Origin of the sequence: Arthrobacter sp. CC3, assembly GCF_039907775.1 — a bacterium.
Taxonomy (GTDB): Bacteria; Actinomycetota; Actinomycetes; order Actinomycetales; family Micrococcaceae; genus Arthrobacter.
Genome location: NZ_JARCCY010000016.1, coordinates 1 through 56320 on the forward strand (window position 1 = coordinate 1; position 56320 = coordinate 56320).

A 56320-nucleotide genomic window follows, 5' to 3' on the forward strand; every position below is an offset into this window, starting at 1 on the left:
TTTCCAGAGTTGCCTCGCCGCGGCGGTACGTGGGCCTGAGAGATTCCTGGGGAGGATTTGCTCCTACGGCGCCTGCTGAACGTACCGGCAGGACTCTCCCGCCGCAGATCAAAAGCATGTGTCACTTGTCGGTGACACGGCTCACACTTTACTCCGTCGCCGGGACGGCACGCAACAGAGTCACTTCACACGGGTCACACTTCCCGCGCCGGCCGCTCCGGAATCCCGTCCCGGTACATCACGGTGCTGCGTTTGAAGATCTCGGCATAGACCGAGGACCGGACGGACGTCACCGTCTCCAACTGCCGGAGATCGTCGAGCAGCAGCCGCAGTTCGTCCAGGCTTGGCAGGGCCACCTGGGCCAGCACGTCTTCACCTGAGGCGGCGGCCCAGCGGGTCACCGGAAGGCCGGCCAGGTATTTCGCCGGCGCCTCCGCCGCCTTGCCGGAACGGGTCAGGGTGATCAGGGACTCCACGGGGAATCCGAGTATTGCCGGATCCACCACTGCCCTGATGAACAGGGCACCGGAGTTGGTCATGGCTTCAAGGCGGCGGCTGACGGTTGCTTTGGAGACCGACAATTCGGTGGCCAGCTCATCCACGGTGGCCCGCCCGTTGCGTTGGAGGAGCCCGGCCAGGGCCCAGTTCGTTTCATCAAGTGCCTCACCGGGCTGGCCGGTGCGGATTCCGGCCAGCCGGCCGTCCTCGTCGCGGTGGAGCGCGGCGTACTGTTTCTTATCCAGTACCTCCGGGGTCCAGCCGCTGGGGGTGCGGAAATACTCCAGCAGGGGTGTCATGGCGAAGGACTGCACACCGTCCACCCCGGACAGGCGCCGGTAGAGAAGCCCGCCCAGTTCATCCGGGGAAAGAAAGAGCTCCGCCACGGCCTCGTTCGTGCCGGACAGTGCGGTGACCCAGGATGACTCTTCCTGCTCCGCAAGCCATGTGCAGACACCGCGCAGGTTGCGTGGCGCCGCCGTCACGCGCAGCAGGAAGGCCGACCGCGAACTGACCGACGACGGGTTGATGAAGGAGTTGGTGCGCACCAGCCCGGATTCGAGCAGCTTGTTGCCGCGGCGTGCCACGGTGCGTTCCTGCTGCCCCAGGACATCGGCGATCAGGCGCCAGGGCGCGCGCCCGTTCCGAACCAGCGCGGCCACAATCTGCCGGTCCAGGGCGTCAAGCTGCTCCACGTCCCGGCTCCTCTCATTGCGGCTGGGAAAGTACGACGCCGGACGGCTGCTTCCGCGGAACGGAACCGGGGCGGCGGACCCGCCGCCGCCCCGCTCACGTCAGTTCCGGCCCAGATAGGCTAGCACTCCGGAGAGCGCTGCACCTGTTCCCCCCACGACGGCGGCACGGGCGTCCGGGGCGAACTGCGGCGAGTGGTTCCCGGCGGGTGCCGCGCCGTCCTCGAAGAGCTCCGGATCGAAGGCGCCAAAGGCCCAGAACACGCCAGGCACGCCGATGGCGTCGCTGAGCCACCCGGCGTCCTCCGACCCCATGCCGAGCGGTGCGTCGATCAGCGCATCGGCGCCGAAGTCAGCCGTGAACGCCGCAGTGACGCGGTCGGCGGAGGCGGGATCGTTGTAGCAGCGGGGGAAGCTGTTCAGTTCCACGATGGTGGGTTCCGGCGCCGCCGAGGCCTCGGCTTCGGCTGAGATGATCCGGCGGATGGCGGCAAGCACGGTGGCGCGTGTGTCCTCGTCGGGAGTCCGGACGTTGACCGAGAACTCGGCGGAGTCCGGAATGATGTTCTCCTTCAGGCCCGCATGGAAAGTTCCCACGGTGACGACCGCCGGCGTCGAGGGTGCCAGCTCGCGGGAGACGATGGTCTGCAGGCGAAGCACCATGGCAGCGGCGGCCACGATCGGGTCGATCGACTTTTCGGGCTGCGAGCCGTGGGCCTGCTTGCCGTGGACGGTGATCTTCCACGAATCGGCCAGGCTGGCCATGTGCCCGCCCCGGATCATGAGTTTGCCCTGGCTGACCGGCATGACGTGCTGGGCCAGCACCACGTCTGGTTTGGGGGCCCGGTCCCACAGGCCGTCGTCGATCATCGCCCTCGCACCGTAGGCCGTCTCTTCGCCGGGCTGGAAGATGAGCACCAGGGTTCCGGCCCACAGCTCGCTGCGGTCCGTGAGGAGCGAAGCGAGCGCCAGAGCGGCGGCAATGTGCGTGTCGTGGCCGCAGCCGTGCATCACCGGAGCGGTGGTCCCGTCCGGCAGGGTGCCGGTGGCCTCGCTGGCATAGTCAAGGCCCGTCTGTTCTGGGATGGGCAGGCCGTCGGTGTCGGCGCGGAAGCCGATGACCGGACCGTCGCCGTTCTTCAGGATGCCAACCACGCCGGTCCCCCCGCAGCGGAAGGATTCGATGCCCAGGCCCGCAAGGTGCTGTTCGATGTACTCCGCGGTCTTGAATTCCTGTGCCGAGAGTTCCGGGTGGGCATGCAGGTGCTTGTAGACGCCGACGTATTGCTCCACGAAGTCCTCGGGAACTTCGACGGCGGGGGTCAGGCGTACGCCTGTGGTGGTGGTGCTCATTGCTGGCTGCCCTTTCAGTGGGTGGGTTCGGAAATGCGGGTGGCCTGGACGTCTTCGCCGGCGGCCGGTTCCATCGGAGCCTGCGGGGCTCTGGAGCGCGCAAACCAGGAGGCTGCGATGGTGATGAGGACAGCCAGCGCGGTGGCAAAGTACGTCAGGCCCGGAGCCAGCGGCACCACCACGAACACGATGGCGGCGGCCACAATGACGGCCACAATCGTGGTGCGGCGGCTCTTCATTGCCATGACGCTCTGCAGGACCACGGCGCCGAATATTGCGGGCAGGATGTAGCTGCGCGCCGTAGCGATCAGGGGCGCGGGGAGCATTCCCACGAGCCAGGTGCCCAGCACGCCAACAAAGAGGATGAGTGTGGTGATGTGGACCAGCACCGCGCCGATGATGGCGCTGCCGGCGATGAGTTCAGCCCGGCGGGTGCCCGGCTTCTCCCCCAGGTTGGCCTGAGCCACGATGGCCGCCGGCAGCAGTTTGTTGGCAATATTGCCGATCAGGAAGGCCTGGTACATGGCTGAGCGCCCCAGGATGGGGAAATAGGACACGGGCTCGATCACGGCGATGATGCCGAACGTGGCCAGGACGGCCCCGACGGCGGTGACCAGTTCCAGGGGCGTCACGCCCATGCCTGCGCCGAAGGCGGCGTACAGGGCCGCGGCCAGGGAAATCAGCAGCCCGAGCCCCAGGGTGATGGGACCCCAGACTGATGTGGTGCGGTCGAAGGCCGAAAACCGTGCGGATGTTTCAGGGGAAGTCGTGGTGGACATCAGATTGGCTCCTATCGGGGTTTCAGGCGGCTGCGGTCATGAGGAAAGCGGCGGTGAGTGCCACGATGATGGACATTCCCAGTCCCCATTCGCGAAGCCACGGAAGCCGGAGCCTATGGGCAAGCAGGAGGCACACGCCCATTGCTGCCGCGGAGGCGAGCATGGTGACGAGGTGGACGGGAGACTTGAGCACCTCCTGGAAGGCGAGGGTGAAAAACGCGCCCAGCAGCGCCGCCGTCGGGACAATGGCCATCACTGCGGGGTTAACCTTGCGGAGCTTGGCGTCGCCTTTGCTGAGGATGGGCGTCAGGATCAGCGCCGTCAGCATCCAGGCGAGCCCGCCGATGGTCATGGCTGCGAAGGCGAGGGCGAAGATCTTCTGCGTGTACGTGGGTCCGCCCAGTTGTGCGCCCTGGGTGCCGGCCGAAATGCCGGCCGCTGCAACGTCGAAGGCAGCTGAGCCCACCAGGCCGATGCGTGTCAGGACCGCGGGGGTTCCGAACAGCGGTAGGAGGGAGATGGCGATGAGGGCAACGGCAAGTGAGGGGCCAATAGCCGCCACGGCACCGGAGCGGACTGAGCTGTTGACCTGCCCCGGCGTGAGCTCAGCGGCCGGTGCCGCTTTCCGGATGGCCTTGAAGTAGATCACCGATTGGAGGATGACGACGGCGAAAACGCCTACCGCGGACGCCCATAAGACGGGGTGGTGGATCAAAGCGGTGATGTCTGTGGAACCGGGATCGACAGCTGCGACAACCACGTTTACTCCTCTGGAAACTGAGGGGACACTCCTTGTTTGAGTGTCCGAAATTAATACTTCATAAACTCCTTGTGCCTGTTTGTTTCATTTCTACAGCACGAGTTGTCGATAAGTACACAGCTTTCAGATTTCCGACAGATCACGAAAGTGAAGCGCCGGTGTAAATTATCCGGCCCCGGGCGAAGGCTAGAGAAGCACGGCTGCGAACATTGCCGTTCCGCCGGCGCCGAAGATGGCGAGCATGAGGCCCACCCAGAGGCTGCCCCGGGAGATGACAAAGACGGGCCTCGTCGATTCAGCCGGGTTCGCCGGATTGTAGAGCACCGGGATGTGCGTGCCGATGATTTCCTGGTCCGGGCCGTAGATGTCTGACTGGCCAAGCCACCTCAGGCCATGGGAATCCTGGAACTCGTAGGACGGGGCAAAGCGGTTCCGGCCGTTGCTCGCAGGGCCGTCCACGCCGCGCAGGTTCCCGGTCACCAGGGCCTGCGCCGGCACCCAGCCGCGAAGCGCAGACCGCCGCCGGAATGAGCCGGCCAGGGAAACCCCCATGACTATCAGGCCCGCCACCAGAAACAGCGCGGGCACCGCCAGGAACAGCGCCACTATGGAGTTCATGCTCAGCCCACCGGGAGGACGCTGATGAAGAGGAACGCTCCAGCGGCAATCGCGGCGAAGAACGGGATCATGCAGCCCATCGCCGTGCGGTCCTGGGATGACACCTGGAACGACTGATTGGGGTTGATGGGGTTGTACATCACTTCCACCCACGAGCCCGGATCCGGCTGGCTGGCGTAGGAGACCTCGGATTCGCCGGCAAACAGGGTCCCGCGGGGATCCGCAAACTGGTAGGTGGGGTAGTAGCGCCGGCTGCGGCTCCCGCCGCCTCCCCCGTTGGTCCAGCCGGCCACGCTTCCGGTGACGACGGCCTGGACCCTTGGCCAGCCGGCCGTGAGTTGTTCGCGTCGTCTGGTTTTCCGTAAAACGCGGACAATCGAAAAAATCACGCCGGCAACAAACAGCACCCAAATGATGTACAGCGCGATCTTCACGTGTCCCCCCAGGTTCCAGTCACCAAGAAGTATGCCATCGCCCGGCGGCGGCCTGTCAGTCAGGCGGCCGCCGGGCGATGGCATACGCGCGGTGCCGGCTTAGATCAGCCCTGGGCTACTGGGAGGTGAGGTGAAGCGCCTCTGCCTGTGACGCAGTCAAAGCTGCGTCGGCGTCCCGCAGGACCTTGGCTGCCACCTGGAGGCCTTCGATCCGGCCCAGGGAGGTGTCCTCGTGCTCGATGTTGACCAGCATGTTGGGGTCCACCTCGTACAGGGCGCGCAGGAACTCCGTCCAGTACGCGGTGTCGTGCCCGCGGCCGAGTGCCACGAAGTCCCAGGCGGAGTTCTTGGGCCATTCGTTGGCCCACTCGTCGCCGCCCAGGTTGGTGCGGTTCTCCTCCGGCGAGAGCCGGCGGAAGCTGTTGTCCAGGACGCCGTAGAGCGCGGCGTTTGCAGTGTTGACGCGAACGTCCTTCGCCGCGGCCTGGAAGACCAGCGGACCAAGTTCGCGGACCACGGCGACCGGATCCATCTGCTGCCAGAACAGGTGCGAGGCGTCCAGTTCGACGCCGACGTGGGTGGCCCCGGTGAGTTCGATGAGCTTGTGGACGTCGGCGGTGTTGAACACGATGTTCTGCGGGTGGAGTTCAAGGGCCACCTTCACTCCGTGGTCGGCGGCGAGGCGGTCGGTTTCCTTCCAGAAGTCGGCCGCGATGCCCCACTGGTAGTCGAGGACGTCCAGGGCGGCCGAGTTCCAGGCGTTGACCACCCAGTTGACCGTGGTGGCTCCCGGTTCGCCGCCGGGCAGGCCGGACATGGTCACCACGCGGTCCTGTCCCAGCCGGTGGGCCAGCCGGATGGAGCGGCGGATGTCCTCGGCGTGCTTCTCTCCGATTTCCCGTTTGGGGTGCAGCGGGTTGCCGTTGCAGTTCAGTCCGGCAATCGAGACGCCGGTCCCGTCGAAGATCGCCAGGTAGTCGTCGCGGGCCGCGTCGCTTTCCAGGATCTGGTCCATGGTGGGAACGTGCACGGCCGGAAGGAACCCGCCCGTGTTGATCTCGATGCCGGTCAGGCCGAGGTCTGCGATGACTTTCAGGGCCTCCGGAAGCGGCCGGTCATGCAGGATTGCGTTGTAGACGCCGAGTTTCATAGCGTGATCTTCTTTCCGTTGTTGAGCGCGGATTCGGCAACGGCGCCGAGCAGCTCCATGTTGCGGACGCCCTCATCGAAGGTGGCGCAGCGGGGCAGCGATTCGGCTTCACTGAGGCCCGCCACCTCTTCGAGGAACGCGCGGGCCTGGTAGCCGAACGCGTCGTTCTGGCCGAAGCCGACTTCGGGCGCATCCATGGCGAGGCCGCCTGCGATGTAGGGGTGGCCGGGGCCGAGGATCACCTGGCGGTAGCCGTTCTCGTTGCCCGATCCGTCGTTGAGGAACAGCTGGATTTCGGCGGGCCGGCGCTGGTCGAACTTGGCAGCGCCGTTCTCGCAGAACACTTCGAAGTTGAGGCTGTTGGCGTGCCCGGCGGCCACGCGGGAGACCTCGAAGCTGCCTGCACCGTTTTCGAACTCCGCGGAGAATGCGGCGTAGTCGTCGTTCTCCACCGCTTCGAAGGTGTCGCTGACTGCAACGTGGTCATGCCCCATGACGGCCGCGAGGGGCAGGGGCCGCTTGTCGATCACGGTGCTGAGCCGGCCGCCGCTGATGGACTTGATGTCGCCGCAGAGGAACTCGGAGACGTACGCAAGGTGGCTGCCGACGTCGGCCAGCGCACCGGAGCCGGGGCCGCCCTTGTAGCGCCAGCTCATCGGCGCCGAGGGGCTGAAGCCGTAGTCGGTCCAGTAGCGGCCGCTGAAGTGCAACACCTTGCCCAGGACGCCGGTGCGGATGAGGTCCCGGATGTAGGCGATGCCGGGAGTGCGGCGGAAAGTGAAGCCAATGCGGGCAATCGAACTCGCGTTGCGGGCGGCATCGGCCATGGCGCGTGCGTCTTCCAGCGAGTCGCTCAGCGGCTTTTCACACAGTACGTGCTTTCCGGCGGCGAGCAGGCCTTCCACCACTTCGCGGTGGAGGGAGTTGGCGATGACCACGCTGACGACGTCGATGTCATCGGCTTCAGCGATGGCCTGCCATGAGGTGTCGTTGCGCTCGTAGCCAAAGCGGCGGGCGGCCAGCGAGCCGAATTCGGCGTTGACGTCGCCGATCGAGACGAGCCGGACCTGGGGAAGGACGGGGCTATACAACGTGGATGCGGTCCGGTAGGCAGCAGCGTGGGCCTTGCCGGCCATCCCTGCGCCGATGACGGCTACGCCGAGGCTTTCAGCCATGATTTCTCCTTTGAAATGTGGCCAGGCGGATCGCCTGTCCGGGAAAATTGTAGCGCTACAAAAATGTCCGCTGGAAAAATCGTAGCTTTGTCTATATGTCCTGTCAATGCTCGTGCGGCTATCCTCGATAACGAGACACGAAAGGCCCTGCCATGACGCTGAACACCCCTCGGACCCGCCGCCCCACGATCTACGACGTCGCCAAGAGTGCCGGCGTCTCGCCGTCGCTGGTGTCCCTGGTCCTGCAGAATCCTTCACGGGTCAGTGACAAACGCCGGGAGGCCGTACTGGCAGCGATTGCGCAGCTCGGGTACCGGCCCAGCCGCGCCGCCACGGCCCTCGCGAGCAGCCAGACAAAGAGCATCGGGCTGGTGATCGACGACTTCCGGAACCCCTGGTTCGTCGATCTGCTGCGCGGCATGGAATCCGCGCTCTCGGTGCACGGCTACCAGGTCACGGTGGCGGACTCACGGCCCGGGCAGAACCGGATCAAGGAGGCGACCGACGGCCTGCTGGCCCTGCACGTTGCGGGCCTCGTGATCGCCGCGGAACCCAGCGAGTCAATGCTCTCCGGCACCTGGGTTCCCACGGTGGTCGCGGGCTGGCGGAAAGGCGTCCCGGACGGCGCCGACCTCATCACGAACGACGACGACGGCGGCGGCCGCCTGGCAGCGAGCCATCTGCTGGAGCTCGGCCATACCCGGATCGGCCACCTGTCCGGCTCGGACGGGGCGGCGGCGCACCGGCGCGAGGGCTACCGCAGCCAGATGGTGGCGGCCGGCCTTGGGGTTCGGATCGCCGGGGAATCCGGTGGAACGTCTGAGGAGGACGGCTACGCGGCGGCCTGCTGGCTGCTGGACCACCACCCCGACACCACGGCCATTTTCGCGGCCAACGACACCATGGCACTGGGCGCGCTGGCAGCGGCGAAAACGAGGGGCCTTTCCGTGCCGGAAGACCTGTCGGTGATCGGTTACGACAACTCGCCGCTGGCGAAATCGCGGTACCTGGACATCACCACCGTGGACAACCGCAGCGACGTGGTCGGAGCTGACTCGGCACGCACGCTGCTGGCAAGGATCCAGGATCCAGCGCTGGAACCCGAGCACAAGCTGATCGAACCCGTCCTGGTGGTCCGCGGCACCACCGCCCGTATTTCCGGCTGACAACCACGGCGCCGGAACCTACGCCCGGCACCCCTTGTTAGGCTGGACCCATGAAATCCCGCCTCGCCGCCCTGTCCGTTGCCGCCCTCATCGTTGCACTGACCGGCTGCGGCCAGGTCCAGGAGGCAGCCGAAAAGGCCGTGAACGACGGCGCCTCCCAGGTCGCCACTGCCGCGGCGGAGCAGGTCAAGGGCCAGGTGTGCGCCCTCGTGGAAGACGGCCTGGTTTCCGTCAAGGACAAGGAACTCCTGGGCGGCCTCGTGGCCGGCGCCGAGACGGCGGGTGTGCCGTCCGAGATCACCACGCCGCTGCGTCAGATTGCGGCATCGGGCGATCAGGTTCCGGCGGAATCCGTCACGGCCCTCAAGGATGCCTGCACCGCCTAAGCCTCGGCAGCAGGTGCGTGTCACTGCAGGGTCTGGACCTCCACCGTTTCAATGATCCGGGTGGACGGTTCACCGACCAGCGCAGGAGCAGTCACCCCTGTCTTCCAGGTGTCGGTCTGCAGCCGGGCCAGGAAGTCCACCGCCGCCTCCTGGGTATCGAAGTCCAACTCCAGCATCACGTAGTCCTCCTGGTCGAGCGGACGCGAAATCCGGTAGGACCGCACCCCCGACGCCAAGCGGTCCAGCGGGTCACTGTCGAAGGCCTTCCGCCACATGGCGAAGTCCCGGACCTGGTGTTCAATCTGCAGGGTGATCATGAAGGCTGCTCCCGTCGAAGGTTCCACACGCCCAACCATAGGCCCGGAATGCCGGTTCAAAACAGAGTGGCGGACCGAAAGGCACTACGGGTTGCTGGTTCAGGCCTTGCCCGTCAGCGCTTGCCCTTCTTGCGGGATCCCTTGCCGCGTCCCTTGTCCGGATTGGGCGCGTAACGCTGGGCCACTTTGGGCTTCTTGACGCCGGTCCCCCGCCGGTCCGGCTTCGGTTCCTTTTTGGGCGGCTCCACCTTCGCGGAGGGCTGGCGTGAGCTCTGGGCGGTCCGGCCCCGGACAATGCCGATGAACTCCTCGATCACTTCATCCGTGGGCCTGTCCGCAGCGTCGGCCGCTGCCTCGCGCGTGGTCGCCCGCCCGGCCTCGTTGAGCCAGGCCAGCGCAATCTGGGTGGTGGGTGCGCCGGTGAGTTTCCGCGCCACCGTGTCCTTGACGTTGAGGTGGCGGGCGACGGACATCGGCAGGATGGCAAGCCCCGCACCGGATGCCACCACCTGCAGGGCCGCCTCCGGGCCGCCGAGCTCCGCCACGTCCAGGAATGATTCCGCGTCAAGGTCCGCCAGCGCCACCTCTTCGAATACCGAAATTTCATGCCCCTTGGGAGCAACCACCACCGGCTGCTCCTCGTAGAGGGGGATCACGTTCAGGCCTTCGCGTTCCACCGGGAGCCGGACGAAGCTGAGGTCCGCGGAACCGTCACGCAGGACCGAAAGCTGTGTGCCGTCGTCGGACATGAAGGAGTGCAGCGGAACGTCCGGCATCCGCTCTTCCCACCGCCGGATCCACTTCCCCGGCGTCACGCCGGCAACGTAGGCGAAGCGGAGCTCCCGCACGGCAGCTTCGGCCGGGATCGCGGCGGTTTCGTCGGGGGTCTGGGGTGCTTCTTCTGCTGCGGACACATGTTCACAGTACCGCCCGGCCCGGCGCATGGCGGGTGTCAGTGTCCAGTACCGGTGCCCACTCAGCCCCGGGCCGGATACCCTTGAAGCATGACCTCTGCAAACTCCCAGTCCATGAAGCCGGCCACCGTTGCCAAGAAGCTTGGCATCTATCTGCCCGCAACACCCCAGGAGTTCCAGGATTCGGTTATCACCCGTGCCGATTTCGCCGAGCTCCAGGCCAACCCGCCGGAGTGGTTGGCTGAACTCCGCCGCAACGGCCCGCACCCCCGCCCGGTAGTGGCGCAGAAATTGAACGTCTCCATCAGCGGCCTGGCCCGCGGCGGCGTCGAGGAAGCGCTGACGACGGCGGAAATCACCGCGCTGCTGCAGGCTCCCCCGGCATGGCTGGTCACCGAGCGCTCCACGCACGCCGCGGTCCGCGCCGAAGCCCAGCGCGTCAAGGACGAGGCCGCCAAGAAGGACGCCAAGAAAGCCCGCGCCAAGGCGGAGTAGGCCCCCTGTCCGCGCTGCGGAATTTGGCGACGCCGCGGAAATCCTAGGCTTGTCCGCGCATCCGCGCCGGGACGGGCAGGATCTGCGAACAAGCTTCTGACGCGTGGCTGTTCAGCGGACGGGGCGAAGGTCGTCCGGGTCCTCGCGGTGGAACATGCGCCGCGGTGCGACGCCTTCGAACAGGACCCAAACGGTGGAGGCGTCGTCGGTCATGGAGTCAACAATGCCCGACGCCGTGACCCGGTTGCCCCGTACAACCGCCACCTTGTCTCCGGGACGCAGCTCCGACCAGTCGGTTTCCGGCCGTGCGGACGCGGCTGGCACGTCGTCGGCCTGGTGTCCGTGCGGAACCTGTGGCCCCGCGCCGAACAGCCACGCGGACACGTCACTTCGCAGCACAAGGTGGGGACCGCCCGTCGCACTCACGCTTCCCGTAGGCACGTAGTAGCCCCGGCCCGCGCCTGCCCCGCCGGCGGCCCGGTCCAGGGCGTCAACAAGGCGCCTGGTGAGGTGCCCCTGTGGACCAATCTCCCGGAGCTCGTCGAGCTCTTCCGGAGTGAGCCGTCCCAGCACAGCAGCAATGTCGGCCATGGTGGATCCCTTCTAGCGAATGGTGCCTGAAGGACCACGCTAGAACCCCGCCATTAACGGCGCATGAAATCCGGACGGCGAACAACGAACAAGTTTCCGCGGGGGACAATCCGGACCGCCGCCTCGTTGAACCAGTGACGCTGCGCGCTATACAGTCCGCCCCCCCAACGAAATGAGCCACCCCTGCTGATTGTCCTCACCGGAATTGACGGCGCCGGAAAGACCACCGCTGCACGCGCAGCCGTTGACGCCGCACGCCTGGCAGGCGGCGGTGCCCTGCTGCTGCGCAATCACGCCGGCCGCCGCAACATGACCCAGTGGTCGGAACGCTCCGGAATTCCCCTAAATCCCCGCCTCGCTGACGCACTGGAGACGGTCATCCGGACAGTCAACGTGCTGGTGTCTCACGCCCGGGCCCGCAGGTTTTCCGGCCTGGTGGTCATGGACCGCCACCTCTACTGCCAGCTTGCCCTGCGCAGCGTCCGGGGGATCCGACCCGGCCGGTTCCTCCCCTGGCTGCTGCGGCACCTCCCGGCGCCGGACCTGGTGATCCACTTCGACGTCGCTCCGGAGCGGGCGCTGGAACGCATCCTCCGGCGGGGGACGGACAGCGAAACACTGGAGGAACTGACCGCGCTGAGTGAGGGCTACCGCAGCCTTCCGGACTTTGCCCGGTTCGCCCTGATCGACGCCGGCGCCCCCCAGGACGAGGTCCTTGCCGCGCTCACCGACGCGATCCACGGCGCAGCCGGCGGTACGGCGGTCAATCCGTTCGGCAGGACCGGACAAACCGGCGGGGCCGGGCGGATCAGCGAGAAACAATCGACGTCACTGCGCTGACGAACGGAGGGACGGCCGCCACGGCTGCAACGCCGAGAACGCCGCGCACCGCCCAGTCAACGGCCACTCCGCGGCGGCCGGTCCCGGGCAGCCTGGCCACCCGCGCCTCGCGGCCCGCACGCAGCCGCCGGGCCCGGAGAACTGCAGCGGCCTGCGCCCACACCAGCACCCCGAGTGCACCGGCGCCCAGCAACACGCCCGCAGGGACGAACAGCACGGCCGCCAGCAGCGGCAGGTAGTACTTCCAGTTCTGTCCGGAAGGAAGCGGAAGGCGTTGACTGAAGGCGCCCGCCACGGCCGCCACCACGGCACCGTGCAGGATGGCCATCACGGAGAAAAGCACCACGGACAGCCAGCCCGGACCCACAATGGCAAAGTCGATGTTGTCCGCACGGAACGGTTCCACGGAGGCACCTAAGACGAGGAGAAGCAACACGCCCAGCACCGGCCCTGCCCACCGGCCGGCAGGAAGCCACCGGTGTATGAGCACGTAAACGATGGCTGCGGCGAAGCCGGCCGGAAGTCCCGCGAAGAACAGCAAGGCAATGCTGCCCTCAACGGTGGGAAAGCCCACATTGGCCTGGGCCTCGGTCAGGCGGCCCTGGGCTGACGTGGGCGAGGTGACGGCCAGCACGCGCATCACCAACCTGCCGCCGGCCCACCCGACCAGCAGCCCTGATGCGACCCCGGCCACAGTGGCCACGTTGGCCCACCACAAGTACTTGCGCAGCGCGGAGACCTGGGCCCCGACCACAACATCCCGAGCGGACGCCGGCGAAGGCACCGGAAGATCCGCGGTTGAAGCCGGCGCCCCCAGCGTGCGCCCTCCCCAGGCAATGACCATGGCCGCACCAACAAGGAGCAACAGCGTACAAACAACCACGATTGCCAGCGCCACGGGTCATCACCACCAACGTAAGGGTGGATTCATTGTGCTCCGGCCGCGGGCTGTTGGATAGGGGTGGCCGGTGATACGGACCAGGGCCTCCGGCCGAACGGGCCGCACGTAGAATCGGGTCCTAGATCATGACGACACGGGAGACGCATGAGCACCAGGCAAGTGGGAATCAAGGACGTGGCAGCCGCCGCGGGAGTCTCCATCGCCACCGTCTCCCAGGTCCTCAACAATGTCGCCTACGCCAGGGTGGCGGCCGAAACCCGGGACCGGGTCCATCAGGCCGCCCGCCGGCTCGGGTACGGTCCAAACCGGCTGGCCCAAGCCTTGCGCACCCGCCGTTCGGACGTCATCGGAGTTATTTGTGAAGATATGGCCACGGCCCCGAACTCCGGCCTCGTCATTTTGGGTTCGGTGGAGGCGGCCAAGGTCCGCGGCTACACCATCATGATCATCAACGCCCCGGGCACCGGTCCGGATGGCTCCGGCGATGCGGGCGTGGCCACGTTGATGGACCGCCAGGTGGACGGGATACTTTACGCCGCCAAAGGCCGCCGTCGGCTCCGCGTCCCGGCCGGCCTCGTTGGGCTTCCGGCGGTTCTCGTGGACGCCGAAGATATGGGCCACTCCGTCTCGTCGGTCATCCCGGACGAGGAAGGCGGGGCCCGAACAGCGGTCCAGACTCTCATCGACGCCGGCCACACCAGGATCGGCATGATCACCAGCACCGACGACGTCCCGGAGGCACATTCCCGCCTGCTCGCCTTCAAGGACACGCTGGTGGATGCCGGCCTGGAATTCCGCGCCGAACTGGTCCAGTCTGAGCCCTCCACGGACGCGGCCGGCGGCTATCGCGCCGCCCTCCGCCTGATGCAGCGGGACCGTCGGCCCACAGCGGTGTTCTGCTTCAACGACCTCATGGCCATGGGCCTTTACCGGGCCGCCGCCGAACTGGGTGTCAGCGTTCCAGACGAGCTCTCGGTGGTCGGCTTCGACAACCAGGAGCTCATCGCCGGAAACCTCCATCCGGCCCTCACCACAGTGTCGCTGCCGCACTACGAAATGGGCGCCCGGGCCGTGGAAATACTCATCGACGCCATTGAAGGCAACACCGGCGCGGGGCCGCTAACGGCCCTTCCCGCGGTCCTGCCATGCACCCTGGTTGCGCGAGACTCCGTTGCGCCGCCTTCAGGTCAGGCAGTCACTCCTTGGGCATGATGATCCACAGCGCGATGTAGACCAATTCGCCCACGCCGAACAGGCCGAACAGCACAAAGCCAATGCGGACGAGGGCTGTTGACACACCGAACCTGGCTGCGAGCCCGGCGCAGACGCCGGCGATCATTTTGCCATTCCTGGGCCGAACCAATGCTGCTGTCATGCGGCCACAGTACCAGCCGGGGCAGTGGCCGAGTCCAGAGTCCTTTAGCCCCTAGTCCTGGTGCAGCTGGACGAAGTTCCCGCAGCCGTCGTCCAGCACCACCGAGGTCCCGGTAGGGCCTTCCGCCGGCTCGTCCTGGAAGATGACGCCGAGGGCTGCCAGCCGCTTATATTCGGCCCGCACGTCCGGAACGCCGAACACGATCGCCGGCATCCCGGCGTCGTGCAGGGCGTTCATGTAGTTCGCGCCGATGGGGTTGTCGCTGGGCTCCAGCAGGAGTCCCACGGACCCGGAACTTCCTCCGGCGGAACCTGGATCCTTCACGATGTACAGGTTGTATTCGGGCATCGCCATGAGCGTTTCGAAACCCAGGGTCTCCGTGTAGAACTGGTGGGCCGAGGCCGGATCCTTGACGTGGATGCTGCACATTTTTAGTCGCATGGAGCCTAGGCTACCGGTGCCCCGCCTGGCCCCGGAACGGGGCCGGCCGGCAACGCCGGACGCGCCGCCCGTCAGGAAGTCCTGCCCATTGACGGCCGGCCCTGCCGGGACTCCAATGGAAGTAGCGGAGCCAGCCAGCCCGGACAGGTTCCGTTGGAGGTGGAACGGTGTCTGTCATAACGGAGTCGGTCCCCATGGGACCCCTGCAACTGGCGGTCTGCGCCGCCGTCGTGGTCTGCGGCGTTGCGGGCGCAGTACTTTCGGCGCGTTATCACGCCAGGCGTGACGCCGGACAGCTGACGGACGCCGTCTTCTGGGACGGTTTCGCCGGGCTGGTGATCGTGTTCCCGGCCATCCTGATTCCTTCGCTCGCCTCGCCGTGGCTGGGCTTCGCCGTAGGTTCGCTCGCCGCCGCCACAGCTGCGGCCGCCTACGTGTGGAGTCCCCGTGTCATGGCCTGGCGGGACGCCCGGGTCCACACCGGAACCGCCCGGGCGGAGATCGAAGCGGCAGCGGCTCGGCACCGGACAGTGCTGACCCGGTGGCAGCGCTACGAGCTTGATCCCGCATGCTGCATCGACTACCCGGACATGACCGATGTGCGCCGTCCGGAAACGGCGGCCCTGATCAAGGCGATGAGGGAGGCCGAACGGCTCCGGGCGGCCGAGGCAGCCGGCTACCTTCCCGCCGTCGACCGGCTGGAACATGCCCTGGGCCGGGCGGAAGCCGCCGCGGGCGTGCCCTCCAGGTAAAGCCCGGCCAGCGGACGTTAACTGGTGTGTCGGGAGCATTGGAAAGGCCGGAACCGGCGGCGGTAGCATCCCATAATGGAGCCTTTAGTCACGGACACACGAGACCAGCACGGCAGGTTGCGATCGGACCGGGGAGTCTGGCGGCAGGCAACAACCCTCGCAGCGGCGGGCGAACTCACCGCGAGATGGCTTGAATCCCAGAGCGAATTCCAGCCGGGAACGTTTGCGCCCAGCTTCGATGAGGAGACCCGGCCCATCGCCGCCGAACTCGCGGAGATCAACCGGAACGGCCTCTTCACCAAAGAATCCCAGCCCGGCATGCGCGCCGACGCCGGCCACGCGCAAAGACAATACGTGACCGGCTTTTGCAGCGCGGAGGCGGCCGCTGAACTCATGGCCCTGTCCACCAGGTCCGAGCTCATCACCGTTGGCCATGCCCCCGGTGAAGTGAGCGCCGCGGCCATCCCGGTAACGTTCGACGGCGATGCAGTGGTTACCGTCCTCGGGTCCAGTGAGAGCCCGGTGGACGAGGACCAGCTCCGCGACTGGTCCGACGAAACCAACGAAACGCTGGCCCTCCTTCTCGCCGACTCCTGGTACGTGGAAGTCCTGGATCCGGTGTGGGGCCGGAACGACGTCCTGCTGCCGGAGGTGCTGTCGGCCCTCCGGCAGGTGCCGTAGCTCGGGCGGAGCCGGAGGGACTACAGGTCCACGGTCCCGCTTTCGCCGACGCTCATGCGGCTGTGCGTCACCTTGGATTTGACCCACTGAAGCACCGTGGCGGCCCTGCCGCCCGGACTGGTCCAGTATTCCGCCGAGTCCGAGTCGACCCGCAGCAGCACCACCTCGGGCGTATCCGGTCCGTCCGGGAACCAGGCTTCAACCACCTGGTTCCACATGTCGTGGATTTTCTGCCGGTCGGTGACCACTTCCGCGGTGCCGGCCACGGAGACCCATTCGGTGTTCTTGCCGAAGGACACGTTCACGCGCGGGTCGGCGCGGACGTGCGCCACCTGGGAAGTTTCCGACGACGTGAAGAACCACATGTCGCCGTCGTCCTTGACTTCCTGGACGGCCAGCGGCCGGCTGACCAGCGCGCCTTCTTCGTTGAGGGTGGTCAGCATCCCGATGTGGGAACTGTTGATGATTTCCGTGACTTTGCTGATGCGCTCAGTGTCAGACATGCATTGACCTCGTTCGTATCGAACGGGGAAGTTCCCCGCCAACCCAGCGTATTAGTAAGTTTGCTTACTTTCAACGATTGGCGGGGACTCGTCCGGACCCTTTGGCCACGGCCCTAAGCCGGGGCGCCCACCCTGGCGACGGCGGCAACCCGGGCGGCAGTCAGCTGGCCCATCCGGATGGCGCCGTCCACGTGCTGGTACCCCTCTGCCGCGAGGTCGGAGGAGCTCCAGTAGATGGGACCGACAGGCTGGTGCTGGTCCTTGCCATACCGGTGCAGGCCGCCGAGATCGTAGCTGGAGGCGTACGCCCCGCGGGTCCATTCCTCCGAGCCCCAGTCGGACTCGTAGTAGACCTCGGGTTCCAGCGCCTGGTCCCCCAGGAAGGCTGCGATCGATTCCAGGATGGCGCGGCGGCGGTCTTCGGCACTGAGCTCGAAGACGGCGTCGGCCTTCTCGTCCGAAACGAAACCCACCAGCGTGCCGCGGGAATCCCCGTGGTTGGTGTTGTCGTACACCTCCTGCACCAGCGATCCGGCGCTGAAGCAGGTGCCGGACAGCCCCTCGCCGCGCCAGAACGGCGTCTTGTAGACGGCGTGCACCTTGATGACCAGGCCCAGCGACTGGTGCTGGTGCATCTGGTGCTGGCGGCGCGGCAGCGGCGGGTTGAAGGATACCCGCGAATACAGGTTCGGCGGCACCGCCATGATCACGTAGCGGGCATTGACCGTGGCCCGCTCCGACACCACGGTGACGCTCGGGCCGCCGTCGCGCTCTTCCGTCCAGTTAATGGTCCGCACCGGACTGTTAAGCACGACGTCGTCACCCAGTTCGCGTGCTTGCAGCAGCGACACCTGCTGCATGCCCCCTACAACCCGCTTATCCAGGATGAAGTCCTCATCCGTCAGGTGGCTGAAGGACCCCGCCGAGGCGGCCATCAGGACGGCCTGCAGCGCGGAGAAGGCGTGCGCGGGCTTCGTCAGCATGCCGCCGGCGATGAACAGGCCGATGTTGTTGCAGGCTTCCTCATCTGGCGAGTTCTGCCGGAGCCAGTGGTGGAAGGAGATGGTGTCCAGCTCGCGCGCTTTGGGGTGGGCCCAGGGTTCGGTGGCGCCGATCTCCGCAGCGAGCCCGTCCAGCAGGCCGATCAGCTTGTCCATTTCAGCAGCCGTGGTGCCACTGACCGGGAAGGAGTCTCCGGTGTAGCGGGTCTTCCTGCCGTCGGCACCCACGTAGATGGATTCACCATCGCGGTAGCGGGAGTACGTTTCCAGCCCCAGTTCGTCCAGGAGTTCCAGCAGCACCGTCTGGTCCGGCGAGACCCATTGGCCCCCGATTTCCAGCATGGCGCCGTCAACGGTGTCCGTCCAGGTGCGGCCGCCCACGCGGTCCCGCGCTTCCAGCACGGCGACGCTGAGGCCGGCTTTCTTCAGTTCACGGGCCGCAGTGAGACCCGAGGGGCCGGCGCCTACGACGACGACGTCGCGGTCAAGTTCCAGCATGATGTCCTCTCCGTGGCCGCTCGAGTGATGCGGACCACTAAATGAATGCCATTCATTTATAATGACTATAGCGGTTCCAGCACCGTCACGGAAGAGCTCAGTGGAATAATGCTGGGGACCCCGCCAGCAGAAAGGCCAGCGATGCCGGCAGCCGCCCGTCCGAACACCAAGCCCCCAGTGGCACCGAGGGACGCCGCGCCCCGCGTGGCCGCGGCCCCGGCGAAGCGCCGCGCGGGCAGGCCGGCCACAGCGGTGCTGGATCAGGCAGTGATTACCTCGGCAGCGCTGCAGCTCATCGGGAAGAGCGGCTACGACGGCCTCACCATGGCTGCACTGGCCCGCTCACTGAATGTGGCGCCGTCGGCCCTGTACAACCACGTGGCGTCCAAACGGGACGTGCTGGTCCTGGTGGAGGACCACCTGGCCGCCCTGGTGGACGTGTCCGCCTTCGGTGCTGAACCGTGGGATGAAGCCGTAAGGCGGTGGGCGTGGAGCTACCGGGATGTCTTCTCCAAGCACACGCCGCTGATCCCGGTGATCGCGGTCCTGCCCGTCACGGATGCGCCGCAGACCCTGGCCATGTACGAGGCCGTCAGCCAAGGGTTGCGGGAGGCCGGCTTCCCGGAGGAACGCATCATCTCCTCCATCGTGGCGCTGGAGTCCTTCATTTTCGGCTCGGCCTTCGACGTCACCGCCCCCGCGGACATCTTCGATCCGGGCAGCATGGCCGAATCCACGCCCAGTTTTACGGCCGCGGTTCGCAGCCTCGCCGAACAGGGCCACGAAAAGCCTGCCGATGCCGCCTTCAGCCTTGGCCTGGAGGCGTTGATTTCAGGGCTGGGTGCCTTGCGGCGGTAGCCGGCCGGCGGTCAGTCGGCCTGCGGCGGTAGTGGACTCGGTCAGTCGGCCGGCCGCGCGCGTGGCAGCCGGAGGACGGTGAATCCGTCGCTGTGCAGGAACATGGCGCGGCCCCGGCCGTCGTTCTGGACAACCCAGAACACACTGCCGTCGAGGGCAAGCATGTCCACGCGGCCGGACGCGACGAGCCCGCCATCGCGGTAGATCTCCACCTCGTCCTTGCGTGAAAGCTTCACCCAGTTGGGCATCGGTTCCAGGGGGCGGGTTCCAATGCGGGGCTGGCGGGCCGGGTGCTGCGGGCCGGCAGGGCGCCGTCGGGGGTTGCTCGATGCCCGGGCGGGCGCGTTCACAACAGGCGCGTTCACAGCAACGGTCATGGTGTCCTCAGGTGTTTGGATGGCTAAAAAGGTGCGGAAAGGGGCGGCCGCGGCCTTATAGAAGGTCGCGTACCGCCCCTTGGATGCAGACTGAACGTTTAGAAGCGCGCGCCGTTAGAAGTGCGCGCCGTCAGCCTTGACGGCCAGGACGGGCCGGTCGGCCTGCATCAGGATGCGCTGGGCGTGGCTGCCCAGGATGAACTTGCCCACCTGGGAGCGGTGCCGCAGGCCAATGACGATCAGGGACGCATTCGCTTCACGGGCCACCTCCAGGAACTCATCGGCAAGGTCGTGGTGGTACGGCGGCTGGATGATCTTTGCCGTGACGCCGGCCTCCTCCGCACGCTTCGCGGCCCGCGCCAGGACGTCCTCTCCCGCCACGGTCTTGTCCACCAGCGCGCCTTCACGGGCGGAGTTGACGATCACCAGGTCCTCGTTGCGGAGGGTTGCCTCGGCGATGCCCGCCGTGAGCGCGGCCTCGCCTGCAGGTGTGGGAACGAATCCGACGATGATGCTCATACCTTCTCCTTGATTTTGGTGGGTGCGGGCTCCACAGCCGCGGAGGCTTTGCGCTTGGCCAGCATGGACTTGAGCGCCGGAAGCACGGCCACCAGCACGAACACCGCGAGCAGCGTGGCGGAGATCGGGCGGCCGAAGAAGCCCATGGGGTCGCCGCCGAAGACCAGCAGGGAGCGGCGCATGGAGCTTTCCAGGAGTTCGCCGAGCACAAACGCCAGCACCAGCGGCCCGGGTTCAAAACCGAACTTCTTCATCAGGTAGCCCACGATGCCGAAGACCACCACCAGCGAGACCTCGAACATGCTGTTGTTGATGGTGTAAGCGCCCAGCAGCGTGATGAGGGCGGTGACGGGAGCAAGGATGGCGGCGCGGATGCGGAGGATCTTCACGAAGATTCCCACAAGCGGCAGGCTCATGATCAGCAGCAGGACGTTGCCGATGTACATCGAGTTAACAACACCCCAGAAGAGCTCCGGATCCTGTTCCACGAGCTGCGGTCCCGGGGTTACGCCCTGGATCAGCAGGGCACCGAACATCAGCGCCATGCTGGCGTTCGCCGGTATGCCCAGGGTCAGCAGCGGGATGAAGGATGACGTCGCTGCCGCGTTGTTGGCTGTTTCCGGACCTGCGACTCCTTCGGGGGCTCCCTTGCCGAAGCGCTCGGGCTGCTTGGCCCGTTTTTTCTCCATGGCGTAGGACGCCATCGACGCGATGGTGGCGCCGCCGCCGGGGAGGATGCCCAGGAAGAATCCCAGGACGGAGCCGCGCCCGATTGCGCCGGAAGCCTGCTTGAGTTCTTTGCGTGACGGCCAGACGTTGGCCACCTTGGACGGCGCCTTGGCGGCGCGGTGCCGTTCTTCGAGGTTGTAGAGGATTTCGCCGAGGCCGAAGATGCCCATGGCGATCGGCACGAAGTCGATGCCGTCCGCCAGGTCAAGGCTGCCGAAGGTGAAGCGGCTTTCGCCGGTGAAGATGTCCCGGCCAACCGTGGCCAGGAGCAGTCCGAGGGCTGCTGCGATGAGTGCCTTGGCCTTGGCGCCGCTGCTGATGGTGGCCACCAGGAGGATGCCCAGGAGGGCCAGCGCGGTGTACTCCGGCGGTCCGAAGTCCAGCGCGAAGCTGGCCACAACCGGTGCCAGGAAGGTCAGGCCGATGATGGCCGCGGTGCCGCCGACGAAGGAGCCGATGGCTGCCAGGCCCAGGGCCGTGCCGGCCTTCCCCTGCTTGGCCATCTGGTAGCCGTCGAAAACGGTGACGACGGACGACGCCTCACCGGGCAGCCGCAGGAGCACGGAGGTGATGGTTCCGCCGTACTGGGCACCGTAAAAGATGCCCGCCAGCATGATGATGGCGGTGACGGGCTCCACGTTGTAGGTGAGCGGAAGGAGGATGGCGATGGTTGCCGCGGGCCCCAGTCCGGGCAGCACCCCGATCAGCATTCCGATCACGACGCCGATCAGGCAGTACAGGAGGTTGGTCGGCTCCAGGACAACGGCGAATCCGTTGATGACGGGATTTAGAATATCCACGGGGGTCTCCTAGAAGAGGTGGGGGATGGAGGTGCCGAGCGCCAGCACGAAGATGCCGTAGAACGCCGCGACGACGATGGCGCTGATGAGCACCGTGGAGCGCCAGGTTTCGCCGCCCAGGAACCGCATCCAGATGATGCACAGCACCAGCGCCGGCAGTTCAAAGCCGATGAGCGGCATCACGGCCACCATGGCGGCGAGCGTCACCAGGCCTGTCAGCGGGGAGATGGACATGCGGGTGAACTTTTCCGCGTCCCTGTTGTGCCGCCCGGCAATCAGCTGGAACAGCCCAAGGGCCACCATGACGCAGCTGATGATGAACGGCCACAGTCCGGGCTGCGGTGCCGACGGCGTGCCGAGTCCCATGGCAACGGACAGGATGACGGCGCCGATGCCGACGCCGAGGACCACCAGGGATGAGGCCGCATTCGCCAGGGGGCCGGCGGCCGGCGGTTTTTCGTCTTCCCACTGCGCGGCCAGCTGTTCCGGCGTCAGGTCGTCCTCGACCACCGGGTCCGCGGAGGTTTCCTTCACTGGAATCACTTCGTTCCGCTGAGGCTGATGTCGTACTTCTCAACCAGGGACTTGTACTTGGCGGCGTATTCCTTCCACTGCGTGACCACTTCCTCGCCGGAGATCTCCTTGGGGGTCAGCATGTTCTTCTTGTTGAACTCCTGGTAGGCCTCCGACTTGAAGGTCTCCTTGAAGGCTGCAAGCAGCTTGTCCTTCGCAACCTGCGACGTTCCCTTGGGAGCGGCCACGGCACGGTACTGCGCGACGGGAACGTCGTAGCCGGATTCCTTGGCGGTGGGAACGTCCGGGAGGAAGGTGTTGCGCTCCTCGGAGAAGACCAGCAGCGGGGCCACCTTCCCGGCCTGGATCTGCGGCATGGCTTCACCCAGCTGGATGGTTGCCAGCTCCACCTGGTTTCCCAGGACGGCCGTCAGGGCGGGCTTGCCGCTGTCGAACGGAACGTCGGTACCCTGCACGTTGGCCTGCTTGAAGAGCACGGTCTGTGCCAGTTGGCTGCCGGTGCCCACGCCCGTGGTGCCGAACGTGATGTTGCGGCCCGCGCCGGTCACGTCCTTGATGGACTTGAAGCCGGACTGGGTGCTGGCAACCAGGACGTAGTCGTCCTGGGAGAGGCCGGTGATGATGTCCAGGTCGTCGATGTTGACGGCTTCTTCCGCCGTGACCGCCAGCGGCGTGATGGTCACGAGCGACGCCGTCACGAGCAGGAGGTTCTGCCCGTCGGCAGGCTTGCCCGCCACTTCCTTGGTGGCGAGGGCGCCGTTCGCGCCGGGCTTGTTGACCACCGGCATCGGCGTACCGAGCGTCTTGGAGGCGCCCTCAGCCACGGCCCGGGCAATCAGGTCGGTACTGCCGCCGGCCGCCTGGCCGACGGTGACGCTAATCGGACCGCTGGGGAATTTAGAAGAATCCGTGCTCCCGCCGGCAACGTTGCCGCAGGCGGTCAGTGCCAGGAGCGTCATGGCGGACGTCGCTCCGAGTACGGCTCGGCGGGTGGGGAAGTGCATCATTGGAACTCCTCGTTGGCGCTATCGGGCTACGCCCAAATACGTTTGTGAACCGGATCACTGCCGGTCGGCTGTATCGAGTGTAGGAACCCACTATGATGCATGTCTAAGCCCAAATATGCATCGAGTGATACCCGGAAGGCATCATGTTTACCTTTGACCAACTGGCGGGATTCATCGCCGTAGCTGAGGAACTCCACTTCGGGAGGGCCGCGGAACGGCTCAACATGACCCAGCCGCCGCTGAGCCGCCAAATCCAGAAGCTGGAAAAGGCCGTAGGTGCCGAACTGCTGGAACGCGACAACCGGAAAGTCCAGCTGACGGCCGCGGGACGGGCCTTCCTGGAGGAGGCCCGCCGGCTGATGGCCCTGGCCAGCCGGGCACCCGTGACGGCGCGGCGGATTGCATCGGGGCGCTCAGGCCTGCTCCGGATCGGCTTCACGGCCGCGAGCGGCTTCAGCATCCTTGGCCCACTGCTGGAGGAGATTAGTGCAACACTGCCCGACGTCGACATCGACCTGCAGGAGCTCGTGACGGGCGAGCAGATTGCCGGACTTTTATCCGGTGAGCTCGACCTCGGACTGGCAAGGCCGCCCTTTGACAACGAAATCTTCGACTCACATCTGCTTTACCGGGAAGCCATGGTCCTGGCGGTGCCGTCCGGCCACCCGCTGGCTGAACTCAACAGGGACATCACCGAAAAGGACCTCCGGGACGAGCCGCTCATCATGCACTCCTCCACCCAGGCCCGGTACTTCTATGACCTGGTGGTCCGGATGTTCCCCGTCCAGCACGCCAACGTGGTCCACACGGTCAGCCAGATCCTCACCATGGTGTCCCTTGTTGCCGCCAAGCGCGGCGTGGCCTTCGTTCCGCACTCGGCAACCCTGCTGGGCGTCCATGCGGTGGAATTCCTCCCGCTCGAAAGCAGCGTGAACGACCCCGTGGAACTGCACGCCATCTGGACCCGCAACATCACCAACCCCGCACTCGCCCTGGCCCTGAGGACCCTCGACTTCCAGGAGAACTGAACCGTCGCGCCGGAACAGCCACTGGAACGCCACGTTCCCATGCCCGCCCGCACCATGCACGAAGGGTATCAATGCATACAAAAATGAACTTAGACAGGCATCACATGGCTCCCTAGGCTGAAGGAGAAAACATCTACTGCCGCACCGACGCGGCGCCGACATGGAGGACTCATCGTGGCCAAACATTCACCCCAGGAACTTGCCAGCGTTCTCAAAGACGGGCTGCTCTCCTTCCCGGTGACCTCGTTCGATTCGCAGCTCCAGTTCGACGAAGAGAACTACCGCAAGCACCTTGCCTGGCAGGCCAGCTACCCGGTGGCGGGGCTCTTCGCCGCCGGCGGCACGGGCGAAGGGTTCTCCCTGACGCCGGCTGAATCCGCCCGCGTGGTCCGCGCCGCCGTCGAAGAAGTCGGCAGCACCGTTCCCGTCCTGGCATCCGCCGGCGGGTCCACGGCCCAGGCCATTGAAAACGCGAAGGCCGCAGAGGCCGCCGGCGCGGAAGGCATCCTGCTGCTGCCGCCGTACCTGACGGAAGCGGACCAGGGCGGCCTGATCGAGCACGTCAGCGCCGTCTGCAGTGCCACCTCGCTCGGCGTCATCATCTACAACCGCGCCAACGCGATCTACAAGGACACCACCGTGGCCACCCTGGCAGACCGGCACGAAAACCTGATCGGTTTCAAGGACGGCGTGGGCGACCTCGAACACGACGCCCGCGTTTACGCCAAGCTCGGTGACCGCCTGTTCTACCTTGGCGGCCTCCCGACGGCCGAGACCTTCGCCCTGCCGCTGCTGCAGCTGGGCATGAGCACCTACTCCAGCGCCATGTACAACTTCGTCCCGCAGTTCGCCCTGGACTTCTACCAGGATGTCCGCAACCAGGACCGCGTGGCCGTCAACAAGAAGCTCAACGACTTCGTCATCCCATACCTGGACATCCGCGACCGGGTCAAGGGCTACTCGGTGTCCATCGTCAAGGGCGGCCTGGATGCCATCGGGCGCTCGGCCGGCGGCGTCCGCCCGCCGCTGCAGAACCTGGCGCCGCAGGACCTCGCCGACCTCAAGGCACTTATCGCCACTGTTTCCTGACCCACCGTCTCCTGATCGATCCCCTTCCTAGGAGTTACCACCGTGACACTCACCGGACATTCCCTGATCGCCGGGCAGCCCGTGGCAGGCGAAGGCAAAGCCGCCTTTGGCTTCAACCCCGCCAGCAACGAACAGCTTGAGCCCCCCTACACCCTGCTCACCGAGGACCAGCTGAAGGCAGCCACGGCTGCGGCCGCCGACGCCTACCCGTCCTTCAGCACCCTGGACCCCGAGACGCATGCCGGCTTCCTGGAAGCCATCGCGGACAACATCGAGGCCATCGGCGACGAACTCATCATCCGCGCCGGCCAGGAGACCGGACTGCCCGCGGCCCGGCTGCAGGGCGAGCGGGCCCGCACCACCGGCCAGCTCCGCCTGTTCGCGAACGTGGTCCGCCAGGGCGATTTCCGCGGTGTCCGCATCGACCCGGCCCTGCCGGAACGCACCCCGCTCCCCCGCGCCGACATCCGCCAGCGCCAGATCCCGCTGGGACCCGTGGCGGTGTTCGGTGCCAGCAACTTCCCGCTGGCCTTCTCGACGGCGGGCGGAGACACCGCCTCGGCCCTCGCCGCCGGCTGTCCCGTGGTCTTCAAAGCCCACAACGCCCACCCCGGCACGGGCGAGCTTGTCGGCCAGGCCATCGTCAAAGCCGTCCGCGATTCCGGGCTCCACCCGGGTGTGTTCTCGCTGATCTACGGACCCGGCAGCAGCATCGGCCAGGCCCTTGTGGCGGACCCGGCCATCAAGGCTGTGGGCTTCACCGGTTCGCAGAGCGCCGGCATCGCGCTGATGCGCACTGCGGCAGCCCGGCCGGAGCCCATCCCGGTCTACGCGGAAATGTCCTCACTCAACCCGGTCTTCGTTTTCCCCGGCGCCCTCAGCGGCTCCGCCGAGCAGATCGACGCACTGGCACAGCAATACGTCACCGCCGTCACCGGCAGCTCCGGACAGCTCTGCACCTCCCCCGGCCTGCTGTTCGCCCCCGCAGGTGAGCTGGGCGACAAACTGGCTGCCGCCGTCGGACGCGCAGTATCCGCCTGCGCCGGCCAGACCATGCTGACCGCAGGCATCGCCGGCTCGTGGAACACCGGCGCCGAGGCGCTCGGATCCGCCGACAACGTGACCGTCGTCGGCCAGGGAACCACCGGCCCCACCGAAAACGCGCCGGCCCCCACCATCTTCGGGACCGACATCGCCGACTTCGTGTCCAACCACGTGCTGCACGCCGAGATCTTCGGCGCCGCGTCCCTGGTGATCCGCTACTCCACCGCCGATGAACTGATCGACGCCATCAACCGGCTTGAGGGACAGCTCACGGCTTCCCTGCAGCTCACCGAAGAGGACTATCCGACGGCGGCGCAGCTGCTGCCCGCCCTCGAACAGAAGGTGGGGCGGATCATCGTGAACGGCTGGCCCACCGGCGTCGAAGTGGGCCATGCCATGGTCCACGGCGGCCCCTTCCCGGCGACGTCGGACACGCGTACGACGTCGGTCGGCACCCTGGCGATCAACCGCTTCCTCCGCCCGGTCGCCTACCAGAACCTGCCCCAGGAACTGCTCCCGGCTCCGCTGCAGGACGCCAACCCGTGGCACCTGAACCGCAGGATCGACGGTACGGTCGAAGCCGCAGCCGGCGCAGAAGATAAGGTCAACGCATGAGCACCCAGCCCACCATCGCCAAGGTTGAGGTAGTTCCCGTCGCGGGGTACGACAGCATGCTGATGAACCTCAGCGGCGCGCACGGACCGTTTTTCACCCGCAACGTGGTGATCATTACCGACTCGGACGGACGCTCCGGCCTCGGCGAGGTCCCCGGCGGCGAGAAGATCCGCACCACCATCGAGGAGGCCGGGGCCTTCATCGCCGGCAAGCCCGTGGCCCGCTACCGTTCCCTGTTGCGGGAAATCGCGGCCGAGTTCGCGGACCGCGACGCCGGCGGCCGCGGGCTGCAGACCTTCGACCTCCGGACCACCGTCCACGCCGTCACCGCCGTCGAATCGGCCTTGCTGGACCTCCACGGCCAGTTCCTGGGCGTCCCGGTGGCCGAACTGCTCGGTGACGGGCAGCAGCGCTCCTCTGTTCCGATGCTCGGCTACCTCTTCTTCATCGGCGACCGCCGGCGGACGGACCTGCCGTACCTAATGGAGGATGCGCCGGCGGACCGCTGGGAGCGGCTGCGCCGGCAGGAAGCAATGACACCCGCTGCCGTGGTGGCCCTGGCTGAAGCCGCACAGGAACGGTACGGGTTCAGCGACTTCAAGCTCAAGGGCGGCGTGCTGTCCGGCGACGACGAAGTGGACGTGGTCACCGCACTGGCCAAGCGCTTCCCCGAAGCCCGCGTCACGCTGGACCCGAACGGCGGGTGGCTCCTCGAGGAAGCCATCCGGCTCGGCAAGCGGATGCAGGGAGTTGTGGCCTACGCCGAGGATCCGTGCGGCGCCGAAGGACGGTTCTCCGGCCGCGAGGTCATGGCGGAATTCCGCCGCGCCACCGGGCTCAAGACGGCCACCAACATGATCGCCACGGACTGGCGCGAAATGTCCCACGCGATCCGCAGCAACGCCGTCGATATTCCGTTGGCGGACCCGCACTTCTGGACCATGCACGGCTCCGTCCGGGTGGCGCAGCTCTGCCACGAATTCGGGCTCACCTGGGGCTCGCACTCCAACAACCACTTCGACATTTCGCTGGCCATGTTTACGCACACCGGTGCAGCGGCCCCCGGCGAGATCACCGCGCTGGACACCCACTGGATCTGGCAGGACGGCCAGGGACTGACCAAGAACCCGCTCCAGATCAAGGACGGCGCCATCGAGGTTCCGGCTGCGCCCGGCCTGGGCATCGAGCTGGACCGCGATGCCTTGGACAAGGCTCACCAGTTGTACCTGGAGCACGGGCTGGATGCCCGCGACGACAGCATCGGAATGCAGTACTACATCGACGGCTGGTCCTTCGATCCGAAGCGCCCGTGCCTGGTGCGCTAGGCGTCCTGCGATAGAACTGAAGCTTCCGCACGGCCGGCCCTCCTAATGCAAAGGAAGACGGCCGTGCGGGACCCAAGACCTACAGATAAATAGAAGGGCGCACTTTTGGGCGGCGTTGTCTCCGGAATACTCATCGTCTCCGCTGTGATTGCCGTGGGCTATTTCGCCGCCCGCTTCCGGATCCTGGGACCGGAAGTCCAGGGCGCACTGACCCGCACCGCCTATTACGTGACCAACCCGGCGCTGCTGTACACAGTGGTGGCCGGCAGCGACATCCGGGCCGCCCTCGGAACGGATGCCCCGCTGGCGCTGCTCTCGGCGGCGATAGTGGGGCTTCTTTACTGCCTGGCCAGTTTCCTGTTTTTCCGGCGGCCCGCAGCCGAGACCGCCGTGGGCGCCATGGCCAGCAGCTACGCCAACGCGAACAACATCGGCATTCCGGTTTCCTTGTATGCAGTGGGCACGGCGCAGCACGTGGCCCCCGTGCTGCTGGTGCAGATCCTGGTGATGGCGCCGTTCTACCTCACGGTCCTGGGCCTGGTGTCAGGTGCGCGGATTTCGTGGCGGAAAGTGCTGCTCCAGCCGTTCGCCAACCCCATGATCATCGCCTCCGCGCTGGGCGTCGTCGTTGCCCTGACGGATTGGAGCGCCCCGGACCTCGTGCAGAAACCCATCGACATGCTGGCCGGGGGTGCCGTGCCCATGGTGCTGCTGGCCTTCGGGCTGTCCCTCGCCGGCCGCGCCCCGTTACAGAAGGACGACGGCCGGGTTGAAACGCTCGTGGCGACGTTCCTGAAGATTGCCGGGATGCCGGTGGTTGTCTGGGTCCTTGGCCGGTTTGTCTTCGGACTGGAAGGGCAGCATCTGCTGGCAAGCGTCATCATGGCAGCCCTTCCCACGGCCCAGAATGTGTTCCTCTTCGCGTCGCCGTACGGCCGAGGCATGACCGTGGCCCGCGACGTCATTCTCTGCACTACCGTGCTGAGCGTCGGTGCGCTGCTCGTGGTGGCGTGGCTGGTTCGGTAGGGCCGGGGCCGGGTTAGTGCCAACGGTGCGGGGGCCTGCGGGCCCTCCAAAAGGCCCCAGTCCCCTGGCGCACCCTGTCGTAGTCCGGGATTAACGCCAGGGAGGAGGGTTTTTAGCAATGATCTCCGGGGTGAGGATCATCCCGCCGAAATCGGCCCGTGCCTGTGCCAGTATTTCCGGATCCGGGTCGATATTGGCGCACCAGAGCTGGAGATCTTTGGCCTCGACCAGATGCTTGCCTCCACCAAGGCTGGTGATGTTCCAGCCGGAGAGGTCGTTGGCGTGTTCCAGGTGGGCGTCGGTGAGGAGCTGGATTCCGTGGGCGTCGGGGACGTACTGCCCGTTCAGGTGCCTGTTGTAGCGGACATGATATTCCTCGACGTGGGGAAGAGCCGGCCTGGCACCGGCGAGGTCACCCCAGCTGCTCGGGGCGGCGCTGTATTGGACGAATGCCAGGTCCGTTTCTGCAGGGAACGCTGTCATGGCACGGACGACCTGGGCCAGCCGGTCCTGCCAAGATATGGTGTCGTCCACAACCCCGTAACAGGCCCGGCCCAGCGGGCTCATCGACGCCCAGGTGAAGCGGCGCGGCTCGGACCGCAGGTAGGCCACCCTGGCCATAGCGAATTTGATCGCACCGGCTGCCAGTGCCTGCCCAACGTTCGGGTTCCTGGTGCGAGTTTGGTGGATCCGGCGTGACAGGTAAACGTCGGCGTCCTCGAAGCGGCCCCACGCCGTGGCGGCTTCGGCGATTTGCGCTGTAAGGTCCGTCGGGACGTGCCAGGCGCGGCGTTCTTGCTCGGCGTCCAGAAGCGCCAGATCATCGGTCTGGTAGGACACGAACGCGTTCAACTGGAGCGGCACGTCCACCGCGCCGCTCAACCATTCCGGGAAAAACGCCTCCGGCGCGGCGGCGACCCTCCCTGATTTCCCGAGGGTCTCCAAATGTTGGGCGAAAGCAGCGAACCAGGCGCGCACTCCTTCCTCGGTCCCGGCCCTGATCATCAGCGCCACCGGACCGGCGTCCGAATCCGAGACCCCTGCTGTGAAAACGTCATCGCCCCAGCCTGCGTCATCGACGGCCTGGTTCGCCATCTGGACGGCTGCCTCAACTGCCTCAAAGACATCCTTCGAACCACGGGGCCGGAACTGCAGCCACAGTTCTTCGTACTGGGCCTTCCGCCACGCCTTTGACAGGGCAGTCCAGACAATCTCGACTTCGGCTCCCGGCATCCGATTCCCCAATCCGCAGTTCTTCCACAAGTCTCCGGCGAACCTACCTGATTCCATTGCCAAAAGGGGCGCTTGCGATCAACAACGTGTCTCATAATCTTGCCAATGCGCTGGCCTATCAGCCGTCGCAATCCCAGCCCCAAGTCGCGGCCCAAGGATGCCGCCGCCGCCAGCCGCTTCCCTGGCGGCCGCCCGAATTACTTGTAATACAAGTTTCCAACTTGTAGCATAAGAACTACGGGCGACGAAGCCCATTTCAGATTCCGAGGAGCCCCCCATGAGCACCGTAGACCTCATCCGCCACGTCAAACTTTCCACCGCGAGGCTTCCCCTTGCCGTGCCGATCAGCGACGCAAAAGTCTTCACCGGCCGCCAGAAGCCCATGACCGAGGTGGCCTTCCTCTTCGCCGAAATCACCACCGAGCAGGGCCACAGCGGCATCGGCTTCAGCTACTCCAAGCGCGCAGGCGGACCCGCCCAGTACGCGCATGCCAAGGAGGTGGCCGAGGGCATCATCGGCGAGGACCCCAACGACATCGGCAAGATCTACACCAAGCTGCTCTGGGCCGGCGCCTCCGTGGGCCGCTCGGGCGTGGCCACCCAGGCGCTGGCCGCCATCGACATCGCCCTCTACGACCTCAAGGCCAAGCGCGCCGGCCTGCCTCTGGCGAAGCTTCTGGGTTCCTACCGCGACTCGGTCCAGACCTACAACACCTCCGGCGGCTTCCTCAACGCCTCCCTCGACGAGGTCAAGGCGCGCGCCACCCAGTCCATCGACGAAGGCATCGGCGGCATCAAGATCAAGGTGGGCCTTCCGGACAGCAAAGAGGACCTGCGCCGCGTCGCCGGAATCCGCGAACACATCGGTTGGGACGTCCCGCTCATGGTGGACGCCAACCAGCAGTGGGACCGCGCCACTGCCCTGCGGCTGGGCAGGCAACTGGAGGAATTCAACCTCGTGTGGATCGAAGAGCCGCTGGACGCCTACGACTTCGAAGGCCACGCCCACCTCGCCAACGTCCTGGACACCCCCATCGCCACCGGTGAGATGCTGGCCTCCGTGGCCGAGCACAAGGGCCTGATCAACGCCAACGGCTGCGACATCATCCAGCCCGACGCTCCCCGCGTCGGCGGCATCACCCAGTTCCTCCGCCTCGCCGCACTGGCGGACGAGCGCGGCCTGGGCCTTGCCCCGCACTTCGCCATGGAGATCCACCTGCACCTCGCCGCCGCCTACCCGCGCGAACCGTGGGTGGAGCACTTCGACTGGCTGGACCCGCTGTTCAACGAGCGACTCGAAACCAAGAACGGCCGCATGCTGGTTCCGGACCGCCCCGGCCTCGGCGTGACACTCAGCGACCAGGCCCGCGCCTGGACAACCGAGTCCGTGGAGTTCGGCGCGTAACCTTGAACGCATGAGCCGGAACCTGACCGCGGACCTCGCCGCCGATCTTCGCACCCGCATCGTTGACGGCGTCATCCAGCCCGGAGACAAGCTCCCCAGCGAAAACACGCTGATTGGCGAGTTCGGCGTCAGCCGCACGGTGGTCCGGGCGGCCCTGACCCGGCTCCAGGCTGAAGGACTCGTGGAAACCGAACGCGGGCGGGGCAGCTTTGCGCTGACCCCGCCCCCGCACGGCGATCCGCATTCGCCCGGCGGGCGGCCGGTGGCGAGCCTTGAGGACCGGCTCCACCTGCTCGAGTTCCGCATTGGCGTCGAGGCGGAGGCCGCGGCCCTGGCTGCCCGAAACCGGACGGACCGGCAACTGAAGGCAGTCCTGAACGCCCTGGAGGAGTTCACTGCCAGCGGCGACCACCCGGCGCATGCCATGAAGTCCGACTACGAATTCCACAAAGCCATCGCTGCGGCGACGGGAAACCCCTTTTATTCGGACTGCCTCGCGTCCCTGGGCCAGACCATGATCGCCATGCCGCGCACCCGGCTGATGACCGGCGTCGAACACTACGCCCGCGACCACTTCGAACAGGTGGTCCACGAGCACGAATCCATCTATGCGGCCATCGCGGAAGGTGACGTGCCGTCGTCGTCGGCTGCCATGCGCAGCCACCTGGCAAACTCGAGACGCCGGCTTAGGGACGGGCGCCAGTAGCCCCGGCCAGCTGCCGCTGCCGGGCGAAACCGGCCGCGTGTCCGGCCGGGAAGCGCGCCCCCGCTCAGGCGTGAAGGTCGGCCAGCCGGTCAGAACGTGTCGATCAGCTTGAGGAGCCGCAGGACTGCGGGGTTGGCTGTCTCTTCGTTCCATGCCAGCTCCAGATCCACGCGGTTCAGCTCCTGGATGCCGTGCCGTCCGTCAATCTCGTGGAATTCCACCCCGGCGGGCGCGAACGCCATGGCCGAGGCGGGGACAAGCGTCACTCCCAGACCGGCCTGGACGAAGGCCAACAGGGCCGGAACCTGGCTTGCGTACTGCGTGACGTTGGCGTGGGCGCCGGCGCTGGCGAACAGCCGGAGCACCAGGTCGTGGAAGTACCGGGCCTCTTTGGTGGAGTACATCAGCAGCGGCAGCCTGTCCAGGGACCCCAGCGGCAGCGGCTGACCCGCCGGCACCGCCATATTGCCCAGCAGCGAACTCCCCTCGGGCAGCGCCACCACCAGCCGGTCCTGCATGAGCGGCCGGGACACCACCCCGGGCCGGGCCACGATGGGCCGCAGCAGGCCGATGTCCACGCTGCCCTTCACCAGCCCGTCCATCTGGTCCGTGGAAACCAGTTCCCGGAGTACAAAGGACACGCCCGGCATCCCCTCCGCGGCCCGGCGCAGCATCAGCGGCAGTGCACTCTGGCCGGCGATGGCCGTGTACCCCACGGTGATGGCACCTGCTTCGCCTGAGGAAACCCGGCGGACATCCAGGTCAGTCTTGATGCACATGTCCAGGATCTGCCGCGCCCTCGGCAGCAGGGTGGCGCCCGCGGCGGTCAGCTCCACTTTCCTGCTGGTGCGGCCGAAAAGCTGGGTTCCAAGCTTCTTTTCGAGCATCTGGATCTGGCGGCTTAGCGGCGGCTGGGTCATGTTCAGCCGCTCAGCCGCGGCACCGAAGTGGAGCTCTTCAGCGACGGCCACGAACGCCTCTAACTGGGGTAGGGAAAACATTCATACCTTTACTGAATTGTTGAGTGCACAAATTAGCTTGGACTTGGATCGATGACTCCCCTTATGGTCGGTGAACGGAGCAGGTAAATCAACCCCCGAGCCAATCAAGGAGCACAGCGCTGTGGACCAGGCATACGATCCCGCCCAGTACATCAATCAGGCCAGGGTCACCGGCGTCTCCATCACGCCGGTGGCCTTCAAGGACCCGCCGCTGCTGAACACAGTGGGCGTTCACGAGCCGTTTGCGCTGCGGGCCATCGTGGAGGTCCAGACGGACGCCGGCGTATCGGGCTTCGGTGAAACCTACGGCGATGCCGGCCACATTGCCCGGCTCCGGCTCGCCGCGGCAGCCGTGCCCGGCACGGACGTTTTCAACATCAACCTGCTGCGCAGCCGGATCGCCCAGGCACTCCGGCAGGACACCATCCAGGGCGGCCACGGCATGAGCGGCATGGTCACAGGGTCCAGCACGGCAGACCGCGTGCTCTCCGCGTTCGACGTCGCCGCCCTGGATATCCAGGGCAAACTCCTCGGCCGGCCGGTCAGCGACCTCCTGGGCGGCGCCGTCCGTGACTCCGTGCAGTTCAGCGGGTACCTGTTCTACAAGTGGGCGGGCCATCCCGGCCAGGCGGACGACGCCTGGGGTGCGGCTCTGGACCCCGCCGGGATTGTGCGGCAGGCCCGGACCATGGTGGACCGCTACGGCTTCAGCGCGCTCAAACTCAAAGCCGGCGTGTTCCCGCCGGAAGAAGAGATTGCGGCTATCCACGCCCTCCGCGCCGAGTTCCCCGACCTCCCCCTCCGCATCGATCCCAACGGCGCCTGGACAGTGGAGACCTCCATCCGGGTGGGCAAGGAACTGCACGGCGTCCTGGAGTACCTTGAGGACCCCACACCAGGCATCGAAGGCATGGCGGCCGTCCGCCGCGAGGTCGGCATGCCCCTGGCCACGAACATGTGCGTGGTCAGCTTCGCGGATGTGGCCCCTGCCGTGGCGGCCGGCGCCGTGGACGTCATCCTCTCGGACCACCACTTCTGGGGCGGCCTCCGCCGGACCCAGTTCCTGGCCGGCATCACCGAGACCTTCGGCCTTGGCCTGTCCATGCACTCCAATTCCCACCTTGGCATCAGCCTCGCCGCCATGGTCCACTTGGCGGCGGCAACCCCCAACCTCGACTACGCCTGCGACACGCACTGGCCCTGGAAGGACCCGTCGGAGGACGTCATCGCGGGCGGTGTGTTCACGTTCAAGGACGGCGCCGTCCAGGTCCCCACCGGCCCGGGCCTCGGCGTCGAGGTGGACCGCGACGCCCTGGAACGCCTGCACCGCCAGTACCTGGACTGCGGGATCAGGAGCCGGGACGACACCGGCTACATGCAGCGGCTCCACCCCTCCTACGAGCTCCAGGGCCCCCGGTGGTAAACACCGCGGACCAGGCTCCGGATGGTCCTAAATCACTGAAGATCGTGGTCACCGACCCCATTATCAGCCGCTTCGAGGACCAGTTAAAGGTCGACGGCGGCACTCACCAGTGGGACATGGCGGCGGCTTGGACTCCGGACCGCCGGCTGGACGCCCTGGCGGGCGCCGACGTCGTGGTTTGCTCCTCCCTGGGCCCAGCGGAAGCGGAAGCTGCCGGCCGTGTGCGCCTGGTCCATGTGACGGGTGCTGGCTACGACAAGATTTCCTTCCCGCACCTGCTGCCGTCAGCCCTGGTGGCCAACACCTTCCATCACGCACGGCCCATCGCCGAGCACGTCCTGATGGTCACCCTGATGCTGTCGCGCAATGTCGCTGCCGCCGACCGGGACGTCCGCCAGGGGCAGTGGCGGACCATCGCAACGGACCGCGACGTGCCGTTCCATCCCGTCCTCGCCGACCTGACACTGGGCCTGGTGGGCCTGGGGTCCATCGGAGCCGAAGTCGCCCGCGTGGCCGGAGCGCTGGGCATGAAGGTCCGCGCTGTGCGGCGCAATCCGGCAGCCGCCCTGCCGCCGGGGGTCCGCCTCGACTGGGTGGGCGGAAACCACGAACTCCACGGGCTCCTGGCGGCGTCCGACGTCGTGGTGGTGACCGTGCCGCTGGATTCCGGCACGGAGGGGATGATCGGGGCGGCGGAACTGTCCGCCATGAAACCCTCAGCGTTCCTTATTAACGTGGCACGCGGGCCGGTGGTGGATCAGGCGGCACTGTACGCGGCCCTGAAGGAGCGGCGGATCGCCGGAGCCGGCCTCGACGTCTGGTGGGGATCACCCGCGGACGGCGTGATTCCGCCCGCTGAACTGCCCTTCGCGTCCCTGCAGAACACCGTGCTGACCCCGCACCATTCCGGCCATGCACGCACCACCTTTGAACGCAGGGCGGCCGATATTGCCGCCAACATCGGGCTGCTCGCACGGGGCGGGGAGCTCGTTAACCTGGTGCCGCGGCCCGTCCCGGCTGCTGGTCCCGTCCCGTCTACGTAGCCGCCAGGACCAGCTGCACGATCAGCAGGGCGCTTCCCAGCGCCGACGCACCCAGGGCCAGGGCCTTCAGGCGTGCGGCGTTGAGGAAGCGGTTCACGAACCGGGATGCCGCGTAGCCGCAGACGGCCGCCGGAACCATCCACAGCGCCAGCAAAAGCATCTCCGCGGTGACAGCTCCGGTCATCCACAGCATCAGCATCGAAATCGACGATCCCACCATAAAAAAGGCACTCATCGTGCCGCGCAACCGGGGGCCGTCGTGTCCCTGCCACACCAGGGCCATGGGCGGTCCCCCGATGGAGGTGGCGGTGCCCATGATGCCGGAGGCTGCGCTGGCCGCGATCAGGTTGGCGCGGACGGGCCGGGGAGCCCAGCCGCGGCCCGCCAGCGCCAGACCGCTCAGCACCACGGCCACCACCACCCAGGCCAGGCCCTCGCGGGACAGTGCCGTCACCAGCCACGCCCCCAGGAAACTCCCGGGAATCCGTCCTACCAGGGCCCAGCCCGTGCCACGGAGGTCCAGGCTTTGCCGCTCCCGCACAGTGACCATGACGGTGACCAGCAGGGCCAGGAGGATGAGCGTGGCGGGAAGCAGCGCCGGATCCACCATCGCGATCACCGGCGCTGCCAGCATGCCCATGCCGAAGCCGCTGGACGCCTGCAGGCATGCGGCCAGGAAGACCACCCCGGCGATGAGGGCATATTCGGCACCGGTCACTCGGGACCACTCACTGGACGGGCACAGCAGCGGCAGGTGCAGCGGCGCCGGTCAGGCCTTTGATGGAGTCGAGCGGGAAATGGCATTCTGCAACATGCTTCGTACCGTCAGGGGCGGCCAGGACCTGCGGTTCCGGTGATACTTCGGCGCAGATGTCCTGGGCTTTCCAGCAGCGCGTCCGGAAGCGGCAGCCCGACGGCGGATCCAGCGGAGAGGGCAGCTCACCCTGGAGGACAATCCTGTCCCGCCTGGTTCCGCTGACGTCCAGCTTCGGGGACGCCGACATCAGGGCCGCCGTGTAGGGGTGGCGGGGATGGTCAAAGACTTCCTCGGTGGCCCCGGTCTCAATGATCCGTCCGAGGTACATCACGGCCACCCGGTCCGCCACATGGCGGACCACGGTCAGGTCGTGGGAGATGAAGATGTAGGAAACGCCGAGTTCCTGCTGGAGCTCATTGAGCAGGTTCAGGACCTGCGCCTGGACGGAAAGGTCCAGTGCCGAGACCGGCTCGTCGAGGATGATGACGTCCGGGTTCAGCGCCAGGGCCCGGGCAATGCCGATGCGCTGGCGCTGCCCGCCGGAAAATTCCTGCGGCGACTTCCTGGCGTCTGAGGGACGCAGCCCCACCATGTGCAGCAGCTCACTCACCCGCGCCTGGCGCTCCCGGGACGTCGGGTAGAGGCCGCGGTGGGTGGCCCACGGCTCGGCGATGATGTCGCCGGCGTTCATCCGGGCGTTCAGGGACGCGAACGGGTCCTGGAAGACCATCTGCACGCGCCGCCGCCAGCTCAGCAGTTCCTTCCCGCGAAGCCCGAAGGGGTTGGTTCCCTCGAAGGTCACGGTTCCTTCATCCGGTGTTTCCAGCATCATCAGGGTCCGCGCCAAGGTGGACTTGCCGCAGCCGGACTCGCCCACCAGCCCCAGGGTCTCGCCCCTGCCGACAGTCAGGCTGATCCCGTCCAGGGCCTTGAGCCTTGTGTTCCCAGTGGCGCTCCTGGCCACGTGGAAGGTCTTGGTGACTCCGTCGATTGTCAGAAGCGGCTCAGACATTGTTGATCTCCTCGCTGAAGTGGCAGGCGGCCGTGCGGGCAGGCCGCGGCTCCGTGCCGGAAGGGATGGCTGCCGGGCGGAGCACGGGCCGCTCGGCCCGGCAGATGTCCTGCACCAGCGGGCAGCGGGACTGGTAGACGCAGCCGGCGGGAATGTCGTGGAGCTCCGGCGGGCTGCCGGCGATGGACTTCAGCTTGGCGCCGCGCTCCAGGTGGACGGGGACGGACTCCAGCAGTCCCTTTGTATACGGATGGCGCGGATCGGCGAAAACTTCGGAGACGGGTCCGCTTTCCACCACGTTCCCGGCGTACATCACGGCCACGGAGTCGGCCTCCTCGGCCACCACCGCAAGGTCGTGAGTAATGAGGATGACGGCCATCTGGCCCTCCTCACGGAGCTTCCGCAGCAGCTGCATGATCTGTGCCTGGACCGTGACGTCCAGTGCGGTGGTGGGTTCATCGGCGATCAGCAGGCGCGGGTTGAGGGCCACGGCCATGGCGATGAGGATGCGCTGGCGCATGCCGCCGGAGAACTGGTGCGGGTAGGAATTGACCCTGGATTCCGGCTCGGGGATGCCGACGCGTTTCATCAGGTCAATCGCTTCAGCCCGCGCCTGCTTGGCGTTCAGCCCGCGGTGGATGCGGAAGGCCTCGCCCAGTTGCGTCCCCACCGTATAGACGGGGTTCAGGGCAGTCAGCGCGTCCTGGAAAACGATGCCCAGCTCGGGCCCGGCAAACTTGCGCCGTTCCTTGGCGCTGAGCGCGGCGAGGTCGGTGCCGTTGAGCACAATCTCGCCGTCGGCGAGGTCGCAGACGGGGTCCATGATCCCGGCGAGGGCCTTCGCTGTCATGGACTTTCCGCACCCTGACTCGCCGAGCAGCGCCAGGGTTTCCCCGGCACGGGCTTCGAATGCCACGCTGTTGACGGCGCGCACGGTGCCGCGGTGCGTGCGGATGTCCACGGCAAGGTCTCGGACCTGCAGGACGACGTCGTGCGCTTTGGCCTGGCCGGTGGCAGCGCCGGCAGCTTCGCCGGCGCGCTGGATAGGGGCTTGTTGGGCAGCTGTTTTCACGGCTGTGCCTCCTTGGCTGGGATACGGGCGATCAGCCGCTTGCGGGGTAGTGCCAGGCGCCAGCGCTGGGCCGGATCGGTGGCGATCCGCAGCCAGGCGGCGAGGACGTTGGCGGCGATGGTGGTGACCACGATGGCGACGCCCGGGAAAATCGAGAGCCACCAGGCGGTCTGCAGGTACTGCCTGCCCTGGGAGACCATCAGGCCCCAGCTGACGTCCGGCGGCTGGATGCCGATGCCCAGGAAGCTCAGCGAGGACTCGGCGAGCATGACATAGCAGAACTCGAGGGTGGCCAGCGTCAGGAGCGTCGGCAGCACCACGGGAATGACGTGCCGGGCGATGATGGCATTGGGCTTGGCACCGAATGTGCGCGCCGCATCCACGAACGTCCGGCTCTGCAGCTCCGCCGATTCGGCGCGGGCGGTGCGCAGGTAGATCGGGATGCGGGTGAGGGCCAGGATCAGCACGATGTTCGCTGCGCTGGGGCTGAAGACATAAAGCACGACGACGGCGAGCAGCAGGGAGGGGAAGCTCATGATCACGTCGGCGATGCGCATGGAAACGTTCTCCCGCCAGCCCCGGTGATAGCCAGCCCACACGCCCCACAGGGAGCCGACCACCAGGGCCACGGCCACCGCTGGCAAGGCGACGGACAGGGTGGTCCGGCTCGCCACGACCAGCCGGGCCAGCATGCTGCGGCCCAGGGAATCGCTGCCCAGGAAGTATTCCCAGCCGTGCGCCAGCGTGAAGGGTGCCTTGTTGGCGAACAGCAGGTTCTGTTTGGTGGCCAGATCACCCATCAGCGCAGGTCCGACGAGCGCGGTCAGGCCGATGAAGACCAGGATCAGCGCAGAGACGGTGGCAAAGCGGTCCTTGAGCAGGAGACGGAAGAGGCTCAGCTTTCCATCCTGTTTTCCGTCCTTCTTTTCATTCTGGGGTTCGAGGGCCGCCGGCAGCGTTTCCGGTGCCGTGCCCTCAGTCAGTGAACTCTTCATGGCTACTCCTAGGCCTTGACCGTGACGGGACGGACGCGCGCGTCCAGCAGCGCGTAGCCCATGTCGATAAGGATGTTCAGGGCAAAGATCGCGACGGCGGTGAGCAGGACGGCGGCCTGCAGGACAGCGAAGTCCCGTTGCAGGATCGAATCGATCATGAGCTTTCCAATGCCCGGCCAGCCGAAGATGGTCTCCACCACCACCGCGCCGTTCACGAGGCCCACGGTCAGGTCGCCGGCCACCGTCAGTGCGGGCGCGGCAGCGTTGCGCAGTGCGTGGTGCGTGACCACCCGGAGTTGGCCCGCGCCGCGGCTGCGGGCCAGTTTGATGTAAGGCTCCGAGAGGGCTGAGACCATGGAGCCGCGGACAATCTGGACCAGCACGCCGAACGGCCGCAGGAGCAACGTGGCGATGGGCAATACCCAGGCGCCGGCCCCCGACACACCAGATGTCGGGAGCCAGCCCAGGGTGATGGCGAAGACCCAGATGCCCACGATTGCCAGCCAGAAGTCCGGAATCGAGGCGGCAGCCATGGAGACGAAACTTGAGATGCGGTCCGCGATGCCGTTGGGCTTCAGTGCAGCCCAGCACCCGACCACCAGCGCCAGCAGCACGGCCAGCACCATGGTGGTGGCGGCCAGCTGCAGGGTGGCCGGGAAAGCCCGCAGTGCCATGGCCGCGGCATCCTGACCCGTGCGCAGCGACTGCCCGAAATCGAGCCGGAGCACGCCGCCGAAGTAGTCGGCCATCTGCACCAGCAGCGGCTGGTCCAGTCCGTTGCGTGCGGTGAAATCGTCGCGCATCTGCTGGGTGGCATTCAGCGGCAGGTACAGGCTGGCGGGGTTTCCCGTCATCCTGGCCAGCGCGAACACACCAACAATCACCACCACCAGCGGCAAGGCGCTGGAGACAATCCGCTTTCTCAAGTAGATCAGCATGGCTGTCCTTATCTCCGGGTCCGGGCTAGTTTGCCGGGGTCATTTCCGAAACACGCAGCTCGTCGCCACTGGACGAATTGGGCGTGTACTTCACGGACTTCGCCTTGCCGATGATGCCGGTCTGGTGCGAGATGTGGGCGAACTGGACCACTTTGTCGTTCTGGTACGCGAAGATGTCCTCAAAGGCCTTCTTCCGCTCGTCGCCGGAGGCCGCATCCGCCTTCTTGATCATGGCGTCGAACTCGGGGGTGCCGAAGTAACTCTGGGCTCCGGTGGACAGCATGTATTGGTCCACGGTGAAGGCTGCATCGCCGGCCTGGTTGCCGTGCTGGGTCATCAGGGCCACCGCGCCTTCATCATCGGGGAACGGACGGACCTGGTAGGTCAGGTGCTGGCTGGTTTCGAGCATTTTGAGCTTGACGTTCAGGCCGGCCTGGCTCAGCTGCTCCTGGAGGACCTGGCCGAGTTCGGTGATCTTGGGGAACTGCGCGCTCCGGACTACCAGCGAGATCTGAGCGGACGTATCAACACCGTCGGCCTTGGCATCGGCAACGAGGGACTTCGCCTTGTCCAGGTCAAACGGCCAGGCCTTCAGCGCTGAGTTGTGCCCCACGATGCCTTCGGGAACCAGCTGTGCGGCCACTTGGTGCTTGCCCTGGTAGAGCGAGTTGACGATTCCCTCCTTGTCGAGGGCGTAGTTGACTGCCTGGCGGACACGGATGTCGTTGAGCGGCGCCTCATTGGCATCGAGCCGCAGGGCCACGGTCTCGTTGTTGGGGTAGTCCACCCCGAGGTCTCCGATGTTGTCGTCCGGGCTCAGCCCCATGGCAACATCCGCCTCGCCGCTGGTGATCATGGCAGCGCGCACCGAACTCTCGGAGCGCCACTGGTACTCGGCCTTGGCATAGGCGGGCTTGTCTCCCCAGTACCCGTCCCAGCTGGAGAGGGTGATCTTCTGGCCGGCGTCCCACTTCTCGATCTTGTAGGGACCCGTGCCGATCGGCTCACGGACCTTCTCCGTGGCGCTGGTGGACGTAGGAACCACCTCGAGGAATGAAAGGCGCAGCGGCAGGATGGGATCAGGTTCGGGAGTGGTGACGGTCAGGGTGGTGGCATCCACGGCCTTCACGGCGAGGTCGGCGTCGCCGAAGACGTAGCCTTCCACGTTGCAGCCGAGCTTGGAGTTGACCGCCCTTTCGATGGTGAAGGCGGCGGCTTCGGCATTGAACGGCGTGCCGTCCTGGAAGGTCACACCTTCGCGCAGCTTGAGGGTCCACTCGGTATCCGTGGTGGCCTTCCATTCAGTGGCGAGCTTGGGCTCGAGTTCGCCACTCGTGGGATTGCGTTCAATCAGGGGTTCGGTGACGTTCGAACGCACCACAACACCGGTGGACGTCAGGTTCGACTCACAGGCTTCCAGCGTGGGCGGCTCCTGGCCGAGCACCACGCGCACCGTCGACGAGGAGGCGGCGCCGGCGTCGGAATTGGCCACTGAACAGCCGCTCAGACCGAGCACCGCGACGGATGCCAGGGCCGGCCATTTGAGCAAGGCGGCGGGAAATGGGGGCTTTGAAGAAGACGTCATTGGATTCCTCCGAATTGGGTGTTTGCGGCAGGGGGTGCTCTTGCACCAGTGGAACCGGGCAACAAGATCAGGTCGTTCGGGCCGCGCTGGACTCAAGCTAGTTGAGGTCCACAGGCTCCACAAGGTTTCTGCCGGCCGCCGGAGCCGCGCGGCAGGGCCGCCTCCGGGCACCGGCGCCCTGTGACGGGCACCACTCATCCCGGAAATCCGCGTGGTTCCGCCGGAGTGCCTCAATCGATTCACTTCGGGCATCGAACCATGCCATTTACATGTTGGACGCGTATGGATCCGAAACCTAGGGTGCAGATATGAAGAACACCGCCGTCCTGCAGGTAGGGCCACTGATGCCAACCGTCCAAGAAGCCATCCGGAGCGAGTACGACGCCGTGCGCCTCCCCGACGCCACCCCCGAGCGGGAGGAATTCCTGCAGCACCACGGCGGATCCTTCAAGGTCGCCGTGACCTCCGGAAAGTTCGGCGTCGGCCCGGACCTGATGCGAGCCCTTCCCGGCCTCCGCGCGGTCATCAACTTCGGCGTCGGCTATGACACCACGGACGTTGCCCAGGCCGCCCGGCGCGGCATCACGGTCAGCAACACCCCCGACGTCCTTAACGACTGCGTGGCGGACACCGCCATCGCCCTGTACCTCGACGTCCTGCGCCGGGTGAGCGCCGCGGACCGCTTCGTCCGCCGCGGTGACTGGCTCAGCAAGGGCAACTTCCCCCTCGCCACCAAGGCCAGCGGGAAGAGAGTGGGCATCCTGGGGCTCGGCCGGATTGGGCGGGTCATCGCCCGCCGGCTGGAAGGATTCGACTGCGAGATCAGTTACCACAGCCGCAATCCGGTGGACGGGGTCAGCTATGAATACAAGGCCTCACCGCGCGAGCTTGCCGCCGGTTGCGACGTCCTGATTGTCGCCGCCGCGGGCGGGTCCGGCTCGGCCAAACTCGTGGACGCCGACGTCATCGACGCCATCGGTCCTGACGGCTACCTGATCAACATCGCCCGGGGAACGGTGGTGGACGAGGACGCCCTTGTGGCTGCGCTGCTGGCCGGGCGGCTGGCCGGGGCCGGCCTGGACGTCTTTGCGGAGGAGCCGAAAGTCCCGGAGGACCTCCTCGCCCTGGACAACGTGGTCCTCCTGCCGCACCTGGGCAGCGGAACCCACGAAACGAGGGCGGCGATGGCGGAACTTACCCTCGCGAACCTGCGGCAGTTCGTTGCGTCCGGGTCGGTCCTGACGGCGGTGCAGGCATGAGCGTCGCAGTGGGATATGTTGCCAGCCAGGAGGGCCGGGCCGCCCTGGGTGCCGCCATCGGAGAGGCTGCACTGAGGAAGACCGGGCTGCAGATCATGGGCCCGGTGGCGGGCGAAGCTTCCGCGGAGGCGGAGTCGGACATCCGCGAAGCCATTGCTGCCGCGGCCGCGGCGGGCGTCCAAGCTGCCCTCCGCCCCAACGAGGGCATTGACGCAGCGGACGTCATGATCGACGCCTCCTACGAGGAAGATATTGAACTGGTGGTGATAGGCGTCCGGCGCCGCTCCCCGGTGGGGAAGCTTTTTCTTGGCAGCACTGCCCAGCGTGTCATCCTTGAGGCAGGATGCCCGGTCACGGCGGTGAAAGCCGACGTCGGCCCGCGGACCTGAGCCGGCCAGTTCGCCCGGATTCCCCGCAGTGCCCCATGGGTATCACGCAATGCAAAAAACGTGTTGGACGCGCATCGCCGCGGTTGAATAAAGTCAAAGGGAAGGCTGTGGCGAGGACCACAAAGGACTGGCCGCCCGGTCCCCCGCAGCGCATGCTTTTTCATCGATTCAGAGGATTTTTCCCATGCAGTCTGTCGACATCGCTGTCACGGATCTGGCGTCTGCCACCAAGAAGTTCTTCCGGCGCGTCCTGCCCATCATGCTGGTCATGCTCGTCTGCAACCAGCTGAACCGTTCGAACATCGGCTACGCCCACGAGCACCTGGAAGCGGATGTCGGCATCGGCGCCGCAGCCTACGGTTTCGGGGCAGGGCTGTTCTTCATCGCCTACGCGATCTTTGAACTGCCCAGCAACGTGATGATGGAGAAATTCGGTGCCAGGGTCTGGCTGACCAGGATCATGGTCAGCTGGGGCATCGTTTCCTTCCTGATGGCGTTCGTGCAGAACGAAATGATGTTCTATGTGCTGCGCTTCCTGCTGGGAGCGGCCGAGGCGGGATTCTTCCCCGCCGTCATCTTCTACTTCGCCCGCTGGGTACCGGCCGGCGAGCGGGGCAAGGCCACCGCCATTTTCATCGCCGGTTCCTCGGTTGCCGCCGCCCTGTCGGGGCCCATCGCCGGAATGCTGCTCAGCCTCCAGGGCGCGCTGGGATTCCGCGGCTGGCAGTGGCTCTTCGGTTTCGAAGGACTGCTCTCAGTGATCGTTGGCATCACCGTCTACTTCCTCCTGGACGCCAGGATCGAGGACGCCAAATGGCTGACCCTCAAGGAAAAGGCTGCACTCATCAGCGCCATCGCCGGCGAGGATGCCCAGCACACCGGCAGCCAGGACACCAAAATCAACCGCTGGAAGATGCTGCTGAACCCGCAGATCCTCCTGCTGTGCGGCATCTACTTCTCGGTCCAGCTGTCCATCTACGCCAACACCTTCTGGCTGCCCAGCATCGTCAAGCAGATCCCCGGCACCACGGACCTGAGCGTCGGTTTCCTGTCCGCCATTCCCTGGGTGTGCGCCGTCGTCGCCATGTACTTCGCGGCCAAGTGGCAGGACAAGGCCACCTCCAAGCGCCCGCTGCTGGTGGTTGCCCTGCTCGTGGCCGCCGTGGGAACGTTCGCGGCGGCCGTCGCCACTCCGGTCCTGGCCCTGGTGTTCCTGGCCGTGGCCGCGATGGGTTTCAAGAGCGCGTCCCCGCTGTTCTGGACCATTCCCCAGTCGGGCCTGCATCCCCTGGTCCTGGCACCGGCCATCGCCATCATCAACTCGCTCGGCAACCTGGGCGGCTTCGTGGCGCCGTTCGGTTTCGGCATCATCAAGGAACAGACCGGAAGCGTGGTGCCGGGACTGTTCGCCCTGGCGGCGGCATCCACCCTCGCCGCCGGCCTGGTGTACTTCCTCAAGGAACGGACGACGACGGCGGGTCACCCGGACGCCGACGGCAACCTCCCGGACCGCCGCAGCATGGCCTCCTCGAGCAGCGCCACCACGGTGTAGAGGATGATCGACACCAGGGTGATCACCACCACTGACGCCCACACCTCGTTGTTCCTTGCCCGGGACACGGCAGAGATGATGGCGTAGCCGATCCCCTTCCCCGTGGCGAGCCACTCCGCCAGCAGCGCGCCGGTGATAGCCCCGGGAATGGAGACTTTCACGGCGGTGAAGAAGGCCGGCAGGGACGACGGCAGGGCCACTTTCAGCAGGGCGGTCCAGCGTGATCCGCCATAGACGTCGATGACTTCGAGCATGGCCGGGGACGCCGAGCGCAGCCCGAACACAAGGGTGACCAGGGCGGGGAACAGCACCACGATTCCGCCGATCGCTGCGACCGCCGGTTCCTGCCGGCCGAAGACCAGGATGATGATGGGCGCCAGCGCCACGAGCGGAACGGAGCGCAGCAGCATGGCCACCGGCATCAGGGCGTTCTCCACACCGCGGAACAGGACGAACACACCGGCAATCACCACGGCGCCCACCATTCCCGCGGTGAACCCGAGGAAGGCGTCCACCATGGTCTGGCCGAGGTTCTGCAGGACAGCTTGACGGTTGGTTTCCGCGGCCGGCACAGCGAACAGGAAGTTGACCACGTCCAGCGGGCCCTTGCCGACAAAAGGCGAGATGTTGAAGATCTTGAGCAGCGCCACCCACAGCAGCAGCACCACGGCCAGGGAAACCAGCAGGCCCACCCCCGCGCGGCCCGCACCTTTCAGTGCGGCCAGTCCGGCAGCCGGACCCGTCTTCATACGGCCGGCATTCATGATGCCGCCTGGCGCCCGGAGGACCACGGAGCCACGAACCGCGCCAGCAGCGCGAAGGCTCCATAGCCGGCCCCGGCAAGCAGTCCCGCCACCAGAGCGACACCCCAGGCCCTGGCGATCTCGAGGTTTTGTTGCGCGTTGACGAGGGCAGGTCCGATGCCCCGGTCCACGCCGCCCACGTATTCGCCCAGCACGGCGCCCAGGACGGCGGCCGGGACGGCGATCTTCAACGCGTTCAGGATCCCAGGCAATGCGGAGATGAGCTGGACCTTCACCAACTGCATCAGCCGTCCCCCGCCGTAGACCGCCACGAGGTCCAGGCTGGCCCGGTCCGCGCTCTTCAGCGCCGCCAGCGCGCCCACCACGGTGGTGAAGAAAACCGAGATGCCCGCCAAGAGGACGGCCGTGCCGGACGATTCCCCGCGTGCGGGCGAGCCGATGACGATGAAGGCCAGCGGCCCGATGGCCACGATGGGCAGGCAATAGCTGATCACCGCCAGCTGGGTGACCAGCCGTTCCAGGGACGGAAGCACCAGGACGCTCGCGGACAGCAGCAGTGCAGCGGCGTTCCCCCACAGATACCCCGCGGACGCTTCGGCCGTTGTCACCGCCAGGTTGGGCCAGTAAAACCCGACGCCGTCGCGCGCCAGTTGCCCCAGGACTTCCGGCGGCGTCGGCACGGCACCGCCGGAACCGTCCGCACTGGCGCCCACCCCGGAAAGCACCGTTGCGGCGGCCAGCCACCAGAGCGCAACCGTGGCTGACACGCCGATCGCGGCCGCGGCCCACGGCGGCAGCGGCCGGGCCGCCGTCGTACTTAACAGCCTCGCACTTAACAGAAAGGGCCGTGTCACGGTGACTCCACTTCCTCAAGTGGCGCGCCGGCGTCGCCGAACAAGAGCTCGGACGCACGGTCACACAGCGCGTGGAACTCCGGCGTGCGCATCATCTCCGGAGTCCTGGGACGGGGCAGGTCCACGGTGATGATCTCCTTGATCCGGCCCGGGCGGGCGCTCATCACAGCCACCACGTCGGAGAGGAACATGGCCTCGGCGATGCCGTGGGTGACCATCAGGGTCGTGGCAGGCTTCTCCGTCCAGATCCGTAGCAGCTCAAGGTTCAGCCGCTGGCGGGTCATGTCGTCCAGTGCACCGAAAGGCTCATCAAGCAGCAGCACCGACGGCTTGAGCGCCAGGGCACGGGCGATGGACACCCGCTGCCGCATGCCTCCGGACAGCTGGGCCGGCTTTGCCTTTTCGAAGCCCTTCAGACCGATCAACTCCACCAGGTCATCCACCATTGCGTGGTCAACGGGGAGCCCGGCCACCTCGAAAGGCAGCCGGATGTTGGACACCACGCTCCGCCAGGGCAGCAAAGCCGGATCCTGGAAGGCGATCCCCAGTTCATGCCGCGTCCGCAGCTCGGCCGGCGTGTGACCGTCCACCGTCACTTGTCCGGTGGTGGGGGTTTCCAGGCCGGCAAGAATCCTCAGGATGGTGGACTTGCCGCATCCGGAGGGTCCCAGCAGGGAGAGGAACGTTCCCTTGGACGTCATCAGGTTGGCGTCCTCCAGTGCCACCACGCTCTTCCGCCCCATCCGGAAACTCTTGCCCAGGTTGCTGAGCGATATGCCCGTCCCGGAGAGCAGTCCTCCGGCGACGACGTCCGTGCTCACTTCAGTCATGCGTCCTACTTAAGGTCGGGGTTTTCGGCATAGACCTCGTCGAGGAGGCTCAGGTCGAAGATCGCGTCCGCGGTGGTGTCGTAGCCGGCGAGCTTGAGGATCTCGATGTTCTTGTCCATCAGCTCCTTGGACACAGTGAAGAGGCCGTTGCTGTCCGTCTCCGGCGTGGCAATGAGCTTGGTGTTCTGGGCTTCCGCCTGGCCCTTCTCCTTGGCCATGGTCAGGCCCAGCTCCTTGCCGTAGACCTCAACGGCAAGCCGCGCCGATTCCGCCGGATCGGCCAGGGCATCCTTCCAGCCCTTGATGGTGGCCACCAGGAACGCCTTCAGCTCCGGCCTCTTGTCCTTGATGGATTCCTCGGTAACCACGAAGCTTTCGGCAATGAAAGGCAGGCCGTTGTCCGCGAACGGCAGGACCGCCGTCTTGTGCCCGCCCAGCTCAAGCGTGAGCACCTCATTGGTCAGGTACGCGAAGAAGCCCTCGACGTCGCCGTTCAGCAGCGGCTGCGGATCGTACTGCACCGGTACTTTGGTGACCTTTGACGCGTCGATCTTGTTGACCTCCAGCAGGGCATCGAACAACGTTTCGTTGACGCCTGCCTGGACTCCGATCTTCTTGCCGATGAGGTCTTCCGGGGCGGTGATGGAGTTGGCCGCCAGCGACACGATGGTGAACGGGTTCTTCTGATAGGTGGAGCCGATGATCTTCAGCGGCGCACCCTCGTTGAGGACCACCGGCGCAACGCCCACCGGCGAGGAGGTGCCCACCAGGGCTTTGCCGGACAGGACCATGGTCTCCGCCGATGCCCCGCCCGGGCCGCCGGCAATCAGGTTGACTGCGCTAAAGCCCGCGTCCTTGTAGTAGCCCTTGCTGTCGGCAAAATACTCACCGGCGAATTCCGCGTTCTTCAGCCACGAAAGCTGGACCTCAAGCGTGCCGAACTCGGCGGCCGCCCCGGAAGCCGTACCTGAAGCGGCCGGAGCCGTCGCGCCGGATTCGGCTGCGCAGCCGGTCAGCGCCACCAGGGCGGCCGACGAAAATCCTGCCAGCACCATCCGCCGCGATGGGCGCAGCGGTCCTTTGTCCGAACTGAAAGCCGTCATTATCTACTCCAAATCGGGAGGCGGTCACGTGTGAAAGCGGCCCCCGGGGGCCGTCTGGCACCGACACTATGGAACGGTTGTTTCAGGAATCTGCTTGAGCCGTTTCAGCGAAGTTAACTGTCACTTAGATGGGGGCTGGCGCGATCGACGTCGCGCGGCGGGGAAATGAGGTCGGAGCGTGGTCCTATAACCCTCGGAGCGTATGGTTGAAAGCGGAAGAGCCCCGGTCCTAAGACCGGGGCTCTTCCATTTGCGTGCGCGAGGGGGGATTTGAACCCCCACGCCCTTTCGGACACTGGCACCTGAAGCCAGCGCGTCTGCCGTTCCGCCACTCGCGCGCAACTTCTTTCACTGGAAAGGAAGCCCGTTATCCGGACTGCCAACCTCGTAAAAGCAGCGAGATCAAGCATAACGGACAACCACGGCAAAACACCAATCGGCCTTCCGGGCACCCTGCAGGCCGGAATAATCCCGCCGGTCAGGCGCGTGGATCCGCCAGTGCGGAGACGCCGGAAGACCCTGGCCGGCTCAGCCGCCCGTGAACTAATCTCCGCGCCCCGGCGTTGTGCATTAAGGTCATTCACAGCCCCGGCCAGTAGTATCAGATGTAGGAGTGCCCGTCCCCGGCGCACTCCCGGCAATGTTGTGAACTGAGTTCCGAATCGTGTGCTGCCCCGCAGCCGTAGGGAGAGGAGAGGTGCCATGGGAATGCTGGACAAAGTCGAGCGCGGCATCGAAAAGGCCGTCCGCGGTGTCTTCTCCACCGGTTCGAAGGCCCAGGTTGAGCCTGTGGAAATCGCCAGCCGGCTCCGCCGGGAAGTTGACCACAAAGCCATCACCGTCGCCGCCGGACGAACACTTGCCCCGAACGTTTTTGACGTCCGCCTCAGCGAGGACGACTTCAAGCGGGCCCAGGAATGGGGCACTCCCCTGGCCGAGGAACTCTGCGACGTAGTAATCAACCACGTCAGAAGCCAGGGCTACACGCTCCGCGGCTCGGTCCGCATTTCCTTCCGCCGCGACGAGGAAATACGCGCCGGTGACTTCGAGATCGATTCGAAAACAGAGAACGCCTCCGGTTCCGCCGCAGCCCCGCCGATGCCGCGGAACAACGTGCCCGCCGCGCCGAGCCGCCAGCCCGTCCGCCTTCAGCCGGTCCTGGACATCGACGGCCAGCGCTATTCGCTCAATGCAGCCTCCATCGTCCTCGGCAGGTCATCGGAGGCTGACATCCTGGTGGACGACACCGGAGTTTCACGGCGCCACCTCGAAATACGCACCACAAACGGCACCACAGAAGCCGTAGACCTGGGATCCACCAATGGCAGCTACGTCAACGGACACAAGGTTGTCGGCAGCGTCGACCTTACTGACGGCTCCACCATCACGATGGGACGGACCAAAATCATCTTCCGCCTTTTGCCCGCCGACTCCGGTGGCCGCCCGTGAGCGAACTGACCATTACGGCCCTGCGCTTCGGATTCCTCCTGTTGCTGTGGGTCCTCATCTTCAGCATCGTGTCTGCCATGCGACGGGACCTGATGATCGGCAGGAAGGCGGCGATGGGTGCTCCCACCGCCCGCCAGGTACGCAAGCACCCTGAACTGGCAGAAACGGCACCGCCTCCCGCGAAGCAGCAGGCCCGCCAGCTGGTTGTCACGGAAGGTCCGCTCAAAGGCCACACCATTCCACTGGCAGATAGCCCCATCCTCCTGGGCCGTGCACAGGAGGCCACGCTGGTCCTTGAAGATGATTACGCTTCGGGCCGGCACGCCCGGCTGTTCCCGCAGGGCAGCCGTTGGTTCATCGAGGATCTAGGCTCGACCAACGGCACATACCTGGCCAATCAGCAGCTCACCCGAGCGCTCCCGGTGGAGCTCGGTGTCCCCGTGAGAATCGGCAAGACGGTCATCGAATTGAGGCCATAGCCGTGGCCGTCCCGGAAACTCCCGCCGACAAGGGCCCCGCCCCGACGCGGCCGCTCATCATGCGCTACGCCGCCCGCTCGGACGTGGGACGCATCCGCGCCAAAAATGATGACTCCGCCTATGTCGGCCGGCACCTGGCGATCGTGGCGGACGGCATGGGCGGACACGCCGGGGGTGACGTGGCCTCCGCGGCCACCGTCCTGGACATGCTGCACCTGGACCATGGTCATTACGACGGCGACGCCGGGACCGTGCTGGCGGACGAGATCCAGACCGCCAATTCCCTCCTGTCTGAACTCGTGCACATCAATCCGAAGCTTGCCGGCATGGGAACCACCGTTACGGCCCTCCTCCTCGCCGAAGGAAAACTGCACTTCGCCCATATCGGCGACTCCCGCGCCTACCGCCTGCGCAACGGCGAGTTCAAGCAGATCAGCGTCGACCACACCTTTGTCCAGCGGCTTATCGACGAAGGCCGTCTGCGCCCCGAGGAAGCGGAAACCCATCCGCATAAGAACGTCCTGATGCGGGTCCTGGGCGATGTTGATGCCAGCCCCGAACTCGACCTCGCAACCCTCGACGTTGAACCCGGCGAACGATGGCTGCTCTGCTCCGACGGCCTGAACTATGTGGCGGGACACGTCGTGGAACGGACCGTCCGCGAAACCAAGGATCTGCGCGAATGCGTCGAAACCCTTGTGGACCTGACCCTTGAGGCCGGCGCACCGGACAACGTCACGGTGGTCATGCTCGAAATCGCCGAACAGACGCCCGACGACGTCCGCACGGCCGCTGTAGAAATCGTTCAGCCACCGGCCGGCAGCACAGATGCGGCAAAACCCGCCGCCCTGGCCGGGACGCCGGCAGCATCCCCGGAGGACACAAAGCCCACGCCCGCCGGAGAGGCCGCCGGGGCCGTCCCGGCTGCCGCCGCCGGGGCGGATGCCACCCCGGGGGCGGACGCCGCTGCGGCCTCCGGGGACAAACCGGCCGCACCCGGGGCGGACGCCGGGGCTGCCGGCGAAGCCGGCAACGACGACGCCGGCCCGAAGAACCCCTCCAAGACTGGTGAACCCACCACCACCACGGACCCGCATCTGGGCGAGCACCTGTCGGCCGCCGTACTCCGCGAGGAACTTTCCACGCGTCCGCATGAACTTGTCGGAGCAGCCGCTGCCGCCGCCGAATCCGGGTCGATTCCAACCATCGCCGGCCGGACTGTCGCACGCCGCGCAGCCACAGTCCTCACCCACAAGTCGGATCAGGGCCGCGAGGAAACCGACGAATACAAGCCGGCCGCCAAGCCGCGCCGTTGGGTCACCATCGCAACGGCCGCCGCACTCCTGGTCATCCTGAGCGTCGGTTTGTGGCTCGGGTATGCCTGGACTCAAACGCGCTATTACATCGGCGAATACGACCAGCGGGTTGCCATCTTCAACGGCGTGTCGCAGCGGCTGGGACCCATCCAGCTCTCCACGCTGGAGACGGTGACGGACATCCGCATGTCCGACCTTCCGGAATTCTCGCAGCAGCGGGTCCGCCAGACCGTCCCGGCACGCGACCTCTACGACGCACAGCGGATCGTCAAGAACCTCGATCTGACCGGCACAACATCGCCGGCGGACGAATGCGCCAGCCCGACGGCCACGCCGTCAACCGCTTCGCCGTCCGCATCGGGCGCCGAGCCTGCACCAAGCGGCACCGCGGCACCGCCCGGAACCGCCAAGCCATCCGCCACGCCCAGCCCGTCCGCCAATACTTGTGAGGAGGCCAAATGACGCAGATTGAGGCCACCCCCAAGCCACGACGGAATACCGAACTGGCACTCCTGGTCCTGGCTCTTGCCGTGGGCATCGGCGCCAACGCCCTCGTCGGCGTTGACCAGCAGAAAGCCTTCGACTCGGACTTCTGGTTCCAGTCCAGCCTGCTCGCTGCGGCCGCGCTCGTCTTCCATGTGGTGCTTAGGATCCGGGCAAAATATGCCGACCCGGTAATACTTCCCCTGGTCGTTGCTTTGAACGGCCTGGGGCTGGCGATGATCCACCGCCTGGACCGGGTGGGCGAGGACACCGGCAACAACCAGCTCCGCTGGACCCTGATGGCCATGGGTGTGGCCATCGCCGTCATCTGGTTCCTCAAGGACCACCGGATCCTGCGCCGGTTCACATATATTTCCCTTGCCGTGAGTGCCCTGCTCCTGATTCTGCCGCTCGTACCGGGCATCTCCGCGGGTGAGATTCTCGGCGCCAGCGTGTGGATCAAGATCGGCCCGATGACCTTCCAGCCGGGCGAAATTGCCAAGATCACGCTGGCCATATTCTTCGCCGGGTATCTTTCGTCCAACCGGGACCTCATCCTTTTGGCAGGCCGCAAGATCGGGCCGCTCCAGTTCCCGCGCTTCAAGGACATGGGACCCATGATCACCGCGTGGCTGGTGAGCATCGGGGTTCTCATTTTCCAGCGCGACCTCGGCTCGTCGGTGCTGTTCTTCGGACTTTTCATCGTGATGATCTACGTGGCCACGAGCCGGATCAGCTGGGTGATCATCGGTGTGGGACTGCTGCTCGGCGGCGGCTTCGTTGCCTCCCGGGTCTTCTCCCACGTGGGGCTCCGCATCGACGGCTGGCTCAACGCCTTCACGGACGAGGTGTACGGACGCCAGTACGGCGGCAGCCTGCAGATCGTCGAGGGCCTGTTCGGCATGGCCAACGGCGGCCTCGTGGGTACCGGACTCGGCCAGGGGCGGCCGAACCTGGTGCCGTTTGCCAACAGCGACATGATCATCGCCTCCTTCGGCGAGGAACTCGGCCTGATCGGCCTCTTCGCCATCGTGCTGATGTACCTGCTCCTGTTCACGCGGGGTTTCCGTGCAGCACTGGGCACCCGGGATGCTTTCGGGAAGCTGCTGGCCTGCGGGCTGTCCTTCGCCATCGCCCTGCAGTGCTTCGTGGTGATCGGCGGCGTCACGCGCCTGATCCCGCTGACCGGGCTCACCACGCCGTTCCTGGCCGCGGGCGGGTCCTCGCTGCTGGCGAACTGGATCATCGTTGGCCTGCTCCTGATGATTTCGCACACCGCCCGCGGTCCGGTGGACACCACGCCCATGCCGCAAGGCGCGGAGCCCGGTGAAAAGAAGCCTGCTCCGTCTTCCCCGCCGCGGCCGGCCAAGCAGCCGGGCCGTCAGCCTTCCTCCGCCCATCCCGACGCGCCAACTGAAGCGGTGAAACAACTGTGAACCACGCAATTCGGAATTCATGGATCGCCGCGGTAGCCATGTTCGCGCTGATCTTCGGCGCCCTCAGCTATGTCCAGGTGGTGGGTGCCGATGAACTGCAGGCAAACCCCTGGAACAAGCGTGCAATCCTGCAGAACTACTGCAACGACCGCGGCGCCATCATCGTCGGCGGAAAGCCCATCGCGCAGTCCGTCGCGGCATCGGAAAGCTGCAAATTCCAGCGGACCTACACGGAGCCCGAACTGTATGCCGGCATCACGGGATATTTCTCCAAGAACTACGGTGTCACCGGGCTGGAAAGCGCGCTGAACGAGCAGCTGGCCGGCAGCTCCGACCAGCTCTTCCTGGACCGCATCGGCCAGTTGTTCCTCGGCAACCAGCCCAAGGGCGCCTCGGTTGAACTCACCATTGATCCGGCGCTCCAGAAGCTTGCCTACGACTCCATTCCGGACGGCCAGCGGGGCTCCATTGTGGTGACGGACCCGAAGACGGGCAACATTCTGGCCATGGTGTCCAAACCTTCGTACGACCCGAACCTGATCGCAACGCAGGACGCTGATGCCGAGGCGGCGAACTACAACGAGCTGAACAAAATCCCTGGCATCAACCTGAACCAGAACGTCAGCGGCCCCACCGGCGCGCTCCTGGCGCCGGGTTCCGTCTTCAAGCTCGTCGACACGGCGGCGGCGCTCAGCTCGGGCAAATACAACAAGGACAGTGTCCTGCCCAACCCCGCCGAAATGAGCTTCCCCGGCATCCAGTACAAGCTGCCGAACTACGCCGGCGGCAACTGCTACACCCAGAACACGGCGAGTTTCGCCTTTGCCCTGCAGCAGTCGTGCAACACTCCGTTCGCAGACATCGCCCGGGACCTGGGCCAGGAAGCCATCGCCGATCAGGCCGCCAAGTTCGGCTTCGGCGAGGACCTCGGCGACCAGCTGAAGCTGGACTACGCCAAGAAGGCCTTCCCGGCGGAGCAGCTGGACCCGGCCGGGCTCGCACAGTCCGCCATCGGCCAGCGCGATGTTCGGGCCACGCCGCTGCAGATCGCGCTGATGACCTCGGCCATCGCCAACGGCGGTGTCCAGATGCAGCCGAACCTGATCAAGACCGTGCGGTCACCGGACCTGCGCATCATCAGCGAACCGAAGCCCGAAGTCCTCCGGACGTCCACCAGCCCCGAGATTTCGCGGCAGATTACCGAGTGGATGACCAGCGTGGTCAGTGAAGGCATCGGCCGCGGGGCCGCCGTTCCCGGCGTCCAGGTGGCCGGCAAGACCGGTACTGCCGAGCTGGGAACCGACGGCTTGAACAACTCATGGTTTACGGGGTTCGCCCCGGCCAACGACCCGCAGGTGTCGGTGACCATCGTCATGCAGGGCGTGGACATCACTACCGGCGCACAGCTAACCAGTCCGAACGCGAAGAAGATTTTTGAGGCGGTGTTGAATAAGTGAGGCCTACATCGGGAATCACCCTCGGCGGGAGATTCCAGCTGACCACGCGTATTGCGATTGGCGGGATGGGAGAAGTCTGGAAAGCCAAGGATCTTATCCTTGGCAGGATTGTCGCCATCAAGGTGCTCAAAGAGGAGTACACGGGCGATCCCGGGTTCCTCCAGCGCTTCCGTGCCGAGGCGCGCCACACGGCGCTGCTGAATCACGTCGGCATCGCCAATGTCTTTGACTACGGCGAAGAAGAGGGCTCGGCCTACCTCGTGATGGAGCTGGTCCCGGGCCATCCGCTGAGCAGCATCATCGAGCGCGAACAGGTGCTGTCCCCGGACCGTACGCTGTCCATGATCGCCCAGACTGCCCGCGCCCTGTCCGTGGCCCACTCACAGGGCCTGGTGCACCGCGACATCAAGCCCGGCAACCTGCTGATCACCCCGGACGGCCGCGTCAAGGTGACCGACTTCGGCATCGCCCGGCTGGCGGACCAGGTCCCGCTGACCCAGACCGGACA

Annotated in this window: 59 protein-coding genes, 1 tRNA gene and 1 riboswitch (1 of these 61 cut by a window edge); of the genes, 26 read left to right on the forward strand and 34 right to left on the reverse strand. The window is 66.2% G+C overall.

What is annotated here, in order from left to right:
• Positions 1-13 precede the first annotated feature (13 nt).
• Positions 14-111, reverse strand: a riboswitch (glycine riboswitch).
• 83 nt (positions 112-194) lie between these two features.
• From PV761_RS11365 to PV761_RS11400, 8 genes are all read right to left on the reverse strand, one after another.
• Positions 195-1193, reverse strand: coding sequence for an AsnC family transcriptional regulator (locus PV761_RS11365; RefSeq protein ID WP_347896800.1), 999 nt, complete (start codon positions 1191-1193; stop codon positions 195-197).
• Positions 1194-1292: 99 nt separating this feature from the next.
• Positions 1293-2543, reverse strand: coding sequence for an amidohydrolase (locus tag PV761_RS11370; protein WP_347896802.1), 1251 nt, complete (start codon positions 2541-2543; stop codon positions 1293-1295).
• A 14-nt stretch (positions 2544-2557) separates the two neighbouring features.
• On the reverse strand, positions 2558-3322 hold the full coding sequence (locus tag PV761_RS11375) for a hypothetical protein (protein WP_347896804.1): 765 nt from the start codon (positions 3320-3322) through the stop codon (positions 2558-2560).
• Positions 3323-3344: 22 nt separating this feature from the next.
• Positions 3345-4082, reverse strand: coding sequence for a DUF5058 family protein (locus PV761_RS11380; RefSeq protein ID WP_347896806.1), 738 nt, complete (start codon positions 4080-4082; stop codon positions 3345-3347).
• Between the two features lie 186 nt (positions 4083-4268).
• The gene (locus PV761_RS11385) at positions 4269-4700 is read right to left on the reverse strand and encodes a DUF3592 domain-containing protein (protein WP_081818978.1); all 432 of its coding nucleotides are present in this window, start codon (positions 4698-4700) and stop codon (positions 4269-4271) included.
• A 2-nt stretch (positions 4701-4702) separates the two neighbouring features.
• Positions 4703-5134, reverse strand: coding sequence for a DUF3592 domain-containing protein (locus PV761_RS11390; RefSeq protein WP_347896808.1), 432 nt, complete (start codon positions 5132-5134; stop codon positions 4703-4705).
• 115 nt (positions 5135-5249) lie between these two features.
• Positions 5250-6284, reverse strand: coding sequence for a sugar phosphate isomerase/epimerase (locus tag PV761_RS11395; protein WP_347896810.1), 1035 nt, complete (start codon positions 6282-6284; stop codon positions 5250-5252).
• Positions 6281-7459: a Gfo/Idh/MocA family oxidoreductase gene (locus tag PV761_RS11400; RefSeq protein ID WP_347896812.1), complete on the reverse strand. Its 1179-nt coding sequence runs from the start codon at positions 7457-7459 to the stop codon at positions 6281-6283. Before PV761_RS11400 ends, PV761_RS11395 begins: the two co-directional genes overlap by 4 nt.
• A 152-nt stretch (positions 7460-7611) precedes the next feature.
• On the opposite strand from PV761_RS11400, the gene PV761_RS11405 reads away from it, so the two are divergent.
• The gene (locus PV761_RS11405; RefSeq protein ID WP_347896814.1) at positions 7612-8625 is read left to right on the forward strand and encodes a LacI family DNA-binding transcriptional regulator; all 1014 of its coding nucleotides are present in this window, start codon (positions 7612-7614) and stop codon (positions 8623-8625) included.
• A 50-nt stretch (positions 8626-8675) separates the two neighbouring features.
• The gene (locus PV761_RS11410) at positions 8676-9011 is read left to right on the forward strand and encodes a hypothetical protein (protein WP_028272285.1); all 336 of its coding nucleotides are present in this window, start codon (positions 8676-8678) and stop codon (positions 9009-9011) included.
• 20 nt (positions 9012-9031) lie between these two features.
• On the opposite strand, the gene PV761_RS11415 is transcribed toward PV761_RS11410, so the two are convergent.
• Both PV761_RS11415 and PV761_RS11420 read right to left on the reverse strand, forming a co-directional pair.
• Positions 9032-9355 (reverse strand): hypothetical protein, encoded by a 324-nt coding sequence (locus PV761_RS11415; protein WP_231511330.1) that lies wholly within the window; start codon positions 9353-9355, stop codon positions 9032-9034.
• Positions 9356-9441: 86 nt separating this feature from the next.
• On the reverse strand, positions 9442-10242 hold the full coding sequence (locus tag PV761_RS11420; RefSeq protein ID WP_347896817.1) for a LysR family transcriptional regulator substrate-binding protein: 801 nt from the start codon (positions 10240-10242) through the stop codon (positions 9442-9444).
• A 90-nt stretch (positions 10243-10332) separates the two neighbouring features.
• Here PV761_RS11420 and PV761_RS11425 point away from each other — a divergent pair, with 90 nt between their 5' ends.
• Entirely contained in the window at positions 10333-10737 is a 405-nt protein-coding gene (locus PV761_RS11425) for a DUF5997 family protein (RefSeq protein WP_028272288.1), read from the forward strand.
• A gap of 111 nt (positions 10738-10848) precedes the next feature.
• Here the strand turns inward: PV761_RS11425 and PV761_RS11430 are convergent, their stop codons facing one another.
• On the reverse strand, positions 10849-11328 hold the full coding sequence (locus PV761_RS11430; protein ID WP_347896819.1) for a hypothetical protein: 480 nt from the start codon (positions 11326-11328) through the stop codon (positions 10849-10851).
• Positions 11329-11532: 204 nt separating this feature from the next.
• Here PV761_RS11430 and PV761_RS11435 point away from each other — a divergent pair, with 204 nt between their 5' ends.
• Positions 11533-12168 (forward strand): thymidylate kinase, encoded by a 636-nt coding sequence (locus tag PV761_RS11435; protein WP_347896934.1) that lies wholly within the window; start codon positions 11533-11535, stop codon positions 12166-12168.
• On the opposite strand, the gene PV761_RS11440 is transcribed toward PV761_RS11435, so the two are convergent.
• Positions 12137-13066: a hypothetical protein gene (locus tag PV761_RS11440; RefSeq protein WP_347896821.1), complete on the reverse strand. Its 930-nt coding sequence runs from the start codon at positions 13064-13066 to the stop codon at positions 12137-12139. The genes PV761_RS11435 and PV761_RS11440 overlap by 32 nt on opposite strands.
• A 147-nt stretch (positions 13067-13213) precedes the next feature.
• Between PV761_RS11440 and PV761_RS11445 the strand changes: the two genes are divergently transcribed.
• A complete protein-coding gene (locus tag PV761_RS11445) occupies positions 13214-14281 on the forward strand; it encodes a LacI family DNA-binding transcriptional regulator (protein ID WP_347896823.1) in 1068 nt (355 codons plus the stop codon).
• Here PV761_RS11445 and PV761_RS11450 read toward each other — a convergent pair.
• Together PV761_RS11450 and PV761_RS11455 are read right to left on the reverse strand one after the other, a co-directional pair.
• The gene (locus PV761_RS11450) at positions 14265-14444 is read right to left on the reverse strand and encodes a PspC domain-containing protein (RefSeq protein WP_051629032.1); all 180 of its coding nucleotides are present in this window, start codon (positions 14442-14444) and stop codon (positions 14265-14267) included. The two genes, PV761_RS11445 and PV761_RS11450, sit on opposite strands and share 17 nt — an antisense overlap.
• Positions 14445-14495: 51 nt before the next feature.
• Positions 14496-14885, reverse strand: coding sequence for a VOC family protein (locus PV761_RS11455; protein WP_028272292.1), 390 nt, complete (start codon positions 14883-14885; stop codon positions 14496-14498).
• Positions 14886-15052: 167 nt separating this feature from the next.
• On the opposite strand from PV761_RS11455, the gene PV761_RS11460 reads away from it, so the two are divergent.
• Together PV761_RS11460 and PV761_RS11465 are read left to right on the forward strand one after the other, a co-directional pair.
• A complete protein-coding gene (locus tag PV761_RS11460) occupies positions 15053-15637 on the forward strand; it encodes a hypothetical protein (protein ID WP_347896826.1) in 585 nt (194 codons plus the stop codon).
• A 75-nt stretch (positions 15638-15712) separates the two neighbouring features.
• Positions 15713-16318 (forward strand): hypothetical protein, encoded by a 606-nt coding sequence (locus tag PV761_RS11465; RefSeq protein ID WP_347896828.1) that lies wholly within the window; start codon positions 15713-15715, stop codon positions 16316-16318.
• 20 nt (positions 16319-16338) lie between these two features.
• Here PV761_RS11465 and PV761_RS11470 read toward each other — a convergent pair whose 3' ends face one another.
• The gene (locus PV761_RS11470; protein WP_028272295.1) at positions 16339-16821 is read right to left on the reverse strand and encodes a pyridoxamine 5'-phosphate oxidase family protein; all 483 of its coding nucleotides are present in this window, start codon (positions 16819-16821) and stop codon (positions 16339-16341) included.
• Between the two features lie 113 nt (positions 16822-16934).
• Positions 16935-18320 carry an NAD(P)/FAD-dependent oxidoreductase gene (locus PV761_RS11475; protein WP_347896830.1) on the reverse strand — a complete coding sequence of 462 codons (1386 nt, stop codon included), beginning with the start codon at positions 18318-18320 and terminating at the stop codon, positions 16935-16937.
• Positions 18321-18428: 108 nt separating this feature from the next.
• Here PV761_RS11475 and PV761_RS11480 point away from each other — a divergent pair, with 108 nt between their 5' ends.
• The gene (locus PV761_RS11480; protein WP_028272297.1) at positions 18429-19178 is read left to right on the forward strand and encodes a TetR/AcrR family transcriptional regulator C-terminal domain-containing protein; all 750 of its coding nucleotides are present in this window, start codon (positions 18429-18431) and stop codon (positions 19176-19178) included.
• A 41-nt stretch (positions 19179-19219) separates the two neighbouring features.
• Here PV761_RS11480 and PV761_RS11485 read toward each other — a convergent pair whose 3' ends face one another.
• The 5 genes from PV761_RS11485 to PV761_RS11505 form a co-directional block, all read right to left on the reverse strand.
• The gene (locus PV761_RS11485; RefSeq protein WP_347896832.1) at positions 19220-19555 is read right to left on the reverse strand and encodes a hypothetical protein; all 336 of its coding nucleotides are present in this window, start codon (positions 19553-19555) and stop codon (positions 19220-19222) included.
• Between the two features lie 114 nt (positions 19556-19669).
• The gene (locus PV761_RS11490) at positions 19670-20074 is read right to left on the reverse strand and encodes a universal stress protein (RefSeq protein WP_347896834.1); all 405 of its coding nucleotides are present in this window, start codon (positions 20072-20074) and stop codon (positions 19670-19672) included.
• Positions 20071-21603 carry a tripartite tricarboxylate transporter permease gene (locus PV761_RS11495; protein WP_347896836.1) on the reverse strand — a complete coding sequence of 511 codons (1533 nt, stop codon included), beginning with the start codon at positions 21601-21603 and terminating at the stop codon, positions 20071-20073. The genes PV761_RS11490 and PV761_RS11495 overlap by 4 nt, the downstream gene beginning before the upstream one ends.
• A 9-nt stretch (positions 21604-21612) precedes the next feature.
• Complete coding sequence (locus PV761_RS11500) at positions 21613-22137, reverse strand: tripartite tricarboxylate transporter TctB family protein (RefSeq protein ID WP_231511333.1); 525 nt, start codon at positions 22135-22137, stop codon at positions 21613-21615.
• Between the two features lie 5 nt (positions 22138-22142).
• Positions 22143-23144: a tripartite tricarboxylate transporter substrate binding protein gene (locus tag PV761_RS11505; protein ID WP_347896838.1), complete on the reverse strand. Its 1002-nt coding sequence runs from the start codon at positions 23142-23144 to the stop codon at positions 22143-22145.
• A gap of 143 nt (positions 23145-23287) precedes the next feature.
• Here PV761_RS11505 and PV761_RS11510 point away from each other — a divergent pair, with 143 nt between their 5' ends.
• From PV761_RS11510 to PV761_RS11530, 5 genes are all read left to right on the forward strand, one after another.
• Positions 23288-24172 (forward strand): LysR family transcriptional regulator, encoded by an 885-nt coding sequence (locus PV761_RS11510; RefSeq protein WP_028272303.1) that lies wholly within the window; start codon positions 23288-23290, stop codon positions 24170-24172.
• Between the two features lie 174 nt (positions 24173-24346).
• Positions 24347-25261, forward strand: a complete 915-nt coding sequence (gene kdgD, locus PV761_RS11515; RefSeq protein ID WP_028272304.1) for a 5-dehydro-4-deoxyglucarate dehydratase — start codon at positions 24347-24349, stop codon at positions 25259-25261.
• A 42-nt stretch (positions 25262-25303) separates the two neighbouring features.
• On the forward strand, positions 25304-26920 hold the full coding sequence (locus PV761_RS11520) for an aldehyde dehydrogenase (NADP(+)) (protein WP_347896841.1): 1617 nt from the start codon (positions 25304-25306) through the stop codon (positions 26918-26920).
• Positions 26917-28245, forward strand: coding sequence for an enolase C-terminal domain-like protein (locus PV761_RS11525; protein WP_347896843.1), 1329 nt, complete (start codon positions 26917-26919; stop codon positions 28243-28245). Before PV761_RS11520 ends, PV761_RS11525 begins: the two co-directional genes overlap by 4 nt.
• 105 nt (positions 28246-28350) lie before the next feature.
• Positions 28351-29271 carry an AEC family transporter gene (locus PV761_RS11530; protein WP_347896845.1) on the forward strand — a complete coding sequence of 307 codons (921 nt, stop codon included), beginning with the start codon at positions 28351-28353 and terminating at the stop codon, positions 29269-29271.
• A gap of 90 nt (positions 29272-29361) precedes the next feature.
• On the opposite strand, the gene PV761_RS11535 is transcribed toward PV761_RS11530, so the two are convergent.
• The gene (locus PV761_RS11535) at positions 29362-30504 is read right to left on the reverse strand and encodes a hypothetical protein (protein ID WP_347896847.1); all 1143 of its coding nucleotides are present in this window, start codon (positions 30502-30504) and stop codon (positions 29362-29364) included.
• Between the two features lie 277 nt (positions 30505-30781).
• Here PV761_RS11535 and PV761_RS11540 point away from each other — a divergent pair, with 277 nt between their 5' ends.
• On the forward strand, positions 30782-31909 hold the full coding sequence (locus tag PV761_RS11540; protein ID WP_347896849.1) for a mandelate racemase/muconate lactonizing enzyme family protein: 1128 nt from the start codon (positions 30782-30784) through the stop codon (positions 31907-31909).
• Between the two features lie 10 nt (positions 31910-31919).
• Positions 31920-32615 carry a FadR/GntR family transcriptional regulator gene (locus PV761_RS11545; protein ID WP_028272362.1) on the forward strand — a complete coding sequence of 232 codons (696 nt, stop codon included), beginning with the start codon at positions 31920-31922 and terminating at the stop codon, positions 32613-32615.
• A gap of 89 nt (positions 32616-32704) precedes the next feature.
• Here the strand turns inward: PV761_RS11545 and PV761_RS11550 are convergent, their stop codons facing one another.
• Positions 32705-33616: a LysR family transcriptional regulator gene (locus PV761_RS11550; protein WP_028272361.1), complete on the reverse strand. Its 912-nt coding sequence runs from the start codon at positions 33614-33616 to the stop codon at positions 32705-32707.
• A gap of 121 nt (positions 33617-33737) precedes the next feature.
• Between PV761_RS11550 and PV761_RS11555 the strand changes: the two genes are divergently transcribed.
• On the forward strand, positions 33738-35039 hold the full coding sequence (locus PV761_RS11555) for a glucarate dehydratase family protein (RefSeq protein WP_347896852.1): 1302 nt from the start codon (positions 33738-33740) through the stop codon (positions 35037-35039).
• The gene (locus PV761_RS11560; RefSeq protein WP_347896854.1) at positions 35033-36082 is read left to right on the forward strand and encodes a 2-hydroxyacid dehydrogenase; all 1050 of its coding nucleotides are present in this window, start codon (positions 35033-35035) and stop codon (positions 36080-36082) included. The genes PV761_RS11555 and PV761_RS11560 overlap by 7 nt, the downstream gene beginning before the upstream one ends.
• Here PV761_RS11560 and PV761_RS11565 read toward each other — a convergent pair.
• Genes PV761_RS11565 through PV761_RS11590 form a run of 6 tightly spaced genes read right to left on the reverse strand, consistent with a single transcriptional unit; the run spans position 36075 to position 42441 of the window.
• Positions 36075-36800 (reverse strand): sulfite exporter TauE/SafE family protein, encoded by a 726-nt coding sequence (locus PV761_RS11565; RefSeq protein WP_347896856.1) that lies wholly within the window; start codon positions 36798-36800, stop codon positions 36075-36077. The two genes, PV761_RS11560 and PV761_RS11565, sit on opposite strands and share 8 nt — an antisense overlap.
• 10 nt (positions 36801-36810) lie before the next feature.
• The gene (locus PV761_RS11570; protein ID WP_347896858.1) at positions 36811-37851 is read right to left on the reverse strand and encodes an oligopeptide/dipeptide ABC transporter ATP-binding protein; all 1041 of its coding nucleotides are present in this window, start codon (positions 37849-37851) and stop codon (positions 36811-36813) included.
• Positions 37844-38923, reverse strand: coding sequence for an ABC transporter ATP-binding protein (locus tag PV761_RS11575; protein WP_347896860.1), 1080 nt, complete (start codon positions 38921-38923; stop codon positions 37844-37846). Before PV761_RS11575 ends, PV761_RS11570 begins: the two co-directional genes overlap by 8 nt.
• Positions 38920-39918 carry an ABC transporter permease gene (locus PV761_RS11580; protein ID WP_028272356.1) on the reverse strand — a complete coding sequence of 333 codons (999 nt, stop codon included), beginning with the start codon at positions 39916-39918 and terminating at the stop codon, positions 38920-38922. Before PV761_RS11580 ends, PV761_RS11575 begins: the two co-directional genes overlap by 4 nt.
• A gap of 8 nt (positions 39919-39926) precedes the next feature.
• Entirely contained in the window at positions 39927-40856 is a 930-nt protein-coding gene (locus PV761_RS11585; RefSeq protein WP_347896862.1) for an ABC transporter permease, read from the reverse strand.
• Positions 40857-40881: 25 nt separating this feature from the next.
• The gene (locus PV761_RS11590) at positions 40882-42441 is read right to left on the reverse strand and encodes an ABC transporter substrate-binding protein (protein ID WP_347896864.1); all 1560 of its coding nucleotides are present in this window, start codon (positions 42439-42441) and stop codon (positions 40882-40884) included.
• Positions 42442-42749: 308 nt separating this feature from the next.
• Between PV761_RS11590 and PV761_RS11595 the strand changes: the two genes are divergently transcribed.
• The 3 genes from PV761_RS11595 to PV761_RS11605 all read left to right on the forward strand — a co-directional run bounded on the left by PV761_RS11595 (position 42750) and on the right by PV761_RS11605 (position 45641).
• The gene (locus tag PV761_RS11595) at positions 42750-43700 is read left to right on the forward strand and encodes a 2-hydroxyacid dehydrogenase (protein ID WP_347896866.1); all 951 of its coding nucleotides are present in this window, start codon (positions 42750-42752) and stop codon (positions 43698-43700) included.
• Complete coding sequence (locus PV761_RS11600) at positions 43697-44089, forward strand: universal stress protein (RefSeq protein WP_347896868.1); 393 nt, start codon at positions 43697-43699, stop codon at positions 44087-44089. Before PV761_RS11595 ends, PV761_RS11600 begins: the two co-directional genes overlap by 4 nt.
• A gap of 184 nt (positions 44090-44273) precedes the next feature.
• Positions 44274-45641 (forward strand): MFS transporter, encoded by a 1368-nt coding sequence (locus PV761_RS11605; protein ID WP_347896870.1) that lies wholly within the window; start codon positions 44274-44276, stop codon positions 45639-45641.
• Here the strand turns inward: PV761_RS11605 and PV761_RS11610 are convergent.
• From PV761_RS11610 to PV761_RS11630, 5 genes are all read right to left on the reverse strand, one after another.
• Entirely contained in the window at positions 45569-46405 is an 837-nt protein-coding gene (locus tag PV761_RS11610; protein ID WP_347896872.1) for an ABC transporter permease subunit, read from the reverse strand. The genes PV761_RS11605 and PV761_RS11610 overlap by 73 nt on opposite strands.
• Positions 46402-47259: an ABC transporter permease subunit gene (locus PV761_RS11615; protein ID WP_347896874.1), complete on the reverse strand. Its 858-nt coding sequence runs from the start codon at positions 47257-47259 to the stop codon at positions 46402-46404. The genes PV761_RS11610 and PV761_RS11615 overlap by 4 nt, the downstream gene beginning before the upstream one ends.
• Positions 47256-48089 (reverse strand): ABC transporter ATP-binding protein, encoded by an 834-nt coding sequence (locus tag PV761_RS11620; protein WP_347896876.1) that lies wholly within the window; start codon positions 48087-48089, stop codon positions 47256-47258. The genes PV761_RS11615 and PV761_RS11620 overlap by 4 nt, the downstream gene beginning before the upstream one ends.
• A gap of 5 nt (positions 48090-48094) precedes the next feature.
• Entirely contained in the window at positions 48095-49192 is a 1098-nt protein-coding gene (locus tag PV761_RS11625; RefSeq protein ID WP_028272347.1) for an ABC transporter substrate-binding protein, read from the reverse strand.
• Positions 49193-49447: 255 nt separating this feature from the next.
• Positions 49448-49530 (reverse strand) — tRNA-Leu (locus tag PV761_RS11630).
• Positions 49531-49894: 364 nt separating this feature from the next.
• On the opposite strand from PV761_RS11630, the gene PV761_RS11635 reads away from it, so the two are divergent.
• The 6 genes in view from PV761_RS11635 to PV761_RS11660 are tightly spaced (at most 59 nt apart) and all read left to right on the forward strand, a layout consistent with a single transcriptional unit that may run on beyond the window.
• Entirely contained in the window at positions 49895-50641 is a 747-nt protein-coding gene (locus tag PV761_RS11635; RefSeq protein ID WP_028272346.1) for a DUF3662 and FHA domain-containing protein, read from the forward strand.
• Positions 50638-51120, forward strand: coding sequence for an FHA domain-containing protein (locus PV761_RS11640; protein ID WP_011689896.1), 483 nt, complete (start codon positions 50638-50640; stop codon positions 51118-51120). The genes PV761_RS11635 and PV761_RS11640 overlap by 4 nt, the downstream gene beginning before the upstream one ends.
• Positions 51121-51179: 59 nt before the next feature.
• Positions 51180-52898: a protein phosphatase 2C domain-containing protein gene (locus tag PV761_RS11645; protein WP_347896936.1), complete on the forward strand. Its 1719-nt coding sequence runs from the start codon at positions 51180-51182 to the stop codon at positions 52896-52898.
• Entirely contained in the window at positions 52895-54355 is a 1461-nt protein-coding gene (locus PV761_RS11650) for an FtsW/RodA/SpoVE family cell cycle protein (protein WP_347896879.1), read from the forward strand. The genes PV761_RS11645 and PV761_RS11650 overlap by 4 nt, the downstream gene beginning before the upstream one ends.
• Positions 54352-55812 (forward strand): penicillin-binding protein 2, encoded by a 1461-nt coding sequence (locus PV761_RS11655; RefSeq protein WP_028272343.1) that lies wholly within the window; start codon positions 54352-54354, stop codon positions 55810-55812. Before PV761_RS11650 ends, PV761_RS11655 begins: the two co-directional genes overlap by 4 nt.
• On the forward strand, positions 55809-56320 hold the 5' portion of the coding sequence (locus PV761_RS11660) for a protein kinase (RefSeq protein WP_347896882.1). Its footprint extends 1318 nt past the window's final position; the window shows 512 of its 1830 coding nt (coding positions 1-512); its start codon is at positions 55809-55811; the stop codon falls past the right edge of the window. Before PV761_RS11655 ends, PV761_RS11660 begins: the two co-directional genes overlap by 4 nt.

Coding starts and splice junctions, on each gene's coding strand:
- PV761_RS11540 (WP_347896849.1), top strand. CDS start 30,782: ATGAGCACCGTAGACCTCATCCGCCACGTCAAACTTTCCACCGCGAGG.
- PV761_RS11485 (WP_347896832.1), bottom strand. CDS start 19,555: ATGACCGTTGCTGTGAACGCGCCTGTTGTGAACGCGCCCGCCCGGGCA.
- PV761_RS11395 (WP_347896810.1), bottom strand. CDS start 6,284: ATGAAACTCGGCGTCTACAACGCAATCCTGCATGACCGGCCGCTTCCG.
- PV761_RS11450 (WP_051629032.1), bottom strand. CDS start 14,444: ATGACAGCAGCATTGGTTCGGCCCAGGAATGGCAAAATGATCGCCGGC.
- PV761_RS11445 (WP_347896823.1), top strand. CDS start 13,214: ATGAGCACCAGGCAAGTGGGAATCAAGGACGTGGCAGCCGCCGCGGGA.
- PV761_RS11645 (WP_347896936.1), top strand. CDS start 51,180: ATGCGCTACGCCGCCCGCTCGGACGTGGGACGCATCCGCGCCAAAAAT.
- PV761_RS11635 (WP_028272346.1), top strand. CDS start 49,895: ATGGGAATGCTGGACAAAGTCGAGCGCGGCATCGAAAAGGCCGTCCGC.
- PV761_RS11430 (WP_347896819.1), bottom strand. CDS start 11,328: ATGGCCGACATTGCTGCTGTGCTGGGACGGCTCACTCCGGAAGAGCTC.
- PV761_RS11545 (WP_028272362.1), top strand. CDS start 31,920: ATGAGCCGGAACCTGACCGCGGACCTCGCCGCCGATCTTCGCACCCGC.
- PV761_RS11600 (WP_347896868.1), top strand. CDS start 43,697: ATGAGCGTCGCAGTGGGATATGTTGCCAGCCAGGAGGGCCGGGCCGCC.
- PV761_RS11525 (WP_347896843.1), top strand. CDS start 26,917: ATGAGCACCCAGCCCACCATCGCCAAGGTTGAGGTAGTTCCCGTCGCG.
- PV761_RS11620 (WP_347896876.1), bottom strand. CDS start 48,089: ATGACTGAAGTGAGCACGGACGTCGTCGCCGGAGGACTGCTCTCCGGG.
- PV761_RS11370 (WP_347896802.1), bottom strand. CDS start 2,543: ATGAGCACCACCACCACAGGCGTACGCCTGACCCCCGCCGTCGAAGTT.
- PV761_RS11470 (WP_028272295.1), bottom strand. CDS start 16,821: ATGTCTGACACTGAGCGCATCAGCAAAGTCACGGAAATCATCAACAGT.
- PV761_RS11585 (WP_347896862.1), bottom strand. CDS start 40,856: ATGCTGATCTACTTGAGAAAGCGGATTGTCTCCAGCGCCTTGCCGCTG.
- PV761_RS11410 (WP_028272285.1), top strand. CDS start 8,676: ATGAAATCCCGCCTCGCCGCCCTGTCCGTTGCCGCCCTCATCGTTGCA.
- PV761_RS11375 (WP_347896804.1), bottom strand. CDS start 3,322: ATGTCCACCACGACTTCCCCTGAAACATCCGCACGGTTTTCGGCCTTC.
- PV761_RS11650 (WP_347896879.1), top strand. CDS start 52,895: ATGACGCAGATTGAGGCCACCCCCAAGCCACGACGGAATACCGAACTG.
- PV761_RS11610 (WP_347896872.1), bottom strand. CDS start 46,405: ATGAATGCCGGCCGTATGAAGACGGGTCCGGCTGCCGGACTGGCCGCA.
- PV761_RS11535 (WP_347896847.1), bottom strand. CDS start 30,504: ATGCCGGGAGCCGAAGTCGAGATTGTCTGGACTGCCCTGTCAAAGGCG.
- PV761_RS11510 (WP_028272303.1), top strand. CDS start 23,288: ATGTTTACCTTTGACCAACTGGCGGGATTCATCGCCGTAGCTGAGGAA.
- PV761_RS11475 (WP_347896830.1), bottom strand. CDS start 18,320: ATGCTGGAACTTGACCGCGACGTCGTCGTCGTAGGCGCCGGCCCCTCG.
- PV761_RS11400 (WP_347896812.1), bottom strand. CDS start 7,459: ATGGCTGAAAGCCTCGGCGTAGCCGTCATCGGCGCAGGGATGGCCGGC.
- PV761_RS11480 (WP_028272297.1), top strand. CDS start 18,429: ATGCTGGGGACCCCGCCAGCAGAAAGGCCAGCGATGCCGGCAGCCGCC.
- PV761_RS11505 (WP_347896838.1), bottom strand. CDS start 23,144: ATGATGCACTTCCCCACCCGCCGAGCCGTACTCGGAGCGACGTCCGCC.
- PV761_RS11590 (WP_347896864.1), bottom strand. CDS start 42,441: ATGACGTCTTCTTCAAAGCCCCCATTTCCCGCCGCCTTGCTCAAATGG.
- PV761_RS11605 (WP_347896870.1), top strand. CDS start 44,274: ATGCAGTCTGTCGACATCGCTGTCACGGATCTGGCGTCTGCCACCAAG.
- PV761_RS11570 (WP_347896858.1), bottom strand. CDS start 37,851: ATGTCTGAGCCGCTTCTGACAATCGACGGAGTCACCAAGACCTTCCAC.
- PV761_RS11550 (WP_028272361.1), bottom strand. CDS start 33,616: ATGTTTTCCCTACCCCAGTTAGAGGCGTTCGTGGCCGTCGCTGAAGAG.
- PV761_RS11425 (WP_028272288.1), top strand. CDS start 10,333: ATGACCTCTGCAAACTCCCAGTCCATGAAGCCGGCCACCGTTGCCAAG.
- PV761_RS11455 (WP_028272292.1), bottom strand. CDS start 14,885: ATGCGACTAAAAATGTGCAGCATCCACGTCAAGGATCCGGCCTCGGCC.
- PV761_RS11465 (WP_347896828.1), top strand. CDS start 15,713: ATGGAGCCTTTAGTCACGGACACACGAGACCAGCACGGCAGGTTGCGA.
- PV761_RS11385 (WP_081818978.1), bottom strand. CDS start 4,700: ATGAACTCCATAGTGGCGCTGTTCCTGGCGGTGCCCGCGCTGTTTCTG.
- PV761_RS11490 (WP_347896834.1), bottom strand. CDS start 20,074: ATGAGCATCATCGTCGGATTCGTTCCCACACCTGCAGGCGAGGCCGCG.
- PV761_RS11595 (WP_347896866.1), top strand. CDS start 42,750: ATGAAGAACACCGCCGTCCTGCAGGTAGGGCCACTGATGCCAACCGTC.
- PV761_RS11405 (WP_347896814.1), top strand. CDS start 7,612: ATGACGCTGAACACCCCTCGGACCCGCCGCCCCACGATCTACGACGTC.
- PV761_RS11580 (WP_028272356.1), bottom strand. CDS start 39,918: ATGAAGAGTTCACTGACTGAGGGCACGGCACCGGAAACGCTGCCGGCG.
- PV761_RS11625 (WP_028272347.1), bottom strand. CDS start 49,192: ATGACGGCTTTCAGTTCGGACAAAGGACCGCTGCGCCCATCGCGGCGG.